43 protein-coding genes, 1 tRNA gene and 2 pseudogenes are annotated in these 49,876 nt (G+C 63.9%); 27 read left to right on the forward strand and 19 right to left on the reverse strand.

What is annotated here, in order from left to right:
- The 3 genes from putA to VGO12_RS31980 all read right to left on the reverse strand — a co-directional run.
- Nucleotides 1-2,547, reverse strand: a 2,547-nt coding sequence (gene putA, locus VGO12_RS31970; RefSeq protein WP_327516762.1) for a bifunctional proline dehydrogenase/L-glutamate gamma-semialdehyde dehydrogenase PutA, incomplete at its 3' end; no start/stop codon positions are given.
- 291 nt (nucleotides 2,548-2,838) lie between these two features.
- Nucleotides 2,839-3,153 (reverse strand): YkgJ family cysteine cluster protein, encoded by a 315-nt coding sequence (locus VGO12_RS31975; RefSeq protein ID WP_327516763.1) that lies wholly within the window; start codon nucleotides 3,151-3,153, stop codon nucleotides 2,839-2,841.
- Nucleotides 3,154-3,193: 40 nt separating this feature from the next.
- On the reverse strand, nucleotides 3,194-4,000 hold the full coding sequence (locus VGO12_RS31980; protein WP_327516764.1) for a phosphodiesterase: 807 nt from the start codon (nucleotides 3,998-4,000) through the stop codon (nucleotides 3,194-3,196).
- 205 nt (nucleotides 4,001-4,205) lie between these two features.
- Between VGO12_RS31980 and VGO12_RS31985 the strand changes: the two genes are divergently transcribed.
- Nucleotides 4,206-5,240 (forward strand): proline racemase family protein, encoded by a 1,035-nt coding sequence (locus VGO12_RS31985; protein WP_327516765.1) that lies wholly within the window; start codon nucleotides 4,206-4,208, stop codon nucleotides 5,238-5,240.
- A gap of 92 nt (nucleotides 5,241-5,332) precedes the next feature.
- Here the strand turns inward: VGO12_RS31985 and VGO12_RS31990 are convergent, their stop codons facing one another.
- The 3 genes and pseudogenes from VGO12_RS31990 to VGO12_RS32000 form a co-directional block, all read right to left on the reverse strand.
- Complete coding sequence (locus VGO12_RS31990) at nucleotides 5,333-5,518, reverse strand: SEL1-like repeat protein (RefSeq protein WP_327516803.1); 186 nt, start codon at nucleotides 5,516-5,518, stop codon at nucleotides 5,333-5,335.
- 21 nt (nucleotides 5,519-5,539) lie between these two features.
- Nucleotides 5,540-5,617, reverse strand: a pseudogene (locus tag VGO12_RS31995) (hypothetical protein); the annotation flags it as partial.
- Between the two features lie 30 nt (nucleotides 5,618-5,647).
- Nucleotides 5,648-6,193, reverse strand: a pseudogene (locus tag VGO12_RS32000) (sel1 repeat family protein); the annotation flags it as partial.
- Between the two features lie 215 nt (nucleotides 6,194-6,408).
- On the opposite strand from VGO12_RS32000, the gene VGO12_RS32005 reads away from it, so the two are divergent.
- Nucleotides 6,409-7,032, forward strand: coding sequence for a FecR family protein (locus tag VGO12_RS32005; RefSeq protein WP_327516804.1), 624 nt, complete (start codon nucleotides 6,409-6,411; stop codon nucleotides 7,030-7,032).
- A 104-nt stretch (nucleotides 7,033-7,136) separates the two neighbouring features.
- Here VGO12_RS32005 and VGO12_RS32010 read toward each other — a convergent pair whose 3' ends face one another.
- Nucleotides 7,137-8,999: a CHASE2 domain-containing protein gene (locus VGO12_RS32010; protein WP_327516766.1), complete on the reverse strand. Its 1,863-nt coding sequence runs from the start codon at nucleotides 8,997-8,999 to the stop codon at nucleotides 7,137-7,139.
- Between the two features lie 5 nt (nucleotides 9,000-9,004).
- Nucleotides 9,005-9,709: a Crp/Fnr family transcriptional regulator gene (locus VGO12_RS32015; RefSeq protein ID WP_327516767.1), complete on the reverse strand. Its 705-nt coding sequence runs from the start codon at nucleotides 9,707-9,709 to the stop codon at nucleotides 9,005-9,007.
- 264 nt (nucleotides 9,710-9,973) lie between these two features.
- On the opposite strand from VGO12_RS32015, the gene VGO12_RS32020 reads away from it, so the two are divergent.
- A complete protein-coding gene (locus tag VGO12_RS32020; protein ID WP_327516768.1) occupies nucleotides 9,974-10,396 on the forward strand; it encodes a DoxX family protein in 423 nt (140 codons plus the stop codon).
- Nucleotides 10,397-10,467: 71 nt separating this feature from the next.
- Here the strand turns inward: VGO12_RS32020 and VGO12_RS32025 are convergent, their stop codons facing one another.
- A complete protein-coding gene (locus VGO12_RS32025) occupies nucleotides 10,468-10,896 on the reverse strand; it encodes an RbsD/FucU family protein (RefSeq protein WP_327516769.1) in 429 nt (142 codons plus the stop codon).
- The gene (locus VGO12_RS32030; protein ID WP_327516770.1) at nucleotides 10,896-12,128 is read right to left on the reverse strand and encodes an ROK family transcriptional regulator; all 1,233 of its coding nucleotides are present in this window, start codon (nucleotides 12,126-12,128) and stop codon (nucleotides 10,896-10,898) included. Before VGO12_RS32030 ends, VGO12_RS32025 begins: the two co-directional genes overlap by 1 nt.
- A 341-nt stretch (nucleotides 12,129-12,469) precedes the next feature.
- Here VGO12_RS32030 and VGO12_RS32035 point away from each other — a divergent pair, with 341 nt between their 5' ends.
- From VGO12_RS32035 to VGO12_RS32065, 7 genes are all read left to right on the forward strand, one after another.
- Nucleotides 12,470-13,495, forward strand: a complete 1,026-nt coding sequence (locus VGO12_RS32035; RefSeq protein ID WP_327516771.1) for a sugar ABC transporter substrate-binding protein — start codon at nucleotides 12,470-12,472, stop codon at nucleotides 13,493-13,495.
- A 198-nt stretch (nucleotides 13,496-13,693) separates the two neighbouring features.
- Nucleotides 13,694-14,779: an ABC transporter permease gene (locus VGO12_RS32040; protein WP_327516772.1), complete on the forward strand. Its 1,086-nt coding sequence runs from the start codon at nucleotides 13,694-13,696 to the stop codon at nucleotides 14,777-14,779.
- Complete coding sequence (locus VGO12_RS32045) at nucleotides 14,779-15,561, forward strand: ATP-binding cassette domain-containing protein (protein ID WP_327516773.1); 783 nt, start codon at nucleotides 14,779-14,781, stop codon at nucleotides 15,559-15,561. The genes VGO12_RS32040 and VGO12_RS32045 overlap by 1 nt, the downstream gene beginning before the upstream one ends.
- Nucleotides 15,558-16,178, forward strand: a complete 621-nt coding sequence (locus tag VGO12_RS32050; protein WP_327516774.1) for a nucleoside triphosphate hydrolase — start codon at nucleotides 15,558-15,560, stop codon at nucleotides 16,176-16,178. The genes VGO12_RS32045 and VGO12_RS32050 overlap by 4 nt, the downstream gene beginning before the upstream one ends.
- Nucleotides 16,179-16,374: 196 nt before the next feature.
- On the forward strand, nucleotides 16,375-17,412 hold the full coding sequence (pyrC, locus tag VGO12_RS32055) for a dihydroorotase (protein ID WP_327516775.1): 1,038 nt from the start codon (nucleotides 16,375-16,377) through the stop codon (nucleotides 17,410-17,412).
- Nucleotides 17,413-17,423: 11 nt separating this feature from the next.
- The gene (locus tag VGO12_RS32060) at nucleotides 17,424-18,116 is read left to right on the forward strand and encodes an orotate phosphoribosyltransferase (protein WP_327516776.1); all 693 of its coding nucleotides are present in this window, start codon (nucleotides 17,424-17,426) and stop codon (nucleotides 18,114-18,116) included.
- An 88-nt stretch (nucleotides 18,117-18,204) separates the two neighbouring features.
- The gene (locus VGO12_RS32065) at nucleotides 18,205-19,131 is read left to right on the forward strand and encodes a carbohydrate kinase (protein ID WP_327516777.1); all 927 of its coding nucleotides are present in this window, start codon (nucleotides 18,205-18,207) and stop codon (nucleotides 19,129-19,131) included.
- A 3-nt stretch (nucleotides 19,132-19,134) separates the two neighbouring features.
- Here VGO12_RS32065 and VGO12_RS32070 read toward each other — a convergent pair whose 3' ends face one another.
- Nucleotides 19,135-19,356: a helix-turn-helix transcriptional regulator gene (locus VGO12_RS32070; RefSeq protein WP_327516778.1), complete on the reverse strand. Its 222-nt coding sequence runs from the start codon at nucleotides 19,354-19,356 to the stop codon at nucleotides 19,135-19,137.
- A 3-nt stretch (nucleotides 19,357-19,359) separates the two neighbouring features.
- Nucleotides 19,360-19,914, reverse strand: a complete 555-nt coding sequence (locus tag VGO12_RS32075; RefSeq protein WP_327516779.1) for a DUF2975 domain-containing protein — start codon at nucleotides 19,912-19,914, stop codon at nucleotides 19,360-19,362.
- 82 nt (nucleotides 19,915-19,996) lie between these two features.
- Between VGO12_RS32075 and VGO12_RS32080 the strand changes: the two genes are divergently transcribed.
- Complete coding sequence (locus VGO12_RS32080; RefSeq protein WP_327516780.1) at nucleotides 19,997-20,581, forward strand: hypothetical protein; 585 nt, start codon at nucleotides 19,997-19,999, stop codon at nucleotides 20,579-20,581.
- Between the two features lie 40 nt (nucleotides 20,582-20,621).
- On the opposite strand, the gene pgi is transcribed toward VGO12_RS32080, so the two are convergent.
- Nucleotides 20,622-22,247: a glucose-6-phosphate isomerase gene (gene pgi, locus VGO12_RS32085; RefSeq protein ID WP_327516781.1), complete on the reverse strand. Its 1,626-nt coding sequence runs from the start codon at nucleotides 22,245-22,247 to the stop codon at nucleotides 20,622-20,624.
- Between the two features lie 138 nt (nucleotides 22,248-22,385).
- Nucleotides 22,386-24,086, reverse strand: a complete 1,701-nt coding sequence (locus VGO12_RS32090) for a long-chain fatty acid--CoA ligase (RefSeq protein ID WP_327516782.1) — start codon at nucleotides 24,084-24,086, stop codon at nucleotides 22,386-22,388.
- A gap of 350 nt (nucleotides 24,087-24,436) precedes the next feature.
- Here VGO12_RS32090 and VGO12_RS32095 point away from each other — a divergent pair, with 350 nt between their 5' ends.
- The 8 genes from VGO12_RS32095 (at nucleotide 24,437) to VGO12_RS32130 (ending at nucleotide 35,400) form a co-directional block, all read left to right on the forward strand.
- Nucleotides 24,437-25,660 (forward strand): MFS transporter, encoded by a 1,224-nt coding sequence (locus VGO12_RS32095; RefSeq protein WP_327516783.1) that lies wholly within the window; start codon nucleotides 24,437-24,439, stop codon nucleotides 25,658-25,660.
- Nucleotides 25,661-25,846: 186 nt separating this feature from the next.
- The gene (locus VGO12_RS32100) at nucleotides 25,847-27,007 is read left to right on the forward strand and encodes an AI-2E family transporter (RefSeq protein WP_327516785.1); all 1,161 of its coding nucleotides are present in this window, start codon (nucleotides 25,847-25,849) and stop codon (nucleotides 27,005-27,007) included.
- Nucleotides 27,008-27,410: 403 nt separating this feature from the next.
- Complete coding sequence (gene kdpF, locus VGO12_RS32105; RefSeq protein WP_057248082.1) at nucleotides 27,411-27,497, forward strand: K(+)-transporting ATPase subunit F; 87 nt, start codon at nucleotides 27,411-27,413, stop codon at nucleotides 27,495-27,497.
- An 81-nt stretch (nucleotides 27,498-27,578) separates the two neighbouring features.
- Nucleotides 27,579-29,288, forward strand: a complete 1,710-nt coding sequence (gene kdpA, locus VGO12_RS32110; protein ID WP_327516786.1) for a potassium-transporting ATPase subunit KdpA — start codon at nucleotides 27,579-27,581, stop codon at nucleotides 29,286-29,288.
- Nucleotides 29,289-29,302: 14 nt separating this feature from the next.
- A complete protein-coding gene (gene kdpB, locus VGO12_RS32115) occupies nucleotides 29,303-31,420 on the forward strand; it encodes a potassium-transporting ATPase subunit KdpB (protein WP_327516787.1) in 2,118 nt (705 codons plus the stop codon).
- 2 nt (nucleotides 31,421-31,422) lie between these two features.
- Nucleotides 31,423-31,992 (forward strand): potassium-transporting ATPase subunit KdpC, encoded by a 570-nt coding sequence (gene kdpC / locus VGO12_RS32120; RefSeq protein WP_327516788.1) that lies wholly within the window; start codon nucleotides 31,423-31,425, stop codon nucleotides 31,990-31,992.
- Between the two features lie 22 nt (nucleotides 31,993-32,014).
- A complete protein-coding gene (locus VGO12_RS32125; RefSeq protein WP_327516789.1) occupies nucleotides 32,015-34,711 on the forward strand; it encodes a sensor histidine kinase KdpD in 2,697 nt (898 codons plus the stop codon).
- Entirely contained in the window at nucleotides 34,708-35,400 is a 693-nt protein-coding gene (locus tag VGO12_RS32130; RefSeq protein WP_327516790.1) for a response regulator, read from the forward strand. Before VGO12_RS32125 ends, VGO12_RS32130 begins: the two co-directional genes overlap by 4 nt.
- 33 nt (nucleotides 35,401-35,433) lie before the next feature.
- On the opposite strand, the gene VGO12_RS32135 is transcribed toward VGO12_RS32130, so the two are convergent.
- Nucleotides 35,434-36,642, reverse strand: coding sequence for an alpha/beta hydrolase (locus tag VGO12_RS32135; protein ID WP_327516791.1), 1,209 nt, complete (start codon nucleotides 36,640-36,642; stop codon nucleotides 35,434-35,436).
- A 260-nt stretch (nucleotides 36,643-36,902) separates the two neighbouring features.
- Complete coding sequence (gene ampC, locus VGO12_RS32140; RefSeq protein WP_327516792.1) at nucleotides 36,903-38,075, reverse strand: class C beta-lactamase; 1,173 nt, start codon at nucleotides 38,073-38,075, stop codon at nucleotides 36,903-36,905.
- 504 nt (nucleotides 38,076-38,579) lie between these two features.
- On the opposite strand from ampC, the gene VGO12_RS32145 reads away from it, so the two are divergent.
- The 6 genes from VGO12_RS32145 (at nucleotide 38,580) to VGO12_RS32170 (ending at nucleotide 44,298) form a co-directional block, all read left to right on the forward strand.
- A complete protein-coding gene (locus VGO12_RS32145; protein WP_327516793.1) occupies nucleotides 38,580-38,831 on the forward strand; it encodes a glycine zipper 2TM domain-containing protein in 252 nt (83 codons plus the stop codon).
- 19 nt (nucleotides 38,832-38,850) lie between these two features.
- Nucleotides 38,851-39,201, forward strand: coding sequence for an EF-hand domain-containing protein (locus VGO12_RS32150; protein WP_327516794.1), 351 nt, complete (start codon nucleotides 38,851-38,853; stop codon nucleotides 39,199-39,201).
- A gap of 416 nt (nucleotides 39,202-39,617) precedes the next feature.
- Complete coding sequence (locus VGO12_RS32155; RefSeq protein WP_327516795.1) at nucleotides 39,618-40,970, forward strand: DUF3300 domain-containing protein; 1,353 nt, start codon at nucleotides 39,618-39,620, stop codon at nucleotides 40,968-40,970.
- Between the two features lie 20 nt (nucleotides 40,971-40,990).
- On the forward strand, nucleotides 40,991-41,935 hold the full coding sequence (locus VGO12_RS32160; RefSeq protein ID WP_327516796.1) for a DUF2950 domain-containing protein: 945 nt from the start codon (nucleotides 40,991-40,993) through the stop codon (nucleotides 41,933-41,935).
- Between the two features lie 4 nt (nucleotides 41,936-41,939).
- Entirely contained in the window at nucleotides 41,940-43,172 is a 1,233-nt protein-coding gene (locus tag VGO12_RS32165) for a hypothetical protein (protein ID WP_327516797.1), read from the forward strand.
- A gap of 385 nt (nucleotides 43,173-43,557) precedes the next feature.
- On the forward strand, nucleotides 43,558-44,298 hold the full coding sequence (locus VGO12_RS32170) for a hypothetical protein (protein WP_327516798.1): 741 nt from the start codon (nucleotides 43,558-43,560) through the stop codon (nucleotides 44,296-44,298).
- 84 nt (nucleotides 44,299-44,382) lie between these two features.
- Here VGO12_RS32170 and VGO12_RS32175 read toward each other — a convergent pair.
- Nucleotides 44,383-44,458 (reverse strand) — tRNA-Thr (locus tag VGO12_RS32175).
- A gap of 76 nt (nucleotides 44,459-44,534) precedes the next feature.
- Nucleotides 44,535-45,545, reverse strand: coding sequence for a nitronate monooxygenase family protein (locus VGO12_RS32180; protein ID WP_327516799.1), 1,011 nt, complete (start codon nucleotides 45,543-45,545; stop codon nucleotides 44,535-44,537).
- A gap of 343 nt (nucleotides 45,546-45,888) precedes the next feature.
- On the opposite strand from VGO12_RS32180, the gene VGO12_RS32185 reads away from it, so the two are divergent.
- Nucleotides 45,889-47,103 (forward strand): biotin transporter BioY, encoded by a 1,215-nt coding sequence (locus tag VGO12_RS32185; RefSeq protein ID WP_327516800.1) that lies wholly within the window; start codon nucleotides 45,889-45,891, stop codon nucleotides 47,101-47,103.
- Nucleotides 47,104-47,191: 88 nt separating this feature from the next.
- On the opposite strand, the gene ppk2 is transcribed toward VGO12_RS32185, so the two are convergent.
- Nucleotides 47,192-48,088 (reverse strand): polyphosphate kinase 2, encoded by an 897-nt coding sequence (gene ppk2 / locus VGO12_RS32190; protein ID WP_327516801.1) that lies wholly within the window; start codon nucleotides 48,086-48,088, stop codon nucleotides 47,192-47,194.
- A gap of 232 nt (nucleotides 48,089-48,320) precedes the next feature.
- Here ppk2 and phoR point away from each other — a divergent pair, with 232 nt between their 5' ends.
- On the forward strand, nucleotides 48,321-49,586 hold the full coding sequence (phoR, locus tag VGO12_RS32195) for a phosphate regulon sensor histidine kinase PhoR (RefSeq protein ID WP_327516802.1): 1,266 nt from the start codon (nucleotides 48,321-48,323) through the stop codon (nucleotides 49,584-49,586).
- Nucleotides 49,587-49,876 lie beyond the last annotated feature (290 nt).

Below are 49,876 nucleotides of genomic sequence, written 5' to 3' on the forward strand. Positions count from 1 at the left end.
CAGCGCCGAGCAGCGCTGGCCGGCGCTGTCGAAGGCCGAGGCGATGACGTCGCCGACGACCTGTTCGGCAAGCGCCGAGCTGTCGACGATCATGGCGTTCTGGCCGCCGGTCTCGGCGATCAGCGGGATCGGCCGGCCGGCCGGCGACAGGCGATCGGCAAGCTGCGCCTGGATCAGGCGTGCGACTTCGGTCGAGCCGGTGAACATCACGCCGGCGATTTCGGGCGCGGCCACGAGCGCGGCACCGATGCGGCCATCGCCGGGCAGGAGTTGCAGTGCTTCGGCCGGGATGCCGGCTTCATGCAGGATGCGCACGCCTTCGGCGGCGATCAGCGGCGTCTCCTCGGCGGGCTTTGCCAGCACCGGGTTGCCGGCGACGAGTGCGGCGGCAATCTGGCCGGCGAAGATCGCCAGCGGGAAGTTCCACGGGCTGATGCAGACGATGGGGCCGAGCGCCTTGTGCGCCGGGCCGAGCGTACGGCGCGTCTGTTCGGCGTAGTAACGCAGGAAGTCGATCGCCTCGCGCACTTCGGCAATCGCGTTCGGCAGTGACTTGCCGGCTTCGCGTGAGATCAGGCCGAGCAGGGTCGGCATGCGCGCCTGCATCAGGTCGGCAGCGCGCATGAGGCAGGCGGCGCGTTCGGCCGGCGACACGGCAGCCCAGCTCGCGGCGGCGTTCGCGGCAAGGGTCGCGGCCTGGCGGGCATCAGCCTCGGACGCCTCGGTGACGGATCCGACGACATCGCGGTGGTCGCCAGGGTTGACGACGGCACGGGTCTCGCCCGAAGCAGGGCCGGTTGCCAGCTGCGGCACGGCCTTCCAGTCGATCGCCGCACTCGCCTGCAGCGCTGCGCTCAGCGATGTCAGGCCGGCTTCGTTGGAAAGGTCGAGGCCGGCGGAGTTGCGGCGCGTCTCGCCGAAGAGGTTGTCGGGAAGCGCGATCTGGTCGTGCGGCGCGCCGACGACCGGCATCGCCCGCACGATCTCGACCGGATCGGCGATCAGCTCGTCGACGGACACCTTCGGGTCGGCGATGCGGTTGACGAAGGAGGAGTTCGCGCCGTTTTCGAGCAGGCGGCGAACGAGATAGGCGAGCAGCGTCTCATGGGTGCCGACGGGCGCGTAGATGCGGCAGGGACGGTCGAGATTGCCCTTGCCGACCACTTCGTCATAGAGCGGCTCGCCCATGCCGTGCAGGCACTGGAACTCGTACTTGCCGACCTTGAAGTCCTTGCCGGCCATTTCGTAGATGGTCGCGAGCGACTGGGCATTGTGGGTGGCGAACTGCGGGAAGATCACGTCGGTCGCTGCAAGCAGCTTCTTGGCGCAGGCGATATAGGAGACGTCGGTGTAGATCTTGCGGGTATAGACCGGGAAGTCTTCGAGACCGTCGAGCTGGGCGCGCTTGATCTCGGCGTCCCAGTAGGCGCCCTTGACGAGGCGCACCATGACGCGGCGCTCGGCGCGGCGGGCAAGGTCGATGATGAAATCGAGCACGAAGGGGCAGCGCTTGCCATAGGCCTGGACGACGAAGCCCATGCCGGCCCAACCGGCGAGGTCCTTGTCGAGGCACAGCTCTTCGAGCAGGTCGAGCGAAAGCTCCAGGCGGTCGGCTTCCTCGGCGTCGATGTTGAGGCCGATGTCGTATTTCTTGGCGATGACGGCGAGCGCCTTCACCTTCGGCAGCAGTTCGGCCATGACGCGCGCGGCCTGCGAACGGGCGTAGCGCGGATGCAGCGCCGAAAGCTTGATCGAGATGCCCGGGCCTTCATAGATGCCGCGGCCGGCCGATGCCTTGCCGATGGCGTGGATCGCCTGCTCGTAGTCGCGGTAGTAGCGTTCCGCGTCGGCAGCGGTGGTCGCCGCTTCGCCGAGCATGTCGTAGGAGTAGCGGAAGCCCTTCTGTTCGAGTGCGCGCGACCGGCGCAGCGCCTCGTCGATGGTCTCGCCGGTGACGAACTGCTCGCCCATCATGCGCATCGCCATGTCGACGCCGCGGCGGATGACCGGCTCACCGCAACGGGCGATGAGGCGGGTGAGTGCTGCCGAAAGGCTGCGGTCGTTGACGGTGGAGGTCAGCTTGCCGGTGACGACGAGACCCCAGGTCGCGGCGTTGACGAACAGCGAGCGACCGCCGCCGATATGCGACTTCCAGTCGCCGTCGGCGATCTTGTCGCGGATGAGCGCGTCACGGGTCGCGGTATCGGGAATACGCAGCAGCGCTTCCGCCAGGCACATCAGCGCCACGCCTTCCTGGCTGGAGAGCGAATATTCCTGCACCAGGCCCTCGACACCGGAGCCCTTGTGCTTGGCGCGCAGCGCCTCGATCAGTTTGCGTGCGGTCTTGGCGGCGGCTGCGCGGGTTGGCGCGTCGAGCGTCGCCGCTTCGATCAGGGCCGGCAGCGCTTCGGTTTCCGGTCGGCGGTAGGCAGCGGTGATCGCCTGGCGCAGCGTGCTTTGCGGCCGGACCGGCGGGGCGAACTCGGCAAACGGAGCCTGCGGCGCGCTCGTCTCTGCAGTGGTCTTGTGAAGCGGTGTCTGGCTCATCGAGCGCTATCCTCCGGGACGCGGTTTTTCAAGGGCGCGGCGCGCCCCCGATCGTGGGCGGAAAATACGCTTCCTTCCGCCGTACATCCATCCGGCAAATTTTGTCTTTGGCGGAATGTTTCACCGTCCCGCGCGCATCACGCCGCAGAGGATGCGGAATGTTGGCGAAACCTCCGGATGATCCATCTGCGTGTTACCTTGGATCCGACCCGATTCAAGGGCGAAAACATGCAGCCGTTCATAAGGCTACAGCGACCTTTGCGCGTCTGAAAAGACGCGCGGCGCTCTCGATCAGGCCGCCTTGCCGAAATGCTTCTCGCGGGCCATCAGGCACTCGTCGTCACCGGGCATGCAGGTACGACAGACGATCGGCCGGATCGCATAGATCTTGCAGCCGACATGGTCGCCGAGCTTGCCGCCGAGTGCCGAGCAACGGTCGTCCTCGCAGCGCATGCCGCCGAGATCGGCGGACACGTATTCCGGCGGGATCAGATCGAGCTCCTCGTCCGTCTCCAGCGAGAAGCGCGGCCAGTCGGCCGAGTAGGCGCAGCAGGCGCCGCAGCTCTGGCAGTCGAAGGTTTCGTCGATGGATGCGGGTTCGGTCATGCGTCAACCTAGCATGAAGGCCGGCGGACCGAAATGGCCCTCAGGCGATGGTCGCATCCCGGCGGGCGATCTCGTAATCTTCCGTGTGCACCAGCACGCCGTCTTCAGTGACGACGGCGATGCCGTAGGCGGCCGGCTCGTCGACGGAGAGGGATGCGTCAGGCGCGTCGAAGGGCATCGGCTGCTGGTGCACAGGGCTCTTGAAGACCGAGAAGGGAATGCCGCGGGATGAGCCGCTGATCGTGCGGTGCACGTGACCGGCAAAGATATGGCGAACGTTGCCGTGCCGCTTGACGAGATTGTAGAACTGGACCTCGTTGGCGAGCCGGATCATGTCCATGCCGGTAAAGCCGGTCTTGTGCGGCGGGTGGTGCATGAAGAGCAAGGCCGGCCTGTCGCCGGCGTCCGCCAGCTGCCGGTCGAGCCAGGCAAGGCGCCTGGCGCAGAGCAGACCCGCATGGCTGTTGGGATAGTCATAGGGTGGTGCAAACAGGGTATCGAGCAGGATGGCGCGACAGTCGGAAAAATCGATCGCCTGCTGCACGAAGCCGTTCTCGTCGGTCGGCGTGTCCGTAAAGCAATCGACGAACACCTCGCGCCTGTCGTGGTTGCCGATGGTGATGGCAACCGGCGGAACGAGCTGGTCCAGCAGGCGCTTCAGGCGCTCGTAGGACGCACCGTCTCCATAATGGGTGAGGTCGCCCGTGAAGATCACCCGGTCGGCGTCCGCATGGTAGCGGTTGACGTGCTCGATGCCGGCGGCGAGGCGCTGGTAGGGATCGAGCCCGATGATCGTCGTGCCCTCGGGCACCATGTGCAGGTCGGTGAAAATGATCAGCTTTGTCATGGACATCCGGGAAATGGGGCTGGCCGTTCGGCCCAAGCTGTCGCGCCGCGTGCAGCGCGTCAAGCGGCAACTTTGGGGTGGTGCGTGATCGGTGAAGGCGGGTTTTCCTTGCGGACCGTGGCGGAAAGGACTAAGGCTGCCCCGTTCTGATATATCAGTCATCGCCGCCAATCGAGTGGCATGGCAAGCCAGTTGGAGAAATGGCATGCGGTGGAAGCGCACGATCCAGTTGCTGGACGTTCATTGCGAAGGCGAGATCGGCAAGGTCGCAATCGGCGGCGTGCCGAAGATCCTGGGCAATTCGATCGCCGAGCAGCTCAACCACATCAATACCGTCGATGACAGCCTGCGGCGGTTCCTGTGTCTCGAGCCGCGGTCCGGCTCGATCGGCTCGGTCAATCTGCTGGTGCCGCCGAAGCGCCCGGAGGCCGATGCCGGCTTCATCATCCTGCAGGCCGACCAGGCGCACGCCATGTCCGGCTCCAACTCCATCTGCGTGACCACGGCGCTGCTTGAATCCGGCATCATCGAGATGAAGGAGCCGGAGACGGTGGTCATGCTCGACACGGCGTCCGGCCTCGTGAAGGCGACCGCCACCTGCCGCGACGGCCGGTGCGAAAAGGTGAAGCTGACGATGGTTCCCGCCTTCGTGCACGAACTCGACGTCGAGGTCGACACGCCGAAATGGGGCAAGATCAAGCTTGATCTGTGCTATGGCGGCATATTCTATGCGCTTGTCGATGTCGGCCAGATCGGCACGACGATCGACAAGGCGAATGCCCGCGAGATCGTCGAGGCCGGCATGATCCTGAAAGATATCGTCAACCGCACGATCCCCGTCGTCCATCCGGAAATCCCGGAGATCAAGGGCGTCGCCTATGTGATGTTCCGCGATGTCGAGGCCGACGGCACCATCCGCACCTGCACCACCATGTGGCCGGGTCGTGTCGACCGCTCGCCTTGCGGCACCGGCAGCTCGGCCAATCTGGCGACGCTGCATGCGCGCGGCAAGGTCAAGGTCGGCGATGTGCTCAAGTCCCGTTCGATCATCGGCTCCGAATTCGAAGTCGGCCTTGAGGGCGTAACGACGGTTGCCGGCCGTGAGGCGATCATCCCGACGATCGCCGGTCGCGGCTGGACCTTCGGCCTGCACCAGGTGGCGCTCGACCCGTTCGATCCGCTCGCCGATGGCTTTGCGCTGACCGATACCTGGGGACCGCAGGCCGGCGAAATCCGCTAGCCGGCCGCCGCTCCCCGAACAATGTCCCAAACGAAAACGCGGGCCGAAGACCTTGATCTCCGACCCGCGTGGCCCTTGGGAGGCGTGTTCGATTACTTGATGCGGCTGGCCTTTGGCAGCATGGCTGTCTCAAACCCATCGCCAGCGCTCATCTCCGCCAGTTTCTCGCCGGCAAAGGCGTCACCCTCGTTGGCGGCCTTGCGGAAGATCGCGCGGGCTGCCGGGATATCCTTGGCGATGCCTTCGCCGGTCTGGAGCATCAGGCCGAGATTGACCATGGCGTCGACATTGCCGCGCTCCGCTGCCAGCCCATACAATTTGGCCGCGGCGCGATTGTCTTCCGGCACGAGCTTGCCCTCGTCGAGGATGACGGCGAGATTGAAGGTGGCGACGTCGTCGCCGGCAAGCGATGCCCGTTTAAACCACTCGACTGCGAGCTTGCCGTTGATCGGCGTGCCCATGCCGTCGCGGTAGGAAACGCCGAGATTGTAGGCGGCGAGAATGTTGCCGGCGGCGGCAGCCTTCTGGTTCAGCGCAAATTCGGTCGTGGTGTCGCCCTGTTCGCCGACGAGAACCGCATAGTTTGTCATGGCCAGCGCATGGCCGTGATCGGCGGCCTCGCCAAGGATGCGCAACGACTGGATCTTCTGTCCGGCCTTGTCGAGGACACGGGCCAGCTGAAACTCGGTGCGGGCGCCGCCCTTCTGGTTATAGGCCTCTCGGCAGGCCGACAGCGCCACGCCGATCTTGATGTCTTCGCTGGCAACGGCCGGGAATGCCGTGTTGCGCTGCAGGTCGAAGATGCTGCCAGCCTCGCGATCGCAGACTTCAACTGCGGAGAGCTCGGCGGCGCGGGCGGAAGGAAGAGCGATTGCGGCAACCGCCAGCAAACTGACCACGGCCAGAAACAGGGCGTTGACGATGCGGGTGCCGGAAATGCTCTTGTCTTGCATGATGCTCTCCCTTCTCTCTTGTCGCCAACCTATCCGGGCTTTCACGATAGGGCTGTTCCGGCGGGAACAGCCGGAAGCCGTAAGCTCTGGCGAAGTGAAGGGGTATGATCGAGCACGGGCGCGCGGCCCGCTTGCATCCGGCGGGACCGGGCTTATCCTTTAGAGGCCGCGATGTTGCGACAGGGAGAGAGACGATGGAAAACCGGGCAACCGCCATGCGGCAGATGCTGGTCAGTCGACGCGCCGTCGTTGGTGGCCTGTTGCTGACGGCAGTCGGCGGCGGTGTCGCCACCTCCTGGGCAAGTCCGATCATCGGCAAGGCGACCGAAGTTCGCGGCGACGTCAGACGCAGGCAGGCCGACAAGGAAGATGCCTTGACGGTGGGCGGTCAGCTCTTCGAGAACGATCGCGTCCACACCAGCGCCGAGAGCTTTGCCACCTTGAACCTTGGCACCGATACGCGCGTCTTGCTCGGTTCGGAGACCGACTTGCTCGTCGACAGTTTCATTGCCGGCCAGGGCGGTACGCTCGAACTCGGGCTCGGCCGCATGGTGTTCGACCGGCCGGAGGGATTGCCCAAGGTCAATGTGGCGGTCCGGACCGCCTTCGGCATGATCGGCGTGCGCGGCACCAAGTTCTTCTGCGGCCCGAGCCGGGCACTTTTTGCCGTCTTCGTCGAACATGGCAGCGTCTCGGTGCAGCGCGGCGGTGTGACGAAGATCGTCGCTGCCGGGCAAGGCGTGGAATTCCATCACCGGGGTGACGCTCCGAGCGATCCCGTCAACTGGGGCGAGGCGCGCATCAAGGAAGCCTATGCGAGCGTTGGCCTGGCGCGTTGATCCGCCACCATCTTCAGCCCTTCGCGATCACGACGGCCAACGCATCATAGCGCAACGCGTACGTCGCAGGCTCGCGATGTACGTTCGGACCAGCGACGGCTGCTTCAGTCCGCAACCGTAAACAGTTCCATCTCCGAAAAGCCGCGGATTTCGTGGATGCCGAGCGAGCGGAGCGGCCTTTTCCCCTCCGCGGACGCGGCCGGCCCGATGCAGATCGCGGTGCCAAGGAACTTGTTGGCTTCCTGAAGCCGGGCCGCCAGATTGATGGCGTCACCATGGGCGGTGTAGTCGAGCTTGCCGCTCGCGCCGACGTCGCCGACCACGGCCGGCCCGGTCTCGACGCCAATTCGTGTCCGGCCGAAGTGGTTGGCCGCAAACTGCGGGCGCCGGCGCATCTCTTCCGTCAGTGCATGGATCGCTTTGGCGCAGTCGATCGCCCTGTCGACGTGTTCAGGAAGATCCTCGGGTGCGTTGAAGAAGGCATGGACAGCATCGCCGACCACCTTGTCGACCATGCCGCCATGTTCGGCCACCAACGCATTGACCTCGGCAAAGTAGATGTCGAGCAGGGCGATGAGTTCGCGCGGCTTCAGCCTTTGCGACAGGGTGGAAAAGCTCTCGATGTCGGTGAAGAGCGCGGTCACCTGGCGCTCCTCGCCGGCCATGCGCGCGAGGCCCGGATTGTCGATATAGCGCGCGACGACCGATTGCGGCAGGTACTGCGAAAATGTCTGGCGGGCCGCCGCTTCCGCGCGCCGCACCCGGGCAAATTGCAGCACGCTCGTCACCGAAAGGACGACCGCCAGCGCCAGCGAAATCCCGACCGCATCGATCAGCCAGCCACTGACGTCATAGATGAGAGCGGCAGCCGCAACGACGGCTGCGATGGCTGCGACCCCGAGCATCGCCGACGCGAGCGGCCGAAGGCGCGTGGCGGCGAAGGCAAGGCCACAGGCGGCGGCAAGAGCGAAGGCCGCTTCTCCGATCGGCAGCCTGCCGTCGCGCTGCGGGATGAAACCGGTGAGGATCGCATTGGCGATGTCGGCGTGGATCTGCACCGACGGTTCGAGCGGCATCGAGGCGCTCGGGCGCAGACCGCCGAGGCTCGGCAGGCTGCTGCCGATGAGCACGAGCTTGCCGGTGAAGCGATCGGCCGGCGCCTTGCCGGACAGAACGTCGGCGGCCGAAAGGGTGCGGCCGGCGAGCTGTTCGGCATCGCTCGCAACGAAGCGCAGGCTGCCGGTTTCGTCGAGCGAAATGACCTGCCCGTCGATGCGCAACCATGCCGGATCGCCCCCGAGGATCGGCGTTCCGCCGCCCCGCATCAGCCGCGTTGCCTCGAGCGAAAGCGTCGGATAGGCGCCGTCGCCGAGGATCGCGTAGGCCTGCACCCGGCGGATGCGCGCATCCTCGTCCCCGACCAGAAACGAGGCGGCCGCAGCGCTTGCCCTGTCCATGAATGCGGCGCAGGAGGTTTCGGCACCGTCGAGAAACCAGAGCTCCGGGGCTGTGAACGGCCGGCTGAGTGCCAGCGGCGGCACCGGGCGTGGCTGTTCCTGGGTCGTGTCGGCGACGAGGAAACCAAGGACGACCGGAACCTTGCCGAGTGCATCGACAAGTGCCGCATTGCCGTTGTCGGTGTCATTGCAATCGGCGCTGAAGACGAAATCGAACGCGACGACCTTGGCGCCTCCCGCCGCGAGCCGCGTCAGGAGATCGGCGGTTGCCGCCCGGTCCCATTCGCCCGAGGGACGCGACTGGTTCGCCTGGCGGTCGATGTCGACGACGACGATGTCTGGCGATTGCGCTGCAGGCAGCCATTGCGTCAGGCTGTCGAAGAACAGCTCGCGCTGTGTTTCCAGCACCGGTTCGGCATAGAGATAGAGAGCGACGGCGACGAGCACGCTTGTCAGGAAACCGCCGGCAAGGGGATTGAGACGGAAACGCCGACGCGGCTCGGAGGCCATGCGGTCTAGTCCTCCTCGGGGTCGGCTATGCTCTGCAGGCGTCCGACCTTGCAGGCGATAATGCCGTCGTTCCTCTTGATCGCGCCGCTCTCTTCCAGCCATTGAATGGCGCGGTTGACCTTGGGCCGGCTTGCGCCGAGCACGCCGGCGATATCGGTCTGGCTCATCGTCAGCCGGAGATTGGCGCTTTCGGGCAACTCATTGCCGTGGATCTGGCGCAGTGTCGCGAGGAAGAAGCGCGCGACGCGGGCATTGAGGTCGTAGAGTGCGATGGTTTCGAGCCGCTCGGTCGTGTCGCGAAGCTGGGCGCAAAGGAAGCGGATAACCGCCTCGGCCGCTTCCCGCCGATTGGTGACGATGTCGAGGAACGGCTTCTTGGCGATGACGTAGCCTTCAGACGCGGTCATCGCCGTCGCGTCGGCAGATCGTGTCTGGCCGTCGAGCACGGCCATCTCGCCAAAGATCGCGCCGGCTTCGTGCTGGCGCAGCATCAGTTCGCGCCCCTGCGGCGTGATCAGCGACAGCTTGATGCGTCCGGAGATGACGACGATCATGTAGTTGCCTTCGTCACCGCGCTGGAAGATCACGGTGCCGGCCGGCCATTTCCGGTAGGTGGCGATGTTGGCAAGTTCGGCGACAGCGTCCTTGTCAAACTCTTCGAAAATCGGAAACGAGCGCCAGAACGCCGGGCTCCTGTTGATTTCATTCATGACATGCCCCCGCGCGGCGTTCCCCTGCCGCGCTGAAATACTTCGCCCAGCCGCCCCGTCGTTGCAACCGAAAAGAACGAATGACCGTCGATGGCGTGCCTCTCCTTGGATCCGGGCACCGTGGCGGGCGCGCGGAGATGAGGTTGACGATCCGCGTTGGTCGTTTCATTTTTGTGAACGATGTGTCGCTCGCGGCGCGGCTAGATGAATTTGAAAATGCTGATACTTCTGTTGCCAACGCATCTTTTCTCACAGGAGTCTTCCATGTCTCAGAATGTTGTCGTCCTCGTCGGACGCGTCCTGCTCTCGATCATGTTCATCATGGCCGGTTTCGGCAAGCTTACCGACCCGTCGGCCACCGCCGGCATGATCACCGGTGCCGGCTGGCCGGCTGCGACGCTGCTCGCCTATCTCGCCGGTGCCTTCGAGCTGGTTGCCGGCCTTGCCGTTCTCGTCGGTTTCCAGACGAAGATCGCCGCTTACCTTTTGGCCGCCTTCACGCTCGTGACCGCCTTCGTCTTCCACAGCGGCGCCATCAATATCCCGACCTTCCCGCCGGAAGCCAACGGTCTGCTCAGCGTCTTCAACGGCCTGATGATGATGAAGAACATCTCGGTCGCTGGCGGCTTCCTCGTGCTTGCCGCCTTCGGTCCCGGCGCCCTGTCGATCGACAAGCGCGGCGCCTGAGGCGCGCATTTCACGTTACAAAATGCAAGGCCCGCCGCTTCGTCGGCGGGCTTTTTCGTCTATGCGCGGTCTCAGGGATAGATCACGCCCTTGCGCAGGATGACGTTGCCGTAGAGCCTCGGCTCGCTGGTCTGCACCACGGTGTGGGCGGCTTTGACCCGCGGGTAGAAATCCGCACCGAGCAGGGGGACGACGCGCCTTGCCGGCTCGTGCCGGCCGCAGCATTCGATGATCTCGCGGTGGACCGGGTCGAGCGCGTTCTTGTCCTGCTTCACCGTCGCGCGGAAGATCGCATCGGGCACGAAATCGTCGATCGGCAGCACGCTGAGGATCGCGTCGAGCACCGGGATCAGGCCATGGCCGTCGAGCCGCACCAGCCGGCGCGCATGTTCCTGACCCGGGTAATTGCCGTCGACCAGCGCGATCTCGTCGCCGTGTCCCATGGCGCGCAGCGTGGCGAGCAGTTCGGGACTGAGGATCGGGTTTAGTCCTTTCAGCATCAGCCGAGCTCCTTGAAGAGAACATTGGTGTCGAGCAGGTAGCGCGAAAACAGCGGCAAGCTGGCGCCGCCGATGGCACGCGCCTGGCTGCCGACGAGGCCTTCCACCAGTTCCGGGACGGTGACGCCCTGCAGGTCGAGGTCGAGAAGCGCCTTGCGGGTGGCCGAAAGCAGCCGCGCCCGCACCCAGGGCGGAAATCCGCCGTCTATGACGACGGCTGAAAAGTCGACGATCGAAACCGCCGAAACCACGGCCTGGGCCAGCGCCGCGCCGCAATCGTCGATCCAGATGTCGAGCGGCTCGCCGAAATCGATCCAGTCGTCGGCCGAGTACCAGAGCGGCCGCGGATCGATGCCGCGTTCACGCAAAAGGTTTTCGAGTACGAAGACCGAGGCGATCTTCAGCAACTGGATGGTCTTGCCGTCCTTGCCCGAGACTGGCAGCGGGCCGACCGCGCCGGCCGTGCCGGTGCGCCCGGAAAACAGCGCCGAGTTCAAGACGATGCCACCGCCGATGAACGAACCGATGTAGAAGTAGACGAAATCCGGATAGCTGGCGCCGACGCCGAAGGCGAGTTCGGCGCCGCAGGCGCTGGTGCCGTCATTCTGGAGGAAGACCGGATAGGCGGTGCGGACGGAGACGGCCGCCTGCAGGTCGATGTCCCGCCACTTGTTCATTTCTTCCCGTGGCGCGCCCACTTCCTCCGCCCAGTTCCACAGCTCGAAGGGTGTGGCGATGCCGACGCCCGCGATCCGCTTGCGCTGGTCGGGCGGCAATTGCTTCTCAAGCTTGTCCATGCCCGAAATGATGAAGTCGACGAGATCGCCGGGCAGCGGATAGGGGTGCACGTGGTGGAGGTGGAGCCGGATGTTGCCGACGAAATCCATCAGCACGAGATCGGCGCTGCGCCGGCCGATCTTGACGCCGAAGGAGTAGACGGCGTCCGGGTTGAGCCGCATCGGCGTCGAGGGCTGGCCGACCCGGCCGCGCACGGGCGCACCCTTGGTGAGCAGGCCGTCGCTCTCGAGCGCCCGCATGATCACCGAAACGGTCTGCGCCGAAAGCCCGGACCGCCGGGCGATGTCGGCCTTGGAAAGCTCGCCGTGACGCCGCACCAGCGACATCACCAGACGCTCGTTATAGGCACGCACGCGCGTTTGATTGGCCCCGCCGCTCGGGTCGATGACCTCAGGTTGCATCGGCCCCTTGTCGGGACCGTCTGTCAGTGACATGCCACCGTCTCCTCCCGTTGGCACACGATCAATCGGGCGGGACGCGGTCAACGCCGCATGCATCTTTCCTCATCCCGCTCTGGTGCCTGCCTGGCGCAGGTCTGTACTTTCCACTTGTGGCCGCTCTGTCAAATGCACCGGCGCTTCGGCGGCCGGCCGTGACGTCGGCCATGGAAGAATGCCACATCGAAATAATAATTCAATTTGATTTATTTATTGACACCCCGGAATTTTAGTGTTTGTTTTTATCTCGGAAGCGTTTGTCGCAGCGGAGGAGAATGCTGCGCCGGCGTGGCCTGGGCCGGTCCGCCGGCACGATTTTCAATCCTTGGGAGGATTTCATGAAGAAGACTGTTCTTTCCGCTGCTTTCGGCGCGCTGTCGCTTGGCGTTGTCTTCGCCATGCCCGCGCAAGCCGCCGATGTTGGCGCCTGCCTGATTACCAAGACCGACACCAATCCCTTCTTCGTCAAGATGAAGGAAGGTGCGACCGCCAAGGCGCAGGAACTCGGCGTGACGCTGAAGTCCTATGCCGGCAAGATCGACGGTGACCATGACAGCCAGGTGGCTGCGATCGAATCCTGCATCGCCGATGGCGCAAAGGGCATCCTGATTGCAGCTTCCGATACCAAGGCGATCGTCGACCAGGTGAAGAAGGCGCAGGAAGCCGGTCTTCTGGTCATCGCGCTCGACACGCCGCTTGATCCGGCAACCGCTGCCGATGCGACATTTGCCACCGACAACCTGCTTGCCGGCAAGCTGATCGGCCAGTGGGCCGCCGCCACCATGGGTGATGGCGCCAAGACCGCCAAGATCGGCTTCCTCGATTTGACGCCGTCGCAGCCGACCGTCGATGTCCTGCGTGACCAGGGTTTCATGATCGGCTTCGGTATTGACCCGAAGGATCCGAACAAGATTGGTGACGAAGATGATCCGCGCATCGTCGGCCACGACGTCACCAACGGCAACGAGGAAGGCGGCCGCAAGGCCATGGAAAACCTTCTGCAGAAGGATCCTGAGATCAACGTGATCCACACCATCAACGAGCCGGCCGCTGTCGGCGCCTACCAGGCGCTCAAGGCTGTCGGCAAGGAGAAGGACGTGCTGATCGTGTCGGTTGACGGCGGTTGCCCGGGTGTCAAATCGGTCGCTGAGGGCGTCATCGGCGCGACCTCGCAGCAGTACCCGCTGGCGATGGCCGCGCTTGGTATCGAGGCGATCAAGAAGTTCGCTGACACCGGTGAAAAGCCGAAGCCTACCGAAGGCAAGGACTTCTTCGACACTGGCGTTTCGCTCGTCACCGACAAGCCGGCCGCCGGCGTCGAATCGATCGACACCAAGGTCGGCACGGACAAGTGCTGGGGCTGAGTGCCCGGCTTTGAACGTCACCACGACACTGTAACGCAAGGGCGGCCCCGGCCGCCCTTCGCGTAAGCGCCGATGTCTTTGACAAGGCGAAGAAAACCGCGCAGCTTTTAAAGAGTGCTATTGCCCGCGTCTTGGTGGGCGGGCTGTGCACGACACCATCGCAACCCCTTGGGAGTGGGGTTCACGGGAGGAAGGTCCATGGGCGAGCCCAACACAGCCGCACAGCCATCTCAGGAATTCGAAAAGGTCCTGGTCAACAGTTCGACGCAGGTCGCGTCGTTCGACACGCATGACAAGACGCCGATCCAGAAGATCCAGCATTTCCTGCACTCGACGCCGGCCGCCGTGCCGTTCATCGTGCTGGTTGCCGCGATCCTGATTTTCGGCATCGCCATCGGGGGCAAGTTCTTCTCGTCCTACACGTTGACGCTGATCCTGCAGCAGATCGCCATTGTCGGCATCCTCGGGGCGGCACAGACGCTGGTCATCCTGACGGCCGGCATCGATCTTTCGATCGGCGTGATCATGGTGCTTTCGGCCGTCATCATGGGCAATTGCGCCGTGACCTACGGCCTGCCCGCGCCGATCGCGATCTTCCTCGGCTTCGTTGTCGGCGGCGCCTGCGGTTTCCTCAACGGTTTCCTCGTCTCCCGCGTCAAGCTGCCGCCGTTCATCGTAACGCTCGGCACCTGGTACGTGATCATGTCGACGAACTTCATCTACTCGGCCAATGCGACGATCCGCGAGGCGGATGTGACGGCCGTCACCCAAATGCTCCACGTCTTCGGCGTCAGCTTCAAGGTGGGCTCCGCCGTCTTCACGCTCGGCGTGGTGATGATGGTCGTGCTGGTGCTCGGCCTCTGGTACGCGCTCAATCACACGGCCTGGGGGCGGCATCTCTATGCCGTCGGCGACGATCCGGAAGCGGCCAAGCTTTCAGGTATCCGCACCAGCCGGGTGCTGCTCAGCGCCTATACGTTGGCGGGCCTGATCGCAGCGCTTGCCGCGTGGGTCTCGATCGGCCGCAACGGCTCGATTTCGCCGTCGGCTGCGGTCACCGACTACAATCTTCAGGCCATTACCGCAGCGGTGATCGGCGGCATCTCGCTCTTCGGCGGCCGCGGTTCGATCCTTGGGACGCTGATCGGTGCGATGATCGTCGGTGTCGTCTCCATGGGTCTCAACATGATGGGCGCCGATCCGCAGTGGAAAGTGTTCCTCACCGGCGTCCTGATCATCACCGCCGTCGCAATCGACCAATGGATCAGAAAGGTAGCAGGCTGATGGCTCAAGAACCCATTCTCACCGCGCGCGGCCTGGTCAAGCGTTACGGCCGGGTCACCGCCCTCGACCATGCCGACTTCGATCTCTATCCCGGCGAAATCCTGGCCGTCATCGGCGATAACGGCGCCGGCAAGTCCTCGATGATCAAGGCGATCTCCGGCGCCATCACGCCGGACGAGGGCGAAATCCGGCTCGAAGGCCAGCCGATCAAGTTCCGTTCGCCGATGGAGGCACGCACCGCCGGCATCGAAACGGTCTACCAGAACCTGGCGCTGTCGCCGGCGCTGTCGATCGCCGACAACATGTTTCTCGGCCGCGAGATCCGCAAGCCCGGGATCATGGGCAAGCTGTTCCGCACACTCGACCGTTCGGCGATGGAACAGAAGGCGCGGGCAAAGCTTTCCGAGCTCGGCCTGATGACGATCCAGAACATCAACCAGGCGGTGGAAACGCTGTCAGGCGGCCAGCGCCAGGGTGTGGCGGTGGCGCGTGCGGCAGCCTTCGGCTCCAAGGTGGTGATCATGGACGAGCCGACCGCAGCCCTCGGCGTCAAGGAAAGCCGGCGGGTGCTGGAACTGATCCTCGACGTGCGCTCGCGTGGTCTGCCGATCGTCTTGATCTCGCACAACATGCCGCATGTATTCGAGGTGGCCGACCGCATCCACATTCATCGGCTCGGCAAACGGCTCTGCGTCATCAACCCGAAGGAGCACACGATGTCGGACGCCGTCGCCTTCATGACTGGGGCGAAGGAGCCGCCGCGCGAGGCGCTCGCGGCATGAACGTCGAGCCGATCGCAAGCGAAATCCTGAAACGGGCGGCCGATGCTGCCCGTTTCGTCGTCGCCATTGCCGGGCCGCCCGGTGCCGGCAAGTCGACGCTGGCCGAGGGGCTCGCCGAGGCCCTGGTCGCCCGCGGCGAGAAGGCGGCGGTGCTGCCGATGGACGGTTTCCACATGGACAATGCGGTGCTGGAAGAAAAGGGTCTGCTGCCGCGCAAGGGCGCGCCGGAGACTTTCGACGTCAGGGCCTTCCTGTCGACAATAGCGGCGGTGCGCGCCAACGATGGCGAAGTGCTTGTCCCGGTGTTCGACCGTTCGCGGGAACTGGCGATCGCGTCCGCCCGGATCGTGGCGTCGGAGACGCGCATCGTCCTCGTGGAGGGCAACTATCTGCTGCTTGACGAGGCACCGTGGAACGGGCTTGAGGGCGCCTTCGACTTCACGATCTTCATCAATCCCGGTGTCGAGGAGCTGGAGCGGCGGCTTCTGAAGCGCTGGTTCGATCACGGCTATGACGAGGAGGCGGCCAAGCGCAAGGCGTTCGGCAACGACATCCCGAATGCGCATCGCGTGGTCGACCATCAGCGGCGCGCGGATCTGGTGCTTGCGGATTTCTGAACGATGGTCGGATTGCGGATTGTCTTCCCGGGCGCATTGGTGTTATCGAGACGCGGTTCCACCACATGAGTAACCGCCCGTCACCCGCACCTGCCGGCTGCACAGCCGCGCGCGCGGATCGGGCGCGAGCACCGCAGAGGGGTACATGCACGCGGCTTCCGCCTGCATCCCGCTCGGACCTAGGAGAACGCTGACCATGCAAGACCTCGTTATCCGCCGGCCGGATGATTGGCACCTTCACCTGCGCGACGGCGACATGCTGAAGGGCGTCATCGCCGATACCAGCCGCCACTTCGCCCGCGCGATCATCATGCCCAACCTGGTGCCGCCCGTCGTCACCACCGCAGACGCTTCGGCCTATCGCGAGCGCATCGTTGCTGCGATCCCCGCCGGCGACCGCTTCGAGCCGCTGATGACGCTCTACCTCACGGCAGGTACAAACCCAGACGATGTCGAGGCCGGTCACCGCAGCGGTCTCGTCAAGGCCGTCAAGCTTTATCCGGCAGGTGCGACAACCAATTCGCACAGCGGCGTTCGCAATATCGATGAGGCCATGCCGGTGCTGGAACGCATGGCGAAGATCGGCCTGCCGCTCTGCGTGCACGGCGAAGTGACGTCCGCCGACGTCGATATCTTCGACCGCGAGGCGGTGTTCATCGAGACCGTGCTCGACCCCTTGCGCAAGCGGTTGCCCGAACTCAAGGTGACGATGGAGCACGTCACCACCAAGGACGGCATCGACTACATCAAGGCATCGAAGGCGAACCTCGCCGGCTCGATCACCACCCATCACCTGATCATCAACCGCAACGCCATCCTCGTCGGCGGCATCAAGCCGCATTATTACTGCCTGCCGGTCGCCAAGCGCGAAAACCACCGACTGGCGCTGCGCGCTGCTGCCGTCTCCGGTGACAAGCGCTTCTTCCTCGGCACGGACTCGGCCCCGCATGTCGACCCGCTGAAGGAATGCGCCTGCGGCTGCGCCGGCATCTACACCTCGATCAACACCATGAGCTGCCTGGCGCATGTGTTCGAAGAAGAGGACGCGCTCGACAGGCTCGAGGCCTTCGCGTCGCTGAACGGTCCCGCCTGGTATGGCCTGCCGGTCAACGAAGAGACGATCACGCTCCGCAAACAGGCCGAAGCCGTCGCCTATCCCAAGAAGATCGAGACCGGCGCCGGTCCGGTCACCGTTTTCGATCCGATGTTCCCGCTGCACTGGGCTGTTGTCTGAAGGAGAGTTTGATGTTTTCCAACGCGTTCACCGACAAGGCCGTCATGGCCGAGCTGGTCGCCAAGATGCTCTGGGAGATCAAGGCCGTGCACTTCAGCGCCGACAAGCCCTACAAGCTGTCGTCGGGCATGGCGAGCCCCGTCTATATCGACTGCCGCAAGCTGATCTCCTATCCGCGCATCCGCTCGGCGGTGATGGATTTCGCTGCCGCAAGCATTCTGCGCGAAGCCGGTTTCGAGCAGTTCGACGTGGTCGCCGGCGGTGAAACCGCGGGCATTCCCTTTGCCGCCATGCTGGCCGAGCGCCTCGGCCTGCCGATGATCTACGTGCGCAAGGCCCCCAAGGGCCACGGCCGCAACGCCCAGATCGAAGGGCACATGCCCGAGGGCGCCCGCGTGCTCGTGATCGAGGATCTGACCACGGCCGGCGGCTCGATGTTCAAGTTCATCGATGCCATTCGCGCTGCCGGCGGCATCGTCGACCACGGCATTGCGCTCTTCTACTACGACATCTTCCCCGAAGCGGTCGGCGAAATGAAGGGCAAGGGCGTCGATCTGCACTGGATCGCCACCTGGCGCAACGTGCTTGCGGTCGCCCGCGAGCAGAAGCTGTTCGACGAGAAGACGCTGGGTGAAGTCGAGGCTTTCCTCAACGCCCCGCTCGCCTGGTCCGGGCGCAACGGCGGCGTCAGCGCCCTGGCGTAATATCCGGCAGGCCCCGGCCATGCCGGGGCCTCGCCATTCCGAGCTACCGTTTTTAAATCGATTGAAATCCATTGAGGAGGAAGAGCCGATGATCGTATGTTGCGGTGAAGCACTGATCGACATGCTGCCGCGGGATACGACCGCGGGCGAGAACGCCTTTGCGCCCTATGCCGGCGGGGCGATCTTCAACACCGCCATCGCGCTCGGTCGCCTCGGAATACAGACGGGCTTCTTCACCGGCCTTTCCGACGACATGTTCGGCGATATCCTGCGCGAGACACTGAAGGCGGCGAATGTTGATTTCGGTCCGTGCGCCACCCTCTCGCTGCACACGACGCTCGCCTTCGTCAAGCTGGTCAACGGCCACGCAAGCTACGCCTTCTTCGACGAAAACACCGCCGGCCGCATGATTACATCGGAGCACCTGCCAGCGCTCGGCGACTTCTGCGAGGCGCTGCACTTCGGCGCGATCAGCCTGATCCCCGAGCCCTGCGGCTCGACCTACGAGGCGCTGATGACGCGGGAGCACGCAAAGCGCGTCATCTCTTTCGACCCGAACATTCGTCCCGGCTTCATCAAGGACAGGGACGCCCATCTCGCCCGCATGAACCGGATGGCGGCGATGTCCGACATCATCAAGTTTTCCGACGAGGATCTTGCCTGGTTCGGCATGGAAGGCAGCCATGATGATCTGGCTGCCGAATGGCTGAAACGTGGACCGAAGCTGGTGCTGGTGACCAAAGGCGCCGATGGCGCCGTCGGCTACACCGCACGCCACAAGGTCGAGGTGGCGGGCGAGCGCGTGACGGTGGTCGACACGGTCGGCGCAGGCGATACCTTCGACGCCGGCGTGCTGGCGTCGCTGAAGCTTGCCGGTCTGCTCACCAAGGCCGATGTCGCCGATCTTGGCGAAACCGCCGTTTACAATGCGCTGGCGCTCGGCGCCAAGGCGGCGGCCGTGACCGTTTCGCGCGCCGGCGCCAACCCGCCGTGGAAACACGAAATCGGGCTCTGAGCCTTACGGGCCTTCCTCAGTTTCGGGGCGATACTCCAGAATATCGCCCGGCTGGCATTCGAGCACGGCGCAGATCTTCTCCAGCGTGTCGAAGCGCACGCCCTTTACCTTGCCTGATTTCAACAGCGAGATGTTTTGCTCCGTGATGCCCACCTGCTCGGCGAGGTCACGCGAGCGGACTTTGCGCTTCGCCAGCATGACATCGAGATTGACGATAATCGGCATCCGTCAGACGAAGCTCCTGTTTTCGTCTTCCACCCCAGATGCGATGACCATGACATGTCCAAGGCCGACGACGAGGCCGGCCATCAACAGCACGATGATCGTCCCGCCGCTGATATCGAAGGCGACCGCATGTCCTGATGCACCCGGATTGTCGTAGGTGACGGCGAGAATGCCGATGCCGTTGCTGACCGTCATGCATAAGGCTCCCGCAAGCGCTGTCAGCCCGACGCGACGCAAGAGCACGCCGTTGCGGCCGGAGAGGATTTCTCCGCGCTGGAAACTGTCGAAAAGCTGCCAGGCGAAGGCGAGGCCGGCAATGACCAGCGCGTTGTTGATGGCGGTCAGGAAGACGACGGTCGCGATGGCACGGTAGGACAGGGTGATGATCTCGACGCGTGGAAAGACGACGTCGCGAATGCCCTGCTCGAAGCCCTGCCGGTCGAAAAAGATCTGCCAATGTCCGTAAACGACGGCCGAGCAGAACACTGCTCCGCACAATACGATCATCAGCTTCATAATGCGGCTGAGCTTTCGCAGCCTCTCGGCGCTCTCCGTCATGCAAATTCCTTTATCGTTTGACTTGCATTTTTATCGTAAAACAATAAATATTTCTCGTCAATTGTGATTTTGGTGATGCTGCGTGCCGCTTCGTTTTTTCAAGAATCCCTGTCTTTTCCTGCTGTTGAACGCCCTTGCGGCCTGCGCTGCGCTGAATGTCGGTTCCATCGACGCAGTGACGAAACGCGACCCGACGACGGCCGATCCGGCCGATCTGCGCGTGGCGATCATCGTGCCGAAAGAGCTGGTCCTAAGACGTGGCGACGCGACGCTCGGGCTTTCCAGGCGGGAGGCAGGCTTGGATACGGAGAATCTCGCCTGGTCGCTCGACGTACAGGCGGGCGGCGCGTCCGATCGTTCCGTAAAGGACAGTGTGTCTTCGGGAGAGGCGCTCTACGTTCTCGCGCTGACCGGGGCGGATGCCGTTCGTCTGCGGGAATTCCAGCGGAAGAGCGCGGCCGGCAAGCCCGCAGAGCGCGGCAGCCTTTCGGTCAATTTTTCCGGCGGCTGCTGGCGCGGCCCTTTCCCGGCCGGGCGCAAGGTGACGATCAACCTATGGATGCAGACAGCGCCGGGCGCGGACTATTTCCCGGTGCTGTCGAACCTTGATCTGATGCGTGTGCTGAGCCAGGCAAAGGTTACGGCGCTACCGGCGTGCACGGCGTGAACCGGGGAGGGCGAAACGCGCCTCCCCGCACGGACGATGGTCAGCGTGCCGCCTTCAAGAGAGCCGCAACAAGGCCCGCCGTCGAGCTGTCGTGTCCCGCAGCGCTTTCCTTGCCTTCGACCACCGGCAGCAGGCCGGTCGCCAGTTCCTTGCCAAGCTCCACGCCCCATTGGTCGAAGGAGTTGATGTTGAAGAGGGCGCCTTCGACGAAGACGCGGTGCTCGTAAAGCGCGATCAGGCGGCCGAGCGCGAAGGGGTCGAGCTGGTCGTAGACCATCGTCAGCGACGGACGATTGCCGGTAAAGACGCGGTGCGGCGCGATTCTGTCGGCCTTGGCGTCTGCCATGCCCTTGGCGGTCAGCTGCGCCTTGGCTTCGGCGAGCGTGCGGCCCTTCATCAGCGCTTCGGACTGCGCCAGGCAATTGGCGATCAGCAGTTCGTGCTGGTGGCGCAGGTTCTTCTCATGGCCATTGGCGGCGATCATGAATTCGGCCGGAATGGTGTCGGTGCCCTGGTGGATCAGCTGGTAGAAGGCGTGCTGGCCGTTGGTGCCGGGCTCGCCCCACACGACCGGTCCGGTCGAATATTCGACCGGGGTGCTGTCGAGCGTCACAGCCTTGCCGTTCGATTCCATGTCGAGCTGCTGCAGGTAGGCCGGGAAGCGCGACAGGCGCTGGTCGTAGGGCAGGATCGCGCGCGAGGGATAACCAAGGACGTTGCGGTGGTAGAAGCCGATAAGGCCGAGCAGCACCGGGATGTTCTGGCGCAGCGGTGCCGTGCGGAAGTGCTCGTCGATGGCGTGGCCGCCATCGAGGAAACGACCGAAATTCTCCTTGCCGATGGCGATCATCAGCGGCAGGCCGATGGCCGACCAGATCGAATAGCGACCGCCGACCCAGTCCCAGAAGCCGAAGACGCGGGCCTGGTCGATGCCGAAGGAGGCGACCTTGTCGAGCGCCGTGGAGACGGCGGCGAAGTGATGGCCGACCGCGGCCTCGCCGAGCTTGCCGGCGATGAAGGCGCGGGCAGTTGCGGCATTGGTCATGGTCTCGATGGTGGTGAATGTCTTCGAGGCGACGATGAACAGGGACGTTTCCGGATCGACCAGCTTCAGCGTGTCGGCGATGTGGGCGCCGTCGATATTGGAGACGAAGTGCAGGCGCGGCCCGTCATGGAAAGGGGCAAGGGCGAGGGTGGCCATCACGGGGCCGAGGTCTGAACCGCCGATGCCGATGTTGATGACGTCGGTGATCTTCTTGCCGGTCGCACCTTTGAGCGCGCCCGAGCGGATGCCGTCGGCAAAGGCGCCCATGGCGGCTAGCACGCCATTGACGTCAGGCATCACATCCTTGCCATCGACGATGACCGGCTTGTTGCCGCGGTTGCGCAGCGCCGTGTGCAGCACGGCCCGCTCCTCGGTGATGTTGATGATGTCGCCGCGGAACATCGCGTCACGCTTTTCCTCGACCTTGGCGGCCTGGGCGAGCGCTTCGAGCCCGTCGAGCACCTTGTCGTTGACGGCGCATTTCGAATAGTCGAACAGGAGGTCGCCGAGCGTCGTGCTGAAGCGCTGAAAGCGCGTCGCATCGCTGGCGAAGGCAGCGCGGATATCGGTTGCGTTGGTCTCAGAGGCGGTTGCTTTGAGTTGATCGACAAGCGCTTTCATCGCGGGACTCCTTGGTCGGACAGTGTGTCGGACAATCGCCTGCGTAGCTATTCGCTTTAAGCCACTCAAATCAAGCCCGCAAAACCGCCAAAGCGGCGGTTTTCAGGATTTTTTAAATCGTTTGAAATTCGCAGTACTTTACCCGCGAAGGTCCTTGCGCAGGATCTTGCCGACATTGGTTTTCGGCAGTTCGGTGCGGAACTCGACAAAACGCGGACGCTTGTAGTTGGTGAGGTTGGCAGCGCAATGGCGCTTGACTTCCTCTTCCGTCAGCGACGCGTCCTTCTTCACCACGAACAGCTTCACCGCCTCGCCGGAATGTTCGTCCGGGATGCCGATTGCCGCGCATTCGAGAATGCCGGGGTGGGTCATCGCCACCTCCTCGATCTCGTTCGGGAAGACGTTGAAGCCCGAGACCAGGATCATGTCCTTCTTGCGGTCGACGATCTTGACGTATCCGTCGGCATTCATGAAGCCGATGTCGCCGGAGCGGAAGAAGCCGTCGGGCGAGATCGCCTTGGCGGTTTCATCGGGCCGCTGCCAGTAGCCGGACATCACCTGCGGGCCACGGATGCAGATCTCGCCGACCTCGCCGACAGCCAGCGTATTGCCCTGGTCGTCGCGGATCTCGACGTCGGTCGAGGGGATCGGCATGCCGATCGTACCGGTAAATTCCGTGGCGTCGAGAATGTTGGCCGTTGCCACCGGCGAGGTCTCCGACAGCCCGTAGCCTTCGGCGATCGAGCAGCCGGTCATCTGTTTCCAGCGTTCGGCGACCGGCCTCTGAATGGCCATGCCGCCGCCGAAGGTCAGCATCAGCGACGAGAAGTCGAGCTTCTGGAACTCCACATTGTTCATCAGCGCGTTGAACAGCGTGTTGAGGCCGGGGAAGACATTGGTCTTGTACTTGCCCAGTTCCTTGACGAAGCCGGGAATGTCGCGCGGATTGGGGATCAGGATATTGTTGCCACCGGTGGCAAGGCCCATCAGCGAATTCACCGTCAGCGCGAAGATGTGGTAGAGCGGCAGCGCGCACATGAAGACGAGATTGTCCGGCCGTGCTCTCGAGCGGAACGCCGTCTCGAACCAGATTTCCATCTGCGCCATGTTCGACAGCAGGTTCGAGTGGGTCAGCGTGGCGCCCTTCGAAACCCCGGTCGTGCCGCCAGTATACTGCAGGAAGGCGACATCGCTCGGGGCGACGTTCGGCTTCGTCAGCTGGGTGCGCCCGCCCTTGGCAAGCACGTCCCTGAACGAGAGGTGGCCGGGGATCGACCAGGCGGGAACGAGTTTCTTGACGCGGCGCACCACCAGGTTGACGATCGCGCCCTTGAGGCCAAGCATGTCACCCATCGTCGCGACGACGACGTGCTTGACGGCGGTCTTTTCGACCACCTGCTGCACCGTGTGCGCGAAGTTCTCCAGAACGAAGATCGCCTTGGCGCCGGAATCGGTCAGCTGGTGCTGCAACTCACGCGGCGTATAGAGCGGGTTGACGTTGACCACGGTGAAGCCGGCGCGCAGGATCCCGTAGACGATCACCGGGTTCTGCAGGATGTTCGGCATCATCACCGCGACCCGGTCGCCCTTGGCAAGGCCGAGGGACTGGAGCCAGGAGCCGATCCGGGCGGACTGGGCGTTGAGGTCGGCATAGCTGAGCGTCTTGCCCATGCAGGTAAAGGCCGGGCGGTTCGAATAGCGGGCGACGGCATGATCGAAGAATTCGCCGATCGATTTGTAGGGCAGGGGGCCGATCTCGGCCGCAATTCCGGTCGGATACGACTTCAGCCAGATCTTGCCTGGGCTGATACCCGCGTGTTGTGTGCTGACTTCCGCCATGACCTCTCTCCCTTGGTCGCCACAGGCTGGCCTGCTCGCGGCCTGAGAAAATCCCTCCCGATCCTCTCATGCCGATGAAGATGATGCTTTTGCGACACCTCTTCAAGCTGAGATTCGGGATTATATAACTTTGACGTAAACGTCAACCGAGCTTACGGTTAACCGGCGCCGCCGACGCCTGCGAAAAAGTATGACGAGAACGGCAAAAGCTTTGCGTGTCGCCGGAAAAGCCTGTATTGCATTGCAGCATATTCCGGTTGGTCCAAGCCAACGTCCGCCGACATTTCCCCCAGGTTTTTCTCCGCTCCACGTGGGCCGGACGACGCTGGTCATTGCCCATGAGTGAGCCCATGTCTGACGAAGCCCTTTCCTCCTCCATCGCGCCGCGCCGCGCCCGCGTTTCTGCCGCCGAAGTGGCGCTTGCGGTTGGCGGCTTCGGCATCGGCACCGGCGAATTTGCCATCATGGGGCTTCTGCCGCAGGTGGCCGACGACGTCGCGGTTTCGGTGCCCAGGGCAGGCGCCGTCATCAGCGCCTATGCGCTTGGCGTCGTCGTCGGCGCGCCGCTGATTGCGGTGCTCGCCGCCCGCTTCTCGCGCTTCCGCCTGTTGCTGGCACTGATGCTGATCTTCGCCATCGGCAATTTCGCAAGCGCGATGGCGCCCGATTTCTACACCCTGGTCGCCGCCCGCTTCTTCGCCGGTCTTCCCCATGGCGCCTATTTCGGCGTTGCCGCCCTGGTCGCCGCCGGCCTTGCAGCTCCCCACCAGCGGGCGCGCGCCGTCGGCCGGGTGATGATGGGGTTGACGATCGCGACCCTTTTCGGCACGCCGCTCGTTGCCTGGTTCGGCCAGGCGCTTGGCTGGCGCTCGGCCTTTGCGATCGTCGGCGCGATCAGTCTCTTGACCATGGCGCTCACCTTCGTCCACGTGCCGCGCGATGCCGGCAATCCGAAAGCGACGCCGCTTCGCGAACTGAGCGCCCTCGGCAAGCTGCAGGTCTGGCTGATGCTCGGCATCTGCGCCATCGGCTGTGGCGGTATGTTCGCGGTCTTCAGCTACATCACGCCGGCCCTGACCGAGGTGGCGGGCGTTTCGCTCGCCAATGTGCCGATCATGCTGTCGGTGTTCGGCGCGGGCATGATCCTCGGCAACATCGTCGGTGCGCGGCTCGCCGACTGGGCGCTGCTGCCAGCGATCGGCATCGCCATCGCCTTCAACATCTTCGCCTATGTGCTGTTCTATTTCACCATGGGCAATCCGTGGATCGCCATCCTCAACGTTCTCCTCATCGGCGGCGGTTTCGCGGTCGTGCCCGGCGTGCAGACACGATTGATGGACGTGGCCGGCGAGGCGCAGACGCTGGCGGCAGCACTCAGCCACTCCGCCTTCAACCTTGCCAACGCGCTCGGCGCCTGGCTTGGCGGCGCGTCGATCGCTGCCGGCTACGGCTGGACGTCGACCGGCCTCGTCGGCGCGATCCTCGGTGTTGCCGGTTTCGGCATCTTCCTCGGGTCGGTTTTCGTCGACCGTGCCCAGGCGGCAGGCATGCACGCCAAACCTGCGGCGGAATGACCGAACCCCGGAAAGAAAGCCACGGGATCTTGATCCCCCCTATATTTTTCTGTCATCTCCCGCCGCTAGCGTCGCTTCCGGCCCTGAAACTACCGTAAAGCAGGGGCAAAGGGCAGCGCGTGGCGCCTGAGAGGCTGGCAAGGCCTCGGGTTTGTTGTAAACTCGTCGAAAGACGGAGGATCATTGGTGCAGTTGGGCAATCGCGAACGAGAAAACTTTGCCGTGGAGCCGCGGCTCCTCGGTCAGACGGCGATTTCGCGCCATGCCCTCGTCGGACCCATGACCGCCGCGCGCTGGATGCTGGTCTTCGTTCTGCTTGCCGGTGTTTACTTCTTCCACGGTTTCGTCGTGCCGGTGCTGGCTGCGGTCGTCATCGGTTTTGCCAGCTGGCCGATCTATCGCCGGCTGCTTGCAGCCGTGAACGGCAACCGTACGCTCGCTGCGACCATCGCCATCGTCAGTGTCGTTTCCTTCATCGTCGTGCCGATCTCGATCGCCGCGGTCTACGCGGTCGACGAAGTGCGCGACTGGGTGGTCTGGGCCGTCGAAACCAATGCCAATGGCGCGGTCGTACCCGCCTGGCTCTCGAGCATTCCGATCGCCGGCGTCTGGCTCGGCGAGCAGTGGGTGAAGCATGTCGGGCATCCCGGCGCACTCGGCGAACTCGTGCAGCTGGTCAGCGGATCCAACATCGGCAACATCTATCGCGGCGTGCTCGTCGTCGGCGCCTCGACGTTCCATGCCTTCCTGACCTTGCTGTTCATGCTGATCACGCTGTTCTTCGTCTATCGTGACGGACAGTCCTTCTCCGGCCAGCTCGACCGCCTCGGCGAACGTATCTTCCCGATGCGCTGGGAGCGGCTGTCGCGCGTCGTGCCGTTGACGATCAGCTCGACGGTCACCGGCATGGGCATCATCGCAATCGGCGAGGGCATCGTGCTCGGTGTCGCCTACTGGCTGGCCGGCGTGCCGTCGCCGGTCACGCTCGGCATCATCACCGGCCTGATGGCGTTGATACCGGGCGGTGCGCCGCTTTGCTTCACGCTGGTCTCGGTCTATCTGGTCGCCAGCGGCTCGCCCATTCACGGCATGGCGCTCTTCACCTGGGGCACGACCGAGCTCTTCATCGTCGACAAGACCCTGCGTCCGCGCCTTGTCGGCGGCCCGATCAAGCTGCCGTTCCTGCCGACCTTCTTCGGCCTTGTCGGCGGCGTGAAGACCATGGGCTTCCTCGGTCTCTTCGTCGGCCCGGTGCTGATGGCGCTGCTCGTTGCCATCTGGCGCGAGTGGATGCGCGAAGTCACCGCTCCGACCGAAACGACGGTCAACCACATCATCAAGGGCTGAGGCGAAGACGTCTCGGCCGCTGCCGTCGAGCCCACCTGCGTGACGTCAAAACGGCGATAGCAACATCTGTCTTGCCTGGCGCAGGTTCGCCGCAGCGCGCCGAATTTCCGGATGTCCTGCCACCCGACCGCTTCGGGTCCGGCCGTTGAACACGCCCGCCCGCCGTGCGGGTGACCGGTCCCCTTGAAGGCACCACGAGCGGGCCGCCGGGCGTCTTTACACTTTCCTTATGCCCCCTCCCAACCATCGCAATCGATAATTGACCCGCTGAGGATGCAAGATCCGGACTTCAACAGTCCGGAGAATTCGCATGTCCGATGTTCTTTTCCTTGCCGCCGGCATCGGCGGCTTTGTCGTGTTTGCGCTTTATGCGCGCGCGCTCAGCCGTCTCTAGGAGGCCCCGATGTTCGAAGCCCTGATCGGTCTTGCCGTCGCCGTCGCCCTTGCGGCCTATCTCGTCGTCACCCTCGTTCGCCCGGAACGGTTCTGACGCCCTAGCCAACCAGAAGCGGTCACAGTGAGTTTGGGCCGATGCGGCCCAAAGTCGTTGTGATCCAGCGGAGAAATCCTCATGTCTATCATCGGGTGGCTGCAGATCAGCCTCCTCTTCATCGCCGTCCTGATCGTCATCAAGCCGCTGGGGCTTTACATGGCGCGGGTCTTCTCCGGTGAACGCAACGTCTTTTCGCCTGTCCTTGGTCCCGTCGAGCGCGGTCTCTACCTCGCCGCCGGCGTCGATCCGAAGAAGGAACAGGGCTGGCTCGCCTATACGATGTCGATGCTCGCCTTCAGTCTTGCCGGCTTCGTCTCGCTCTTTGCGATCCTGAGGCTGCAGGCCTATCTGCCGATGAACCCTCAAGGGTTCGCCGGCATGCCGTCCGACCTTGCCTTCAACACGGCGGTCAGCTTCGTCACCAACACCAACTGGCAGAACTACGGCGGCGAAACCACACTCAGCCATTTCAGCCAGATGGCCGGGCTGACCGTTCACAACTTCGTGTCGGCCGCGACAGGCATTTCCATGGCCCTTGCCGTCACCCGTGCCTTCGCCCGCTCGAACGCCTCGACGGTCGGAAATTTCTGGGTCGATCTCACCCGTTCGACCCTTTATGTCCTCTTGCCGATCGCCGTCGTCATGGCGCTCGCCATGGTCTGGACTGGTCTGCCGCAGACCTTCAACGCCGATCTGACTGCAACGACGCTTGAGGGCGCCAAGCAGACGATTTCGCTCGGCCCAGTCGCAAGCCAGGAGGCGATCAAGCAGCTCGGCACCAATGGCGGCGGCTTCTTCAACGTCAATGCCGCCCATCCGTTCGAGAACCCGACGGCTTTTTCCAACTACCTCAACATCTTCGCGATGCTTTCGATCTCCGCGGCGCTGGTCTACGCCTTCGGCCAGATGGTCGGTAACCGCCGCCAGGGCTGGGCCTTCATCGCCGTTACGGGTGTCCTCCTGATTTCGGGCGTCGCGATCGTCTACTGGGCGGAAGCGCAGGGCAATCCGATCCTGACCGCGCTCGGCCTCGATGCCGCCCAGGGCAACATGGAAGGCAAGGAAGTCCGCTTCGGCCAGGCGATGACGGCGCTCTATGCGGCAGTCACAACCGGCCTGTCGGACGGCGGTGTCAACGGCATGCACGGCTCGCTGACAGGTCTCGGCGGTCTCGTGCCGATGTTCCTGATGCAGCTCGGCGAGGTTCTTCCCGGTGGCGTCGGCTCCGGTCTCTACGGCATGGTGGTCTTTGCCATCCTTGCCGTCTTCGTCGCCGGCCTGATGGTCGGCCGTACGCCGGAATTGCTCGGCAAGAAGATCGAAAGCCGCGAGATGAAATACGCGATGTTCGCGGTCCTCATCCTGCCGGTGACGATCCTCGGCTTTGCCGCCGTCTCCGCCATGCTGCCCTTTGCCGTCGCAAGTATCGGTACCGCCGGCCCGCACGGCCTGTCGGAAATCCTCTATGCCTTCACGTCGGCTGCCGGCAACAACGGCTCGGCTTTCGGCGGCCTCACCGGCAACACGCCCTGGTACAACACGACGCTGGGTCTCGCGATGCTGCTCGGCCGCTTTGCTTACGCCATTCCGGTCATGGCGATCGCCGGCTCGATTGCGGTCAAGACCCGTGTTCCGGCCTCCAAGGGCACGTTCCCGACCGACACGCCGCTCTTCATCGGCCTGCTCGTCGGCATCATCCTCATTCTCGGCGGGCTGCAGTTCTTCCCGGCGCTCGCTCTTGGTCCCATCGTCGAGCATTTCTCGATGCTTGCCGGTCAGACCTTCTAAAGGAAATCGACATCATGTCTTCCAAACCCGTCGCTCCGAGTTTTCTGGACCCGGCCATCCTGCTGCCGGCGATCAAGGCGGCCTTCGTCAAGCTCGATCCGCGCCAGCTGGTGCGCAATCCGGTGATCTTCGTCACCGAGGTTGTCGCCGCCGTGGTCACCTTGCTCTTCATCCGCGACATCGCCACCGGCACGGGCAGCCCGCTGTTTTCCGGGCAGATTGCCGCCTGGCTGTGGTTCACGGTGCTGTTCGCCACCTTTGCAGAGGCCGTCGCCGAAGGGCGCGGCAAGGCGCAGGCCGACAGCCTGCGCCGCACCAAGTCCGAACTGACGGCCCGTAAGCTCGTCTCTGCCGAAGGTCGCGAAACCCAGACGATCCCGGCAACCTCGCTGAAGGTCGGCGACATCGTGCTGGTCGAGGCCGGCGAACTGATCCCCGGTGACGGCGAAGTCGTCGAGGGCGTCGCCTCGGTCAACGAAAGCGCTATCACCGGTGAATCCGCGCCTGTCATCCGGGAGTCGGGCGGCGACCGTTCGGCCGTTACCGGCGGCACCCAGGTGCTCTCCGACTGGATCAAGATCCGCATCGCGGTTGCGCCCGGCAACACCTTCGTCGACCGCATGATCGCGTTGATCGAAGGCGCCCAGCGCCAGAAGACCCCGAACGAGATCGCGCTCTCGATCCTGCTTTCGGGCCTGACGCTGATCTTCCTCGTCGCCGTCGTTACCCTTTGGGGCCTTGCCGGCTACTCTGGCACCGTGCTTTCCGTCACCGTGCTCGCCGCCCTGCTCGTGACGCTGATCCCGACCACCATCGGTGGTCTGCTGTCGGCGATCGGCATTGCCGGCATGGACCGTCTGGTGCGCTTCAACGTGATCGCCACATCCGGCCGCGCCGTCGAGGCGGCTGGTGACGTCGACACGCTGCTGCTCGACAAGACGGGCACGATCACCTTCGGCAACCGCATGGCCGCCGATTTCATGCCGGTTCCCGGTGTGAGCGAGGCGGAACTGGCGGACGCGGCACTGCTTGCGAGCCTTGCCGACGAAACGCCCGAAGGTCGCTCGATCGCAGCGCTTGCGACCGGCGAGTTCGGTCGCCACACGCCCAATGTCTCGCTGCCGGAAGCGGGCAAAAGCGAGGTCGTTGCGCTTGCCGTCGGCGGTGGCGCAAGCCCGGCCGGCAGCACCCGGATCGACGCGGTCATTCCCTTCGCCGCTGAGACGCGCCTTTCAGGCGTCGACTTCGCCGGCCGCCGCCTGCGCAAGGGTGCGGTCGACTCGATCCTGAAGTTCACCGGCATGCGCGACGAGAACGTGCCGAACGAGTTCCGCCGTGCCGTCGACCAGGTGGCGCGCACCGGCGGCACGCCGCTCGCCGTCGCCGACGGCCCGCGCCTGCTCGGCGTCATCCATCTGAAGGACGTTGTGAAACCGGGCATCAAGGAGCGTTTCGCTGCCCTTCGCGCAATGGGTATCCGTACCGTCATGGTCACCGGCGACAACCCGGTCACCGCCGCGGCAATCGCGTCCGAGGCCGGCGTCGACGACTTCCTTGCCGAAGCGACGCCTGAGGACAAGCTTGCCTACATCCGTCGGGAACAGCAGGGCGGTCGCCTGATCGCCATGTGTGGCGACGGCACCAACGATGCGCCGGCGCTTGCCCAGGCCGATGTCGGTGTCGCCATGCAGACCGGCACCCAGGCTGCCCGCGAGGCCGCCAACATGGTCGACCTCGATTCCAGCCCGACCAAGCTCATCGAGATCGTCGAGATCGGCAAGCAGCTGTTGATGACCCGCGGCTCGCTGACGACGTTTTCGATCGCCAACGACGTGGCAAAATACTTCGCCATCATCCCGGCGCTGTTCATCACCACCTATCCGGCGCTGGCAGCCCTCAACGTCATGGGCCTTGCCTCGCCGCAATCGGCGATCCTGTCGGCGGTGATCTTCAATGCGCTGATCATCGTCGCCTTGATCCCGCTGGCGCTGAAGGGCGTCAAATACCGGCCGGTCGGCGCCGCAGCCCTTCTGCGCCGCAACCTGCTCGTCTACGGCCTCGGCGGCATTCTCTTGCCCTTTGCAGGCATCAAGCTCGTCGACCTCGCCGTCAACGCACTCAATCTGGTGTAATCATGTTGAACCAACTTCGCCCCGCCATCGTGATGACCGTGCTTCTCACGCTCATCACCGGCCTTGCCTATCCCTTCGCCATCACCGGCGCCTCCCAGGTGCTGATGCCGGCCCAGGCAAACGGCAGCCTCATCGAGAAGGACGGCGCGCTGATCGGCTCCGAGCTGATCGGCCAGAACTTCACGTCGGAAAAGTACTTCTGGCCGCGCCCGTCAGCGACCGGGCCGGACGCCTACAATGCCGGCGCCTCGAGCGGCTCCAACCTCGGCACCACCTCGGTCAAGCTTAAGGATCGCGTCGCCGCCGATATCGAGCGCCTGAAGGCGTCCGGCGTCGCGGGGGCAATCCCGGCTGATGCGGCAACGACATCCGGCTCGGGCCTCGACCCGCACATCACGCCGGCCTTCGCCGAAGCCCAGGTCGCCCGTGTTGCCAAGGCGCGGGGCCTGAGCGAAGCGGATGTCGCAGCCCTGCTCGCCAAGGCAACCGAGGATCGGTTGTTTGGGGTCGTAGGCGAGCCGCGCGTCAATGTGCTAGAACTGAACCTCGCCCTTGATGCGCCCCGAACCTGACCCTTCACGCCCGAGACCATGAATGCCCGACAGTGATCGCGACGCCAAAAGTCGCCCCGACCCAGATGCGCTCTTGGCCCTTGCGGCGCAGGATCGCCGAGGGAAACTGACCGTTTTTCTCGGCGCAGCCCCTGGTGTCGGAAAGACCTATGCGATGCTGACGCGGGCGCGCCGCCTGAAACAGGATGGCGTCGATATCGTCATCGGGCTCGTCGAGACGCACGGGCGCGGCGAGACCGCCGCACTGGTCGAAGGCCTCGAAATCCTGCCGCGCCGCGATGTGAACCATCGCGGCCGCGTGCTTTCCGAGTTCGACCTCGATGCCGCCCTTGCCCGACGGCCGAAGATCATCGTCGTCGACGAACTTGCCCACAGCAATCCGGCCGAAAGCCGGCACCCCAAGCGCTACCAGGACATCGAGGAACTGATCGCCGCCGGCATCGATGTCTGGACCGCGCTCAACATCCAGCACCTGGAAAGTCTGGCCGACGTCGTTGCGCAGATCGCCGGCGTTCCGGTGCGCGAACGGGTGCCGGATACGGTGCTGAAGCGCGCCGACGAAGTCTTGCTCGTCGACCTGCCGCCGGCCGAACTGATCGAGCGGCTGAAGGAGGGCAAGGTCTACCTTCCCGACAGCGCCAAGCGCGCCACGGACCGCTTCTTCCGCCTCGGCAACCTGACGGCGCTGCGCGAACTGGCGCTTCGCCGCACCGCCGACCGGGTCGACGACCAGATGGTCGACTACCTGAAGCAGAACGCGATTGAAGGGGTCTGGGCAAGTGGCGAGCGTCTGCTCGTCTGCATCGGCCCCGATCCGCTCTCGGAGAAAGTCGTCAGAACCGCAAGCCGGCTCGCCGAAGGCCTGAACGCCCCATGGATCGTCGTCTTCATCGAACGTGCCGACCGCGAGAGCGGCGACGGCGAGGACGTGCGTCGGCTCGACGAAACCTTCCGCCTGGCCGAGCAGCTTGGGGCGGAAACCCGCCGCATCGTCGGCAACGACTTCGTCGAGGAGATCCTGAAGCTCGCGCGTCGCGAACACGCGACCCAGATCGTCATCGGTGCGCGGCGGCAATCCTTCCCGATGCGGTTGTTCCGCCAGTCGCTTCCCGACGCGCTCGCCGAGCGGGTCTCCGGGGTCGGCATCCATCTGGTAACTGATCGCGAGACCGTACCCGCCAAGCGGAAGTCCGCGGTCGAACGGAAACTGCCGCCGGGAACCGGGCGTGCCGTCGCCATCGCCGCCGGTTCGGTCGTCGTGGCCACAGCGGTCGGGCTGCTGCTCGGCCGCTTCGTCGTGCTGCCCAACATCTCGCTGCTCTACCTGCTTGCCGTGCTGGCGTCTGCGACCTATGCCGGTCATATCTCGGCAATTGCAGCGGCGCTGTTTTCGGTGCTTGCCTACAATTTCTTCTTCATCAAGCCGACCGGCACCTTTACGATCGCCGAGCCGCATGAGGTCTTCGCGCTTGTGATCTTCCTGGTCGCAGCGGCCCTTGCCGGCAGCCTTGCGTCGCGGGTGCGTGAACAGGCAAAGGCCGCACGTCAGCGCGCAGCGGCGACCCAGGCGCTTTATGATTTCTCCCGCAAGCTCTCGGGCACCGCCAAGGCCGAAGACGTGCTCTGGGCGGCGGTGACGCAGATGCAGTCGACGCTGAAGCGCAGTTCGGCGCTGCTGTTGCCGGAGGAGGGCGATCTGCGCCTGAAGGCCGCCTGGCCGCCGGACACGGAACTCGACGTCGCCGATGTCATGGCGGCACGTTGGGCGATGGACAAGAGGGAGGCGGCCGGCAACGGTACGGGAACGCTGCCGAACAGCCCCTTTCATTTCCGGCCGCTGACGAGCCCGCACGGCGTCGTCGGCGTCTGCGGCTTCGTCCAGGCGGACAAGCCGCTTGAGATCAACGAGGAACGGGCGCTTTCGGCCATTCTTGACCAGACCGCGATCGCCGTCGACCGGGCGCGGCTGTCGCGCGAAAGTCTCGACCAGGCGGCCAAGCTTGAAGGCGAGCGTTTCCGCGCCGCCCTCCTGTCCTCCATCTCGCATGATCTCAGAACGCCGCTGGCGACCATCACCGGCGCCGTCACCAGCCTTCGCCAACTTGGCGACCGCATGCCGCCGGAAAGCCGCGACGATCTGCTGCAATCGATCGAAGAGGAGGGTGGGCGACTGACACGTTTCGTCGCCAACCTGCTCGACATGACCCGCATCGAGGCCGGCACCGTCAATGCCAAGCGCGATTGGGTCGATGTCGCTGATGCGGTGCGCGCGTCGGTCGACCGGGCCCGCAAGTATTTCCCCGCGCGCGAGATTGAAACCAGCATCGCGCCCGACCTGCCTTTGATGCGCGGCGACAGCGTGCTTCTCGGCCAGGTTCTCTTCAACCTGCTCGACAACGCCAACAAATACGGCGGCGACGAGCCGATCAGCATCTACGCCCGCGCTGACGGCAACGACATCGTGCTGTCGGTGACCGATCTCGGCAAGGGCATTCCACCCAAGGATCTCGAGCAGGTGTTCGAGAAGTTCTTCCGCCGCGGCAAGGCGGATGGCCGCACGCCGGGGACAGGCCTCGGGCTTTCGATCGCGCGCGGCTTCGTCGAGGCCATGGGCGGCCAGATCAAGGCGGAAAGCCCGGCGCTTCGTCGTCGCGGCACGCGCATTTCGATGCGCTTCCCCGCCGCCAAAGCTGAAATATCCGAAAAGGACCGTGCATGAGCGTGGAGCGCATCCTCGTTGTCGACGACGAACCCCAGATCCAACGTTTCCTGAAGCCGGCGTTGAGCGCTGCCGGCTATGATGTGCTGGAGGCTATGACGGGTGCCGAGGCACTGAAGGCGGCGGCGACAGCGGCGCCCGACATCGTCATCCTCGACCTCGGCCTGCCGGATATGGATGGCAAGGAGGTCATTGCAAACCTGCGGGGTTGGTCGCAGGTGCCGATCATCATTCTGTCGGCCCGCGACCGCGAGAGCGAGAAGATCGCGGCCCTCGACCTTGGCGCCGACGACTACATCGAAAAGCCCTTCGGCATCGGCGAGCTGACCGCCCGCATCCGGACCGCACTTCGCCACCGCGTGCAGATGGACGGCGGCCAGACGCAGCTTTCGGCCGATGGCGTGGCGATCGACACGATCAAGCGCGTCGTGACCAAGGACGGCGAGCCGGTGAGGCTGACGCCGAAGGAATACGACCTGCTGGTGATGCTCGCCCATCATGCCGGCCGCGTCGTGACCCACAAGACCTTGCTCACATCGGTCTGGGGCGTGGCCCATGGCGAGGACCTGCATTACCTCCGGGTCTTCATCGGCCAGTTGCGCGGCAAGATCGAGCGCGATCCGGCCGACCCGAAGATCATCCGCACGGAGCCGGGCGTCGGCTACCGCTTCGTCGGCGACGAGGGGTGACCGGCTGCCGGCAAGTTGGCGGCCGGTATTCTGTTACTTGATCTTCACCGGCGTCGGCATGTCGGTTGCCAGCGTTTCTCCGACGACGACCTTCTTCTTCTTCGCCGGCTGCGGGTTTTCGAGGATCGCCACCGGCGCAGAGACCGTAACCGCCGCCACATTGCCGACGTTTCTCGCCGTGCCGGCAACGACCGCTGCGATCCCTGTTCCGACCGAGATGTCGGAATCGGTCAGCGTCTGGCCGGTGGCGAGCCGCGTGCCGATCAGCTGGACGATCTCGGGGCTTTCCGCGAACTTTCCATGGTGCAGGCCGTCCTCAGACTTGACCTTCGTCAGGTCGATGGCAGTGATGCCGGCCCTTTCAAGCTGAGTGCGATAAGGCTCTGCCGACGGGTCGATGGCACCAAGGCGCGAAACGTCACCGGAAATGAAGCTGGACAGGGCCAGTGCACGGTCATCCTGCGAAACGAAGATCGTGAACTTCGGCCGCTTCTTGCCCATTTCCACGAATTGCTTGGCAAAGACGTCGAGGTCGATATCGGGCGAGGCGAGAATGACGTTTTCGATCTTCCGCGGCACGTTGCCGTCGCGAATGCCCATCTGCCGGAGCGACTCCATCGTCAGCCAGGTACCCATGGAGTGGGCGAGGATGGTGATGCTCTTGACCTTCGGCGCATCGGAAAGCTTTTTCAGAATGTCTTCAAGCGCCGTGCGCGAATAGTTCGTGCTTTCCTTGTCGTAATTGTAATCGAAAACATTGGCGCGCGACGGCCAGGTGAAGAGCACCGGCGTCGCCTGGACGTCCGAGTCATGAACGATCTGCGCAAGCCTGTAGACCGAGTCCTCGTAGCGGTTGTTGAAGCCATGCACGAAGACGAAGGCGTTGCCGCCAACATCGTGCTGGACGAACCAGGATTTGGCTTCATCGAGTGTTCTCAGTTCACGCACGCGCGTCACGGCGAATTCCTTCGCCGGATCCGGCGGCAGCTTCTTCGGCCATTGCACCGTGCCCGATTTGCGCACTGTCTCCGGCGGGATCGAAACCGCGACGTCCGTGAGGAAGGTGTTTGCGTCGCGCTCACCGGAAAAAAGCGTTGCCGGATCGCCCGAAGGCTCGCGCGTGGTGGCGACAAGCATGTCGACCGTGGAGGCACCCGGGACCGGAGCGTTGAGCGCGACGGGCGCCATCACCCCTTTGGCGTGACCGCCGCAGCCGGCAAGCACGGCCAGAAGTGCGATCATGCAAACTGTCGTTTTTCCACGCCCCACAGCGCTGCACGCGGATGTACGCAAACCCCACTCAAGCATTGACTGTCCCCGGAATACCTAACCCCATGCCCATCACACAGCGCTTTCGCGAAGGGAAGATGACAACACTCGGAGCTAATATGCAAGCGGGTAGAGGTTGAAGGTTCGCGAGCAGGTTGTCGGCAACGGTCGGAACGCCGGATCAGGCGTCTGCCATCACGCGGCGTTCCGTCGGCGCGCGCGCCGAAAGTCGGCTATTGCGACGAAGCCTTGAGCGCCTCGAGGATCGCGTGCGCTGCCTTGATGCGCTCGGGGATCGGCAGGTTCCGGTTTGCCAGAAGCACGACGCCGATCTTCTCCTCAGGCACGAAGGCGACGTAGCCGCCAAAGCCGTTGGTGGAGCCGGTCTTGTTGTAGAGCGTCGCGCCCTCGGGCTGCTTCGGCGGGGTCAGCGGTTTGACGGCGTGGGCGTCGAGCGCCATGGTGCGGGAGTTGCCGTCGAGCAGCTTTTCCAGCGAAACCGGATAGGGATATTGTTCCCAGCCAAGCCCCTGCACCATCTTGCCGCTGTCGAAATAGCCGATGTGGGTCCCTTCGATGGCCCGCCTTGTGTTTTCGTCAAATGCCGTCGGGTCGATGTTGGCTTCGACGAAGCGGATCATGTCGGCCGCCGATGACTTTACCCCGTAGGCTTCTGCATCGAACATGCCGGGATTGACGCGGATTGGCTTGTCCGCCCTGCCGTAGCCCCAGGCGTAGCTGCTCATCGCGCTCTTCGGAACGGTGACGAAGCTTTGCTTCAGGCCGAGCTTCTGAAAAAGCTCTGTTTCGAGCACATTCCCAAAATCGCCGCCCATCGCCAGCGCTGCCACGTGGCCGAAGAGGCCGATGCTCGGATTGGAATAGCGCCGCTTCGCTCCCGGCCTGGCGTCGGGTTTGAAGGCGCTGAAATAGTCCGTCATGTCGGCGTCGGTCTTGACCGCGTCGGGAAATTGCAGAGGCAGCCCGCCGGCGGTGTAGGTGGCGAGATGGAGCAGGGTCGCCTTGTCGATCGCCGTACCCTTGAGTGCGGGAATGTATTTGCCGGGATGGTCGTCGAACGAGACCTTGCCGAGCACCTCGGCATAGGTGGCCAGTGTCGCGGCGAAGGTCTTGCTGATGGAACCCAGCTCGAACAGCGTGTTCTCGGTCACCGGCGCCTTCGTTTCCCTGGAGGCGACGCCGTAGTTGAGGAAGTAGCGCCGGCCGTCGACCGTGACGGCGACGGCCATGCCTGGCACCTTGTTTTCGCGCATGACCGGGCGGATTGCCTTGTCGATGGCTGCTTCTATCCGCGCGGCTTCGCCGTTCGCAGCCGACGCGGCTGCGGCGAAGGACGCAAAAAGTACAGTAGCAAGGCCTAATTTAATTGTCGTCGTCCTGTTCATTCGATGCGTTCTTTCCTGATGATGCGCTGTCGGTGCCGTCGGGCGGGGGTGGCGGCGGCCGGCAGAGACGATTGCATTCCATCCGCCGTTGCTCCGGTCGCCGAGGGAGTTTTGGAGCGGGCGATCGACGGAACGCGTCAGAGGTAGATTGCCGGTCGCTTGAGGGCAAATGACGATATTTCGAGGCAGGCCCTAGAAAAACTGAGCCAAGGCGATCCATCTCCGCCCTGTTGGCTAGGCGGATTCAAGTGGGCGAACGGGACTGCGTGGAACCGATTGCCAAGTGCAACGTTGTCATTTCTGCTTCCGGGCGGTAGTATTCGCCCGCGGTTTGGGCGGCGTAGTCGCAAGGCCGTCTGTTTTATTCGTGAATTGCTTCTGATCGATCAGAAGTCTTTCTCCCCAGTCCGGGAGCCTATTCGGGAAGTTTATTTGCAATCGACGCCACTCAATGGCGCCTCCGCCGATCTTTGTTGCAATCAGACGGCCATATTGGAGGGTAAAATGAGCAAGCACAGCATCACACTTATTCTTGCCGGCGCCCTTGCCTTGTCCGGGTGCCAGTCCGCCTACGTTTCCAAGTCGGGACCGACCGGCAACGAGTTCGGTTGCATCGCCGGAACCGTCGGCGGCGCGATCGTTGGCGGCCTGATCGGTTCGACAATCGGTTCGGGAACCGGCCAGCTCTGGGCCGTTGGCGGTGGCGCGACGCTTGGCGCGGCGGCCGGCAACGCGCTGACCTGCCGCTATTACTGACAACAACGGAAGGTGCGGGATGAGAAAAATCCTTCTCTTGAGCCTGGCTGCGCTCTGCCAGGTGGGACCGGCGCTCGCGCAGCAGGCGGCGACCATGAATGAGGGCCAGATGACAGCGCTCGACGCCAACAAGGACGGCGCGGTCGATCGGTCCGAATACGAACGCTTCATGACCGCGGCCTTCGCCGGCCTCGACAAGAACAAGGACGGCAGTCTCAGTCCCGACGAAACGAAACAGGCACTGAACGCCCAGCAGTTCGCCGCCACCGACGCCAACAGCGACGGCAAGGTTACCCAGAAGGAATTCCTGGACCGGGTGATGGCCGACTTCAAGACAGCCGACCGAAGCGGTGACGGCGCCTTGAAGTAGCGGCACCTGGCGGCGCGCCACATTGGCGGGTCAGGTGCGGCTGGACGACGGTGCGGCCCGCAGGAGTGCCGGCCGGACATTGGTGGTGCTGCCTGAGCGCGCGCGGCGTCCCGGTCGCGCGCGCCGAATCGTGTCCGGAAACGACACAAGCGACGATCGCCATCGGCCGATCCTGCTTGCTCCCTGTACGCCTGTCACATTTGCCTGCACTAGCGAAACGCGCTGGTCGGTCGCCTTGGCGAGGACGTCGTTTCCGTCGCAGAAGGAAACGACCGGCTTTTCTCGTCTGGCGGATGTTTGCGGATCAGGGCAAAGGGCAACGATTTGCAAGCGCTTTTGTTCTGAGCGTGCGATTTTCGATTGCATTTGTATTTCCTTATGCAAACTCTACGCGGCAGCAGACCAGAGGAGTGACTATGTTCAATCGACCTCGTTCCTATGCGCCCACCTTGGCGTTGCTTGCCATTCTCGGCGGTTCGGTCGTGACGACCGCTGCCGTCGCCCAGGAGCAGGCGGGCACGCAGGCGCCGGCCGACGACGCCCCCCAGCCGCTCAGCGAAGACGAACTCGAAGTGCTGGTTGCGCGCATCGCGCTTTATCCCGACGAACTCGTGGCACTGGTGACATCCGCATCGCTCTATCCGCTGCAGATCGTCGAGGCCCAGCGTTTCCTCGAAGACAGGAAGACGAAGACGGACCTGAAGCCGAAGGACAGCTGGGACGGCAGTATCGTCTCGCTCCTGAACTATCCCGAGATCGTCAAGATGATGAGCGACGACCTCGACTGGACCCAGTCGCTGGGTGATGCGCTCGCCTACCAGCAGAAGGACGTCCTGATCGCCATCCAGCAATTGCGCGACAAGGCCGTCGCCGATGGCGTGATCAAGTCGGACGACAAGGTGGTCGTCAAACAGGAGAACGACAACGTCGTGATCCAGGCTGCGAACCCGGAAAAGATTTACGTCCCGCAGTACGAGCCGCAGATGCTCTATGATCCGGGCTACCAGCCGGCGCCGATCGCCTATTATCCCGAGCCCTATCCAAGCTATTACTATCCGACAGCGACCTTCTTTGCTGGCGTCGTCACCGGCGCAGCCTTTGCCGCCGTCGTCGACTGGGACGATTGGGGTGTCTGGGGCGGACGCTGGAACGGCAACGACATCGACATCGACTGCAACAATTGCTTCAACAACATCAACGGCAAGGTGAAGTTCAACGATGTCGACTGGAAGAATGTCGACCGCAGCAAAATCAGCTTCGACAAGAACCAGTTCAATAAGATCGACCGCACCTCGATGGAGAAGGATTTCAGGTCGGTCAAGGGCAACAATCTTTCCAACCGGGCGAAAACCGTGCGCACCGATCAGATCGGTTCAGCCACAAGCCGCCGGGCCGCAAGCCGGGTCTCGGTCGACGACGTGCGCAAGAGCAAGGTCGACGCCCGCCAGCGCGAAAACATCGGGCGCGGCGACGCGGCGAACCTCGGCGATCGCAAGCCGGGCAACCAGATCAAGCAGAGGCCGGCAGGCGACAAGATCGGCAATGCCAGGCCCGCGGGCACGATCGACCGCCCTGTCGCCAAACCGAAGCCGGGCGGAAAGATCGAGCGGGGTGGTGGCGGCAAGCCCTCGGCGCTCGGCCAGGTGCAAAGCGGCCGGGTGACCAAGGTGCAATCGGACCGTGGCCGGCAGGCGCTTGGCGGTGGACACCGGGGTGGCGGCCAGCCGCACCGCGAGATCCATCGCGGCGGTGGCGGCCGGCATCGATAGGAAGAAGGAGGAGAACGACAATGATCAAGATCGTACGCAATCTGCTCCTGTCCTCAATCGCGGCAACGGCTTTGGCTGGAGGCACACCTGCGCTCGCGCAAGAGGCGCCAACGGGGCTTTCCGACTACGCGGCTGCCAGCGATCCGCCGGTCTTCGAGACCGCGGATCAGGCGGTGGAGGCTTTCAAGGCGGCGGTTTCTTCCGGTGATTTCGACAAGCTCGCGGCCCTCGTGGGGCTCGATGCCGCCAAGGCCAAGGCCAGTGACGGCGCCATGGACGCCTTTGCAGACATCCAGGCGGGCGCCAAGAAGAAGGTGGTGGTCGAGGACGTCGAGAACCGCAAGGTGCTGGAGATCGGCGACGTGCTCTGGCCGTTCCCGTTCCCGATCGCCAAGGGCGACGACGGCAAGTGGTCCTTCGACACCTATACCGGCCTCGAGGAAATCGCCAATCGGCTGGTCGGGCGCAACGAACTCGACACGATCGCAACCGTGCGCGCCTATGTCGAGGCGCAGGAAGAGTATGCGCTCGAGGATCACGACGGTGACGGCGTTCTCGAATACGCGCAGAAGCTGATCAGCAGCGAAGGCAAGAAGGACGGGCTCTACTGGCCAGCGGGCGACGGCGAGGATGAGAGCCCGGCCGGCGAGGCGCTCGCCGATGGCGCCGTGCTTGCCAAGGCCCAGGCCGGCAAGGGCTATTTCGGCTATCGCTACCGGGTGCTGACGAACCAGGGCGACAACATCGCCGGCGGCAAGTTCGACTACATCATCAACGGCAACATGATTGCCGGGTTCGCGCTGGTCGCCTGGCCAGTGCGTTATGGGGCGACGGGCGTGCACACCTTCGTCGTCAATCGCAACGGGACTGTCTACCAGGCCGATCTCGGCGACAAGACCGAGAGCGTCGCCCAAGGGATCCGGCAGTTCAACCCGAACGACAATTGGCAGGTCGTGGAGGATTGACGCCATGAGTGCAGCGGTCCCCGGAGACAATCTGCCCGGCAGCCAGCCTGCCGGGGACCCCGCGGCGACGCGGCAAGGCAAGATCGCCGAGTATCTAGCTTCGCATGGGGGGCCGTTCTTCGAGCTTCAGGCGCGGCTCAAGCTCCTGCGCGCGAACGCCCTGCAGTCGGGCAAGCGAGCGCTGCTTTTCGTTGCGCTTGCCTGGGGCGTTCCCTTCCTGCTCGGTCTGCCCGACAGCCTGTCGCTGGACCACGCCCAACGTTCCTTCCTGACCGACCCGGGCGTGTGGGCGAAATTCTTCATCGCGATCGCCGCCTTCGTGCTGGCCGAGCAACAGGTCGAGCGTGGCTTGCGCATCAAGCTCGGGCAGTTTTCCCGTGCGCCTCTGATCGCGCCGACCTCGATGCCGGCGGCCGCCCAGGCGATATCCACGGCGCTGAAACGGCGCGACTCCCGGCTCGCCGAATTGGTCTGCCTCGGCCTTGCGGCGCTGGCCGCGCTGCTGTCGTTCCTCAATTTTCACACGTCGGACGTTTCCTTCTGGGCTGTGCAGCATACGGCCGAGGGCAACCGGATTACCGCGGCCGGATGGTGGTCGATCTGCGTCAGTCTGCCGTTCTTCGTCTTCCTGTTCCTGCGCGGCGTCTGGCGGCACCTGGTCTGGGCGCAGCTGTTGCGAAGGATCGCCGATCTGGAACTGCGCCTCGTTGCGGCTCATCCCGATGGCAAGGGCGGGCTTGGGTTCCTGTCGCAATATCCGAACGCCTACATGTTCTTCGTCTTCGGCATGAGTGCCGCGATCGCCGCCGCCGTCATGAAGCACCTCCTGCAGGAGACGCTGTCGATGACGACCTTCAGCATGATCATGAGCGGGTGGCTGGCGATCGTCATTGCCTTCTTCGCCTATCCCCTGTCGGCCTTCTCCAAGCCGCTGGCAAAGCTGAAGGAAAGCGGTCTGTTGATGCTCGGAGTGCAGGCGACCCGCTTCCAGCGCGCCGCCGAACGCAAGGTGCTCGGCCGCAATGTGGCGGCCGATCCCGGCCCTGAAGCGGACGAGGAGATCGCCGACCCAGGCAAGCTGTTCGATGCGACCAAGAAACTTTCGACCATGCTCATCAGCCGCGACGCCGTCGTGCCCGTCGCCGCCGCCGCCCTCATCCCGTTCGCCGTCGCCGGGGCAACGAGGCTGCCCTACAAGGAAGTGTTCTCGGTGCTGAAGAAGCTGCTGTTGTTGTGAGAGCGCACCCGCGGGTCTGCGCGTTCAGCGCTCGGATTTGGCGGATGCGGACGACCAGTCGACTGATATCCAAGCAAAAACCCCGCCGAAGCGGGGTCTTCCTTAGCTCTGTCTCATCATGAAGATCATGATGAGAACAGCAATGATGCTGGATATGTCAGCATAAAAGCCGACCATTCCCACGACATCCATGCGCCGCGTTCCCTCTACCATCTCGCGCTGGCAGGGTCCGCGTTCCAGACGTCAACATGACCATTTGCGTGGGTTCCGTTCTCTCCAACTAGCGTCGCTCCATTGGAATCTATGTGGGTGTGACGCCTGAGGTCGTCAACGGCCCAAACGGAATTCGTTGCAATTTCCAGGCCGGCGCGCTGCGGGAACCGTCTTGACCTCAACCGGGGTTGAGATCGTAGGAAATGACCCGACAACCAATTCGCTTCGCGACGGGAACGGGTTCATGCGCATCACCAGATTGAGGTTGCTTGCATCGGATGTCTCAAGGAGCGTCTCCTTCTTTCGAGACGTCCTCGAACTGCCGGCAGCCGGGAACTCCATCCAGGTCGGGTGGAGCGAGATCCAACTGATGCCGGCGGTCGAGGACGTACCTTGCGGCGTGCATCTGGCGTTCAATGTTCCCTACGTGCGCTTCGACGCAGCGGTCGCATGGTTGAAGGCGCGCGCGCCTCTCCAGAGGGATACGCAAGATAACGATTGCTTCGTTCATGAGGGTTGGCAGTCAAGGTCGGTCTACTTCGACGGCCCCGACAATGCCGTGCTGGAATTGATCGGCCGCCGCAGGCTTGAGCATCCGTCAGGCGCGCGACCGTTCGGCGGCGCTGACCTCTCCTGTCTCAGCGAGGTCGGCGTTCCATCGAGCGATGTCGAGGGCACGGTCGCCGAGGCGGCCTGGACGATCGGTGTCGGAACGATCGGGTCGGCATCCTCCAGCTTTGCTGCGATCGGGGACGACGAGGGCGTGCTGATCGCGGTTGATCCGAGCCGCACATGGTTTCCCCAACACCGTCAACTACCAAGCGCTCGGGGGCTGGAGATCTGGGTGAGCGGCGCGAAATCGCCCGGAACCATGTCTGACGCCGATCACGGCTGGAAAGTCCGCGCGAGATAGGGTGCCGTATCCGGATGTTGTCCGACGATAAGCAGACGGCATGCCCGGTGGCCGGCGGACTTGTATTGATTTTCTCAGGAAGAATGGTGCCGCTTACGTGACTCGAACACGTGACCCCATCATTACGAATGATGTGCTCTACCGACTGAGCTAAAGCGGCCCGGAGGCGGTTCCGCGGACGTCCGCGGAACGAATGTGAGGCGCTGATAAACGCAAAGCGCTCAGATTTCAAGCCATCAGTTGCGAGAACTTGAAAATTCCTTGTTGGTAGCCTGAGCGGGGGCGGAATGCAGGCCCAGGCGGGTGCGGGCGGCGTCGTATTCGCGCTCGAGCCGGTCGACGAGGCGGGCGACGGAGGTCACTTCCTTGACGGCGCCGATGCCCTGGCCGCAGCCCCAGATGTCCTTCCAGGCCTTGGCGCCCTCGGTCGCCTGGGCGAAATCCATCTTCGACGGATCCGCCTCCGGCAGGTTCTCAACGTCCATGCCGGCGGCAGTGATCGAGGGCTTCAGGTAGTTGCCGTGAATGCCGGTGAAATAGTTGGAGTAGACGATGTCGGCGGCGTTGCTGTCGACGATCATCTGCTTGTAGGCGTCGCTGGCGCGGGCTTCGTCGGTGGCGATGAAGGGCGAGCCGATATAGGCCATATCAGCGCCCATTGCTTGCGCAGCCAGGATCGCGCCGCCGGTGGCGATCGCACCGGACAAAAGCAGCGGCCCGTCGAACCACGAGCGGATTTCCTGGATGAGCGCAAAGGGAGACAGCGTTCCTGCGTGGCCGCCGGCGCCGGCCGCAACCGCGATCAGCCCGTCGGCGCCCTTGCGGATCGCCGAGTTGGCGTGGCGGTTGTTGATGACGTCATGCAGGACGATGCCGCCATAGGAGTGGATGGCGGCGTTGACTTCGGGCACGGCGCCGAGCGAGGAGATGACGACCGGAACCTTGTACTTGACGCAGAGCATCAGGTCCTGCTCGAGCCGCGCGTTGGACTTGTGCACGATCTGGTTGACGGCGAAGGGGGCCGCGCGCCGGCCCGGATTCTTCGCGTCGTGGTCGGCAAGCGTCTCGGTGATCTCGGCCAGCCACTCGTCGAGCTGCGCTTGCGGGCGGGCGTTGAGCGCGGGAAAGGCGCCGATGACGCCGGCCTTGCACTGCGCGATCGTCAGCTGCGGGTTGGAGATAATGAACAGCGGCGCGCCGACAACCGGCAGTCTCGTCGTTCCGGAAAGAATTGGCGGCAGTGCCATCGGCTTCTCCATCCCTCGATCAATCGCGTCAATTTTTGACGTTTGCGTAAACGTCAAAACAGATAGCAGCAACTTGTTCGCTTGCAAAGGGCGGTCTTGCTGCCTCCATCGCCGCCCTTTTTCCATTCAGACGCGGCAGGAGGCGGCGTTTTCCCCGGCCTTGGCATGCGCGGGCTTTCGCCGGACTTGCGGATTTGGGCAGCAGCGGTTACGCAATTGTTAACAAAACCAAAGGCGTGCCTCCAGAATTAACCGTTGGGCCCCTTGCCGACAGTTCGAGGAGTACCGATCGGACGCGGCGCGCCAGCAGGTCCAAAGCCCTGCCGACACAGAAGGACGTGATGTGAGCGGACTTGAGACTGCGATCAGAAATGCGCTTGAGCGCTCCGATCGCGCCAACGCGGAAACGCGGGCGCGTATCTACCAATCCGCCCGCCAGGCGCTCGAAGCGGGATTGCAGAAGCAGGGGATCGAGGATGTCAACGTCATCGCCCAGCAGCGCCATCGGCTCGAAGCCGTCATCCACGCGATCGAGACGGAGGAACGGGCGGCGCTGAAGCCACGGCAGGCGGTGCCGCCGGTCGTGAGTGTCGATGACGCCATGCGCGCACGCACACCAGTGCAGCCGCGTGTCGAGCCGCAGGTCCAACCCCGATCTCAGCCGCAGCAGCAGCTGCAGCCGCAGCCTCAACCGCAGCCCGCGACCGCTCGCCGCGACCCGGGCTTTGCGGCCGATACGCCGCGCGCCGTCGGCGCGGATGGCGGTCTCGGCGGCCTGCGCGCCGATCGCGAGGGGCCGGTCGTGTCCACACGGGCGGCTGTCGAAAGTGCAGCAAAGAGCGCGGAAGCGGCCGTCGCTGCGCCCGAAGTGCGCGCCGACACGGGTCGCAAGCGCCGCCGCAAGCGCAGCCGGTTCCTGTCCTTTACCATGGTCGTCGTCACGCTGGCGGCAGGGGTAGGGGCGGCGGCCTGGTGGGTGCAGACCAACGATCTCCTGAAATCGGCGGCCGAGCGCGACACCAATGTCTCCAATCCGCCGGCATCGGTTGCCTCGGAAGATTTTGATGGTTCCGCCGGATTGCGCACGCTCGGCGCCCAGCAAGGCTTCACGGGCGACTGGGTGGAAGTCTTCACGCCGGCCAGCACGGCCTCGGTGGCGACCGGGACGAGCGCGAAGGCCGAACCCCTCGACGACGAAGGCGGCCGGCGCATCCAGCTGACGTCTTCGGCCGCCGGTGCGGAAGGAGACATCACCATCGAGATTCCGGCAGCGGTTCTGGCGCAACTGTCGGGGAAAACCTCGACCCTGGCGCTGACCGTTCAGGCGCAGCCGGGCAAGACCACGGAATTCGCGGTCGAGTGCAATTTCTCGTCTCTCGGCGAATGCGGCCGTCACCGTTTCACCGTGCATGACGAACGGCTGGACATGCTGTTCAAGATCACCTTCGACCGGAGCCTCGCGCCAAGTTCGCCCGGCCAGATCGTCATCAACAGCGACATCAGTGGCGAAGGCAAGAGCCTCAGCCTCTACGCCATCCGCGTTCTGCCGGGCCAATGAGCCGGGCACGGCGGTAGGGTTGCGTTCACGCGGGCTGGAAGACTTGCCCGCCAACCGGCGGTCGCGTCCGAAGCAATAGCCTCTGCGACTACTTCAGGAAACCCGGCCCGGAGCCGACGATCTTGTCGTCGATCTCGCCGATCGCGCCCTTGTCCTTTCCGTCGTAATCAAGCGACGAGAGGATGTGGCGGATCAGGTTGATGCGCGCACGCCGCTTGTCGTTGCCGCGCACCACCGTCCACGGCGCGTGATCGGTGTGGGTCGCCTTCAGCATCTCGTCGCGCTTGGCCGTGTAGTCGTCCCACTTGTTGAGCGCGGCGATGTCCATCGGTGACAGCTTCCAGATCTTCAACGGATCGTGGCGGCGGTCGTGAAAGCGCTTCAGCTGCATCTCGCGTCCGATATTGATCCAGAATTTGAAGAACTGGATCCCCTCGTGCACGATCATCTTCTCGAAGCGCGGCGTCTGTTTGAGAAACTGCTTGTGTTGATCGGGGGTGCAGAAGCCCATGACCGGCTCGACGCCGGCGCGGTTGTACCAGGAGCGGTCGAAGAGCACGAATTCGCCGGCCGTCGGCATGGTCGCGACATAGCGCTGGAAATACCATTGGCCGTGCTCGGTTTCGGTCGGCTTGGTCAGCGCAACCACGCGCGCCCAGCGGGGGTTGAGGTTGCCCATGGTCGCATGGATGGCGCCGCCCTTGCCGGCGGCGTCACGGCCCTCAAACAGCGCCATCATGCGCTTGCCGGTCTTCTGCTGCCACATCTGGACCTTGACCAGTTCGACCTGTAGCGCTTCCAGCGTCTCGGTGTACTCTTCCTCGTCGAGTTTCTTCTTGTAGGGGTAGTCGTCGGACGAAAAAGCCTCGTCGTCGATCCACTTCGGCAACTCGGGATTGTCGATGTCGAAGGTGCGGCTCTTGCCGTCGATCGTCAGTTCCACCCCGCGGCTCTCGGTGTTTTCCGTCGTGTCCGCTGACGCCATGTGCTCGCCCCTCCGGCTTGGCGCACGGGGTCCGAAAACCGGCTTCGATCGTCGGAGGATCCTGCGCGTTTTCAAACTTTCGGGCCGGTTTTGCCCCGCAGAACGAGGGGTGTCCGGGCTCCGATTTCTTTGGAAGAGGCCACAATTGCATTGCGGATTCAAGCCGGTCGTGAAAATCATGTCATGAAGGATCGCTATTTCTCGACCATTTTGGTTCGGGAGGAAGTTGAAAGTGATTCACGAGGATGTCGAGGTGGACGGTTCGAAGGCGTTCTGGCGGGACCTGGTGCCGCGGCTGAAAGCAGAACGCTGGTTGCTGGGCCTCACGCTGCTCCTGGCGGTCCTTGCGACCGTCGCCGGCATTCATTTTCTCATCGTCCTGCCCTTCTGGATCGTTCTGGTTGCAGCCCTGCTCAATCGCACCGCGCCGGCCTCGGTCATCCTGAACCCGGCCAGCACCGTGGTTGCCGCGGGGCCGGTGAGCGACCCGCTTGTGCCGGCGTTGAACGCGCTCGACATGCCTGTCATCGTGATTGCCGCCGACGAGACTGTGGTCTTCCAGAATGTGGCTGCGGAAAAGGCATTCGGGACCATTCCGCCCAACACCTACCTGGCGGCAAGGGTGCGATCTCCCGGCATTCTCGACATGGTCCGTGAGACCATGGCGACGGGAAAGGCCAACCAGATCGAGCATACGGAGCGCCTGCCATCGGACGCCGTCTATGTGGTGCGCGTGGCGCCGGCCGAGATCGGCGGCGAGGGCGCGGCGCGGCGGATCTTCCTGATCACCTATCGCGATATCTCGCAGGCCCGCCGCATCGACCGCATGCGCTCGGATTTCGTCGCCAACGCCAGCCATGAACTGCGCACGCCGCTTGCTTCGCTGCGCGGTTTCATCGAGACCCTCCAGGGACCGGCGCGCAACGACCTGAAGGCGCAGGAGAAATTCTTCGTCATTATGCATGAGCAGGCGACCCGCATGAGCCGGCTCGTGGACGACCTCCTGTCGCTGTCGCGACTGGAGTTGCGGTCGCACATCGCGCCGGACGACGCGATCGACCTGGTGCCGCTGCTTGGTCACGTGCGAGATAGCTTGCTGCCGCTCGCCAGGGATCTCGATGTCACGGTCTCGCTCATGGTGCCGGACAAGCCCGTTGTCGTGCAGGGGGATCGCGACGAGCTGATCGAGGTGTTCGAGAACCTCATCGAGAACGCCTGCAAATATGGCCAGGAAGGCAAGAAGGTGGATGTCACCTTGCGTGGCGGCGAGGGGACGGAAGCCGAAGTGATCGTCAGAGACTTCGGTCCGGGCATACCGGCGGAACACGTGCCGCGCATCACCGAGCGGTTCTACCGGGTCAACGTCGAGGCCAGTCGTTCCAAGAAGGGGACCGGCCTCGGCCTTGCGATCGTCAAGCACATCCTCACCCGGCACCGGGCCCGCCTCCTCATCCATTCCGAGGTGGGCAAAGGTACGACCTTTACGGTGCGGTTTTGACATATTGGCGCCGGAAAAGCCGGGAGCGTTCATTTTCTCTTAGCATTTTCAATGACATGAGCTGTCATAAATGTTTCGTCAAACTGACATAAAAGGTGTGGCCATCGGCGGCTAACTAGGGGCAGCCGATGAGACGGCGAAGAGCGCTACAACGCTTGGCGCACACCAACACAAGCCCATTCCGGGAGAACTTTTATGAAAGCTCTTAAACTCACTGTCGCGGCTCTCGTCGCGTCCGTCGCTTTTGCTGGCGCCGCCGCCGCTCGCGACCAGGTTCAGGTCGCAGGCTC

Source organism: Ensifer sp., assembly GCF_035999135.1.
GTDB lineage: Bacteria > Pseudomonadota > Alphaproteobacteria > Rhizobiales > Rhizobiaceae > Ensifer.

What these genes read in the sequence shown, in the direction of transcription:
- kdpC (WP_327516788.1), top strand. Translation starts at nt 31,423, where the DNA reads ATGTTGAACCAACTTCGCCCCGCCATCGTGATGACCGTGCTTCTCACG.
- VGO12_RS32015 (WP_327516767.1), bottom strand. Translation starts at nt 9,709, where the DNA reads ATGAATGAAATCAACAGGAGCCCGGCGTTCTGGCGCTCGTTTCCGATT.
- VGO12_RS32070 (WP_327516778.1), bottom strand. Translation starts at nt 19,356, where the DNA reads ATGCCGATTATCGTCAATCTCGATGTCATGCTGGCGAAGCGCAAAGTC.
- kdpA (WP_327516786.1), top strand. Translation starts at nt 27,579, where the DNA reads ATGTCTATCATCGGGTGGCTGCAGATCAGCCTCCTCTTCATCGCCGTC.
- VGO12_RS32020 (WP_327516768.1), top strand. Translation starts at nt 9,974, where the DNA reads ATGTCTCAGAATGTTGTCGTCCTCGTCGGACGCGTCCTGCTCTCGATC.
- ampC (WP_327516792.1), bottom strand. Translation starts at nt 38,075, where the DNA reads ATGAACAGGACGACGACAATTAAATTAGGCCTTGCTACTGTACTTTTT.
- VGO12_RS32125 (WP_327516789.1), top strand. Translation starts at nt 32,015, where the DNA reads ATGCCCGACAGTGATCGCGACGCCAAAAGTCGCCCCGACCCAGATGCG.
- VGO12_RS32010 (WP_327516766.1), bottom strand. Translation starts at nt 8,999, where the DNA reads ATGGCCTCCGAGCCGCGTCGGCGTTTCCGTCTCAATCCCCTTGCCGGC.
- VGO12_RS32160 (WP_327516796.1), top strand. Translation starts at nt 40,991, where the DNA reads ATGATCAAGATCGTACGCAATCTGCTCCTGTCCTCAATCGCGGCAACG.
- VGO12_RS32075 (WP_327516779.1), bottom strand. Translation starts at nt 19,914, where the DNA reads ATGACGGAGAGCGCCGAGAGGCTGCGAAAGCTCAGCCGCATTATGAAG.
- VGO12_RS32090 (WP_327516782.1), bottom strand. Translation starts at nt 24,086, where the DNA reads ATGGCGGAAGTCAGCACACAACACGCGGGTATCAGCCCAGGCAAGATC.
- kdpB (WP_327516787.1), top strand. Translation starts at nt 29,303, where the DNA reads ATGTCTTCCAAACCCGTCGCTCCGAGTTTTCTGGACCCGGCCATCCTG.
- VGO12_RS32095 (WP_327516783.1), top strand. Translation starts at nt 24,437, where the DNA reads ATGTCTGACGAAGCCCTTTCCTCCTCCATCGCGCCGCGCCGCGCCCGC.
- VGO12_RS32155 (WP_327516795.1), top strand. Translation starts at nt 39,618, where the DNA reads ATGTTCAATCGACCTCGTTCCTATGCGCCCACCTTGGCGTTGCTTGCC.
- VGO12_RS32045 (WP_327516773.1), top strand. Translation starts at nt 14,779, where the DNA reads ATGGCTCAAGAACCCATTCTCACCGCGCGCGGCCTGGTCAAGCGTTAC.
- VGO12_RS32025 (WP_327516769.1), bottom strand. Translation starts at nt 10,896, where the DNA reads ATGCTGAAAGGACTAAACCCGATCCTCAGTCCCGAACTGCTCGCCACG.
- VGO12_RS32030 (WP_327516770.1), bottom strand. Translation starts at nt 12,128, where the DNA reads ATGTCACTGACAGACGGTCCCGACAAGGGGCCGATGCAACCTGAGGTC.
- VGO12_RS32150 (WP_327516794.1), top strand. Translation starts at nt 38,851, where the DNA reads ATGAGAAAAATCCTTCTCTTGAGCCTGGCTGCGCTCTGCCAGGTGGGA.
- VGO12_RS32040 (WP_327516772.1), top strand. Translation starts at nt 13,694, where the DNA reads ATGGGCGAGCCCAACACAGCCGCACAGCCATCTCAGGAATTCGAAAAG.
- VGO12_RS32165 (WP_327516797.1), top strand. Translation starts at nt 41,940, where the DNA reads ATGAGTGCAGCGGTCCCCGGAGACAATCTGCCCGGCAGCCAGCCTGCC.
- VGO12_RS32145 (WP_327516793.1), top strand. Translation starts at nt 38,580, where the DNA reads ATGAGCAAGCACAGCATCACACTTATTCTTGCCGGCGCCCTTGCCTTG.
- VGO12_RS31990 (WP_327516803.1), bottom strand. Translation starts at nt 5,518, where the DNA reads ATGGTCAATCTCGGCCTGATGCTCCAGACCGGCGAAGGCATCGCCAAG.
- VGO12_RS32135 (WP_327516791.1), bottom strand. Translation starts at nt 36,642, where the DNA reads ATGATCGCACTTCTGGCCGTGCTTGCCGGCTGCGGCGGTCACGCCAAA.
- VGO12_RS32180 (WP_327516799.1), bottom strand. Translation starts at nt 45,545, where the DNA reads ATGGCACTGCCGCCAATTCTTTCCGGAACGACGAGACTGCCGGTTGTC.
- VGO12_RS32005 (WP_327516804.1), top strand. Translation starts at nt 6,409, where the DNA reads ATGCGGCAGATGCTGGTCAGTCGACGCGCCGTCGTTGGTGGCCTGTTG.
- pgi (WP_327516781.1), bottom strand. Translation starts at nt 22,247, where the DNA reads ATGAAAGCGCTTGTCGATCAACTCAAAGCAACCGCCTCTGAGACCAAC.
- VGO12_RS32130 (WP_327516790.1), top strand. Translation starts at nt 34,708, where the DNA reads ATGAGCGTGGAGCGCATCCTCGTTGTCGACGACGAACCCCAGATCCAA.
- pyrC (WP_327516775.1), top strand. Translation starts at nt 16,375, where the DNA reads ATGCAAGACCTCGTTATCCGCCGGCCGGATGATTGGCACCTTCACCTG.
- VGO12_RS32060 (WP_327516776.1), top strand. Translation starts at nt 17,424, where the DNA reads ATGTTTTCCAACGCGTTCACCGACAAGGCCGTCATGGCCGAGCTGGTC.
- ppk2 (WP_327516801.1), bottom strand. Translation starts at nt 48,088, where the DNA reads ATGGCGTCAGCGGACACGACGGAAAACACCGAGAGCCGCGGGGTGGAA.
- kdpF (WP_057248082.1), top strand. Translation starts at nt 27,411, where the DNA reads ATGTTCGAAGCCCTGATCGGTCTTGCCGTCGCCGTCGCCCTTGCGGCC.
- VGO12_RS32050 (WP_327516774.1), top strand. Translation starts at nt 15,558, where the DNA reads ATGAACGTCGAGCCGATCGCAAGCGAAATCCTGAAACGGGCGGCCGAT.
- VGO12_RS31975 (WP_327516763.1), bottom strand. Translation starts at nt 3,153, where the DNA reads ATGACCGAACCCGCATCCATCGACGAAACCTTCGACTGCCAGAGCTGC.
- VGO12_RS31985 (WP_327516765.1), top strand. Translation starts at nt 4,206, where the DNA reads ATGCGGTGGAAGCGCACGATCCAGTTGCTGGACGTTCATTGCGAAGGC.
- VGO12_RS32035 (WP_327516771.1), top strand. Translation starts at nt 12,470, where the DNA reads ATGAAGAAGACTGTTCTTTCCGCTGCTTTCGGCGCGCTGTCGCTTGGC.
- VGO12_RS31980 (WP_327516764.1), bottom strand. Translation starts at nt 4,000, where the DNA reads ATGACAAAGCTGATCATTTTCACCGACCTGCACATGGTGCCCGAGGGC.
- VGO12_RS32065 (WP_327516777.1), top strand. Translation starts at nt 18,205, where the DNA reads ATGATCGTATGTTGCGGTGAAGCACTGATCGACATGCTGCCGCGGGAT.